Annotated in this window: 45 protein-coding genes and 5 pseudogenes (2 of these 50 only partly in view); 19 read left to right on the top strand and 31 right to left on the bottom strand. The window is 69.8% G+C overall.

All coding sequences use genetic code 11. From position 1 onward, the window contains the following. A protein-coding gene (locus tag QC283_RS16450; protein WP_279562253.1) for a glycoside hydrolase family 3 C-terminal domain-containing protein crosses the window boundary here: on the bottom strand, positions 1-918 show its beginning. Its footprint begins 1,359 nt before the window's first position; 918 of the gene's 2,277 nt are visible here — the first part of the coding sequence; its start codon is at positions 916-918; its stop codon lies beyond the left edge, outside the window. A gap of 407 nt (positions 919-1,325) precedes the next feature. On the opposite strand from QC283_RS16450, the gene QC283_RS16445 reads away from it, so the two are divergent. Further along, positions 1,326-2,297, top strand: coding sequence for a LacI family DNA-binding transcriptional regulator (locus QC283_RS16445; RefSeq protein WP_279562252.1), 972 nt, complete (start codon positions 1,326-1,328; stop codon positions 2,295-2,297). 86 nt (positions 2,298-2,383) lie between these two features. Here QC283_RS16445 and QC283_RS16440 read toward each other — a convergent pair whose 3' ends face one another. Beyond that, on the bottom strand, positions 2,384-3,361 hold the full coding sequence (locus QC283_RS16440) for a LacI family DNA-binding transcriptional regulator (protein WP_279562251.1): 978 nt from the start codon (positions 3,359-3,361) through the stop codon (positions 2,384-2,386). A gap of 279 nt (positions 3,362-3,640) precedes the next feature. Continuing rightward, positions 3,641-4,069 (bottom strand): annotated as a pseudogene (locus QC283_RS16435) (SDR family NAD(P)-dependent oxidoreductase); the annotation flags it as partial. A 359-nt stretch (positions 4,070-4,428) separates the two neighbouring features. Here QC283_RS16435 and QC283_RS16430 point away from each other — a divergent pair. The 3 genes from QC283_RS16430 to QC283_RS16420 all read left to right on the top strand — a co-directional run bounded on the left by QC283_RS16430 (position 4,429) and on the right by QC283_RS16420 (position 8,703). Next, the gene (locus tag QC283_RS16430) at positions 4,429-5,583 is read left to right on the top strand and encodes a sensor histidine kinase (protein ID WP_279562250.1); all 1,155 of its coding nucleotides are present in this window, start codon (positions 4,429-4,431) and stop codon (positions 5,581-5,583) included. Beyond that, a complete protein-coding gene (locus tag QC283_RS16425; RefSeq protein ID WP_279562249.1) occupies positions 5,571-6,227 on the top strand; it encodes a response regulator transcription factor in 657 nt (218 codons plus the stop codon). Before QC283_RS16430 ends, QC283_RS16425 begins: the two co-directional genes overlap by 13 nt. A gap of 226 nt (positions 6,228-6,453) precedes the next feature. Continuing rightward, positions 6,454-8,703, top strand: coding sequence for an MMPL family transporter (locus QC283_RS16420; protein WP_279562248.1), 2,250 nt, complete (start codon positions 6,454-6,456; stop codon positions 8,701-8,703). A 1,102-nt stretch (positions 8,704-9,805) separates the two neighbouring features. On the opposite strand, the gene QC283_RS16415 is transcribed toward QC283_RS16420, so the two are convergent. Further along, positions 9,806-10,513 carry a TetR/AcrR family transcriptional regulator gene (locus QC283_RS16415; protein ID WP_279562247.1) on the bottom strand — a complete coding sequence of 236 codons (708 nt, stop codon included), beginning with the start codon at positions 10,511-10,513 and terminating at the stop codon, positions 9,806-9,808. 366 nt (positions 10,514-10,879) lie between these two features. On the opposite strand from QC283_RS16415, the gene QC283_RS16410 reads away from it, so the two are divergent. Beyond that, positions 10,880-11,704, top strand: coding sequence for an SDR family oxidoreductase (locus tag QC283_RS16410; protein ID WP_279562246.1), 825 nt, complete (start codon positions 10,880-10,882; stop codon positions 11,702-11,704). 84 nt (positions 11,705-11,788) lie between these two features. Here the strand turns inward: QC283_RS16410 and QC283_RS16405 are convergent, their stop codons facing one another. Together QC283_RS16405 and QC283_RS16400 are read right to left on the bottom strand one after the other, a co-directional pair. Beyond that, positions 11,789-11,962: a hypothetical protein gene (locus tag QC283_RS16405; RefSeq protein ID WP_279562245.1), complete on the bottom strand. Its 174-nt coding sequence runs from the start codon at positions 11,960-11,962 to the stop codon at positions 11,789-11,791. 78 nt (positions 11,963-12,040) lie between these two features. Next, a complete protein-coding gene (locus tag QC283_RS16400; protein WP_279562244.1) occupies positions 12,041-12,238 on the bottom strand; it encodes a hypothetical protein in 198 nt (65 codons plus the stop codon). Positions 12,239-12,520: 282 nt separating this feature from the next. Between QC283_RS16400 and QC283_RS16395 the strand changes: the two are divergent. Continuing rightward, positions 12,521-12,751 (top strand): annotated as a pseudogene (locus tag QC283_RS16395) (nuclear transport factor 2 family protein); the annotation flags it as partial. Between the two features lie 236 nt (positions 12,752-12,987). Here the strand turns inward: QC283_RS16395 and QC283_RS16385 are convergent. Next, positions 12,988-14,628, bottom strand: a complete 1,641-nt coding sequence (locus tag QC283_RS16385; RefSeq protein WP_279562243.1) for a flavin-containing monooxygenase — start codon at positions 14,626-14,628, stop codon at positions 12,988-12,990. A 174-nt stretch (positions 14,629-14,802) separates the two neighbouring features. Here QC283_RS16385 and QC283_RS16380 point away from each other — a divergent pair, with 174 nt between their 5' ends. The 7 genes and pseudogenes from QC283_RS16380 (at position 14,803) to QC283_RS39595 (ending at position 20,296) form a co-directional block, all read left to right on the top strand. Next, a complete protein-coding gene (locus tag QC283_RS16380) occupies positions 14,803-15,195 on the top strand; it encodes a carboxymuconolactone decarboxylase family protein (RefSeq protein WP_279562242.1) in 393 nt (130 codons plus the stop codon). A 59-nt stretch (positions 15,196-15,254) separates the two neighbouring features. Then, positions 15,255-15,899: pseudogene (locus QC283_RS16375) on the top strand (SDR family NAD(P)-dependent oxidoreductase); the annotation flags it as partial. 148 nt (positions 15,900-16,047) lie between these two features. Next, entirely contained in the window at positions 16,048-17,253 is a 1,206-nt protein-coding gene (locus tag QC283_RS16370) for an NAD(P)/FAD-dependent oxidoreductase (RefSeq protein WP_279562241.1), read from the top strand. A 17-nt stretch (positions 17,254-17,270) separates the two neighbouring features. Then, entirely contained in the window at positions 17,271-17,465 is a 195-nt protein-coding gene (locus QC283_RS16365; RefSeq protein WP_279562240.1) for a ferredoxin, read from the top strand. A gap of 33 nt (positions 17,466-17,498) precedes the next feature. Further along, positions 17,499-18,737 carry a cytochrome P450 gene (locus QC283_RS16360; RefSeq protein ID WP_279562239.1) on the top strand — a complete coding sequence of 413 codons (1,239 nt, stop codon included), beginning with the start codon at positions 17,499-17,501 and terminating at the stop codon, positions 18,735-18,737. 103 nt (positions 18,738-18,840) lie between these two features. Further along, positions 18,841-19,764, top strand: a complete 924-nt coding sequence (locus QC283_RS16355; RefSeq protein WP_279562238.1) for an SDR family NAD(P)-dependent oxidoreductase — start codon at positions 18,841-18,843, stop codon at positions 19,762-19,764. Positions 19,765-19,846: 82 nt separating this feature from the next. After that, on the top strand, positions 19,847-20,296 hold the full coding sequence (locus QC283_RS39595) for a sulfatase-like hydrolase/transferase (protein WP_443032610.1): 450 nt from the start codon (positions 19,847-19,849) through the stop codon (positions 20,294-20,296). Positions 20,297-20,981: 685 nt separating this feature from the next. On the opposite strand, the gene QC283_RS16350 is transcribed toward QC283_RS39595, so the two are convergent. From QC283_RS16350 to QC283_RS16340, 3 genes are all read right to left on the bottom strand, one after another. Continuing rightward, complete coding sequence (locus tag QC283_RS16350) at positions 20,982-22,439, bottom strand: MFS transporter (RefSeq protein ID WP_279562237.1); 1,458 nt, start codon at positions 22,437-22,439, stop codon at positions 20,982-20,984. Between the two features lie 179 nt (positions 22,440-22,618). Beyond that, positions 22,619-23,842: a glycoside hydrolase family 1 protein gene (locus tag QC283_RS16345; RefSeq protein ID WP_279562236.1), complete on the bottom strand. Its 1,224-nt coding sequence runs from the start codon at positions 23,840-23,842 to the stop codon at positions 22,619-22,621. A gap of 282 nt (positions 23,843-24,124) precedes the next feature. After that, the gene (locus QC283_RS16340) at positions 24,125-26,665 is read right to left on the bottom strand and encodes a glycoside hydrolase family 2 protein (protein WP_279562235.1); all 2,541 of its coding nucleotides are present in this window, start codon (positions 26,663-26,665) and stop codon (positions 24,125-24,127) included. A 740-nt stretch (positions 26,666-27,405) separates the two neighbouring features. Between QC283_RS16340 and QC283_RS16335 the strand changes: the two genes are divergently transcribed. Both QC283_RS16335 and QC283_RS16330 read left to right on the top strand, forming a co-directional pair. Further along, positions 27,406-28,395 carry a LacI family DNA-binding transcriptional regulator gene (locus QC283_RS16335; protein WP_279562234.1) on the top strand — a complete coding sequence of 330 codons (990 nt, stop codon included), beginning with the start codon at positions 27,406-27,408 and terminating at the stop codon, positions 28,393-28,395. A 123-nt stretch (positions 28,396-28,518) separates the two neighbouring features. Beyond that, positions 28,519-29,109 carry a TetR/AcrR family transcriptional regulator gene (locus QC283_RS16330; RefSeq protein ID WP_279562233.1) on the top strand — a complete coding sequence of 197 codons (591 nt, stop codon included), beginning with the start codon at positions 28,519-28,521 and terminating at the stop codon, positions 29,107-29,109. Between the two features lie 48 nt (positions 29,110-29,157). On the opposite strand, the gene QC283_RS16325 is transcribed toward QC283_RS16330, so the two are convergent. From QC283_RS16325 to QC283_RS16300, 6 genes are all read right to left on the bottom strand, one after another. Beyond that, the gene (locus QC283_RS16325; RefSeq protein WP_279562232.1) at positions 29,158-29,358 is read right to left on the bottom strand and encodes a hypothetical protein; all 201 of its coding nucleotides are present in this window, start codon (positions 29,356-29,358) and stop codon (positions 29,158-29,160) included. Positions 29,359-29,489: 131 nt separating this feature from the next. Continuing rightward, complete coding sequence (locus tag QC283_RS16320; RefSeq protein WP_279562231.1) at positions 29,490-30,116, bottom strand: TetR/AcrR family transcriptional regulator; 627 nt, start codon at positions 30,114-30,116, stop codon at positions 29,490-29,492. A 187-nt stretch (positions 30,117-30,303) separates the two neighbouring features. Continuing rightward, positions 30,304-30,921 (bottom strand): zinc-binding dehydrogenase, encoded by a 618-nt coding sequence (locus tag QC283_RS16315; RefSeq protein ID WP_279562230.1) that lies wholly within the window; start codon positions 30,919-30,921, stop codon positions 30,304-30,306. A 456-nt stretch (positions 30,922-31,377) separates the two neighbouring features. Beyond that, positions 31,378-32,115 carry an L-ribulose-5-phosphate 4-epimerase AraD gene (gene araD, locus QC283_RS16310; protein ID WP_279562229.1) on the bottom strand — a complete coding sequence of 246 codons (738 nt, stop codon included), beginning with the start codon at positions 32,113-32,115 and terminating at the stop codon, positions 31,378-31,380. Positions 32,116-32,170: 55 nt separating this feature from the next. After that, positions 32,171-33,676, bottom strand: coding sequence for an L-arabinose isomerase (gene araA / locus QC283_RS16305; protein WP_279562228.1), 1,506 nt, complete (start codon positions 33,674-33,676; stop codon positions 32,171-32,173). A 65-nt stretch (positions 33,677-33,741) separates the two neighbouring features. Further along, complete coding sequence (locus QC283_RS16300; protein WP_279562227.1) at positions 33,742-35,457, bottom strand: ribulokinase; 1,716 nt, start codon at positions 35,455-35,457, stop codon at positions 33,742-33,744. Between the two features lie 606 nt (positions 35,458-36,063). On the opposite strand from QC283_RS16300, the pseudogene QC283_RS16295 reads away from it, so the two are divergent. Further along, positions 36,064-37,268: pseudogene (locus tag QC283_RS16295) on the top strand (IS256 family transposase); the annotation flags it as partial. Positions 37,269-37,271: 3 nt separating this feature from the next. On the opposite strand, the pseudogene QC283_RS16290 reads toward QC283_RS16295, so the two are convergent. Beyond that, positions 37,272-39,005: pseudogene (locus QC283_RS16290) on the bottom strand (ABC transporter substrate-binding protein). Between the two features lie 427 nt (positions 39,006-39,432). Between QC283_RS16290 and QC283_RS16285 the strand changes: the two are divergent. Then, the gene (locus QC283_RS16285) at positions 39,433-40,038 is read left to right on the top strand and encodes a helix-turn-helix domain containing protein (protein WP_279562226.1); all 606 of its coding nucleotides are present in this window, start codon (positions 39,433-39,435) and stop codon (positions 40,036-40,038) included. A gap of 235 nt (positions 40,039-40,273) precedes the next feature. Here QC283_RS16285 and QC283_RS16280 read toward each other — a convergent pair whose 3' ends face one another. The 3 genes from QC283_RS16280 to QC283_RS16270 form a co-directional block, all read right to left on the bottom strand. Next, on the bottom strand, positions 40,274-42,268 hold the full coding sequence (locus QC283_RS16280; protein ID WP_279562225.1) for a PKD domain-containing protein: 1,995 nt from the start codon (positions 42,266-42,268) through the stop codon (positions 40,274-40,276). Between the two features lie 20 nt (positions 42,269-42,288). Continuing rightward, positions 42,289-42,864, bottom strand: a complete 576-nt coding sequence (locus QC283_RS16275; protein ID WP_279562224.1) for a TetR/AcrR family transcriptional regulator — start codon at positions 42,862-42,864, stop codon at positions 42,289-42,291. 202 nt (positions 42,865-43,066) lie between these two features. After that, positions 43,067-43,924, bottom strand: coding sequence for an enoyl-CoA hydratase/isomerase family protein (locus tag QC283_RS16270; RefSeq protein ID WP_279562223.1), 858 nt, complete (start codon positions 43,922-43,924; stop codon positions 43,067-43,069). A gap of 129 nt (positions 43,925-44,053) precedes the next feature. Between QC283_RS16270 and QC283_RS16265 the strand changes: the two genes are divergently transcribed. Continuing rightward, positions 44,054-45,079: a CoA transferase gene (locus tag QC283_RS16265; protein WP_279562222.1), complete on the top strand. Its 1,026-nt coding sequence runs from the start codon at positions 44,054-44,056 to the stop codon at positions 45,077-45,079. Next, on the top strand, positions 45,073-46,317 hold the full coding sequence (locus QC283_RS16260) for an amidohydrolase family protein (protein ID WP_279562221.1): 1,245 nt from the start codon (positions 45,073-45,075) through the stop codon (positions 46,315-46,317). Before QC283_RS16265 ends, QC283_RS16260 begins: the two co-directional genes overlap by 7 nt. A gap of 12 nt (positions 46,318-46,329) precedes the next feature. Here the strand turns inward: QC283_RS16260 and QC283_RS16255 are convergent, their stop codons facing one another. The 11 genes from QC283_RS16255 to QC283_RS16205 all read right to left on the bottom strand — a co-directional run. Further along, complete coding sequence (locus tag QC283_RS16255) at positions 46,330-47,100, bottom strand: SDR family NAD(P)-dependent oxidoreductase (protein WP_279562220.1); 771 nt, start codon at positions 47,098-47,100, stop codon at positions 46,330-46,332. 4 nt (positions 47,101-47,104) lie between these two features. Next, positions 47,105-48,253 carry an acyl-CoA dehydrogenase family protein gene (locus QC283_RS16250; RefSeq protein WP_279562219.1) on the bottom strand — a complete coding sequence of 383 codons (1,149 nt, stop codon included), beginning with the start codon at positions 48,251-48,253 and terminating at the stop codon, positions 47,105-47,107. 14 nt (positions 48,254-48,267) lie between these two features. Further along, a complete protein-coding gene (locus QC283_RS16245) occupies positions 48,268-49,404 on the bottom strand; it encodes a thiolase family protein (RefSeq protein WP_279562218.1) in 1,137 nt (378 codons plus the stop codon). Then, a complete protein-coding gene (locus QC283_RS16240) occupies positions 49,401-50,213 on the bottom strand; it encodes an enoyl-CoA hydratase/isomerase family protein (protein WP_279562217.1) in 813 nt (270 codons plus the stop codon). Before QC283_RS16240 ends, QC283_RS16245 begins: the two co-directional genes overlap by 4 nt. Continuing rightward, positions 50,210-51,397 (bottom strand): CaiB/BaiF CoA transferase family protein, encoded by a 1,188-nt coding sequence (locus QC283_RS16235; RefSeq protein WP_279562216.1) that lies wholly within the window; start codon positions 51,395-51,397, stop codon positions 50,210-50,212. The genes QC283_RS16240 and QC283_RS16235 overlap by 4 nt, the downstream gene beginning before the upstream one ends. Beyond that, positions 51,394-52,980, bottom strand: a complete 1,587-nt coding sequence (locus tag QC283_RS16230) for a FadD3 family acyl-CoA ligase (RefSeq protein WP_279562215.1) — start codon at positions 52,978-52,980, stop codon at positions 51,394-51,396. Before QC283_RS16230 ends, QC283_RS16235 begins: the two co-directional genes overlap by 4 nt. Before the next feature lie 13 nt (positions 52,981-52,993). Next, positions 52,994-54,142, bottom strand: coding sequence for an acyl-CoA dehydrogenase family protein (locus tag QC283_RS16225; protein ID WP_279562214.1), 1,149 nt, complete (start codon positions 54,140-54,142; stop codon positions 52,994-52,996). After that, positions 54,139-55,170, bottom strand: a complete 1,032-nt coding sequence (locus QC283_RS16220) for an acyl-CoA dehydrogenase family protein (protein WP_279562213.1) — start codon at positions 55,168-55,170, stop codon at positions 54,139-54,141. Before QC283_RS16220 ends, QC283_RS16225 begins: the two co-directional genes overlap by 4 nt. Positions 55,171-55,172: 2 nt before the next feature. Continuing rightward, a complete protein-coding gene (locus QC283_RS16215; protein WP_279562212.1) occupies positions 55,173-55,973 on the bottom strand; it encodes an enoyl-CoA hydratase/isomerase family protein in 801 nt (266 codons plus the stop codon). A gap of 126 nt (positions 55,974-56,099) precedes the next feature. Continuing rightward, positions 56,100-56,867: a FadR/GntR family transcriptional regulator gene (locus QC283_RS16210; RefSeq protein WP_279562211.1), complete on the bottom strand. Its 768-nt coding sequence runs from the start codon at positions 56,865-56,867 to the stop codon at positions 56,100-56,102. 65 nt (positions 56,868-56,932) lie between these two features. Next, positions 56,933-57,671 carry the 3' portion of an SDR family oxidoreductase gene (locus QC283_RS16205; RefSeq protein WP_279562210.1) on the bottom strand. Its footprint extends 29 nt past the window's final position, so only the last 739 of its 768 coding nucleotides appear in the window; its start codon lies beyond the right edge, outside the window; its stop codon occupies positions 56,933-56,935.

The following is a 57,671-nucleotide window of genomic DNA, read 5'->3' as shown; positions in this document are numbered from 1 at the left end:
CCTGGCGAGTCGGTGGTGTGCGTCCAGGTCGAGAGCGGGGGTCTGCTCACGGCCCTGCTTCACCCTGTCGGCCAGCAGCATGAGGCGCGCGACACTTCCGTCGAGGGTGTCCTCGGCCAGATCCTGGGCCTTCACCGCGGCGACGACCGCCTCCTCGTTCTCCGAATCGCCACCGGGCATCTGCAGGTCCAGCCCGGCGGCCAGCGCCTTGACGCGATCCCCGACGGCGCCCCAGTCACTGACGACCACCCCGTCGAATCCCCACTCGCCGCGCAGCACCTCGGTGAGCAGCCAGCGGTTCTCCGTCGCGGGAATGCCGTTGATCCGGTTGTACGAGGCCATGACGGTCCAGGGGCGAGCCCTCTTCACGACACGTTCGAAGGCACGTAGATAGATCTCCCGCAGCGTTCGCTCGTCGACGTCCGCGCTCACCCGCATGCGTTCGTGTTCCTGGTTGTTGACGGCGAAGTGTTTGAGGGAGGCACCGACCCCTCTGCTCTGCAGACCCTTGACCCAGGCCGCGCCCAGTTCCCCACTGAGCAGAGGGTCCTCCGAGTAGTACTCGAAGTTGCGTCCACACCTGGGATCGCGCTTGATGTTGATCCCCGGGCCGAGCAGCACGTCCACGCCCAGCGCCCTCGCCTCGGCCCCCAGCGCCGCCCCGACCCGCTCGACGAGGTCGCGGTCCCAGCTCTGTGCCAAGGCGACGGCGGGAGGGAAACACGTCGCCGGTTCGCTCGGTGCGATGCCCAGGGCGTCCGCGGAATCGACCTGCCGACGCACACCGTGAGGGCCGTCGGTGAGCAGCATCGACGGACAACCGGCGACGCCCTTGGTCATCCAGAACGACTGGCCGCTGCCGAGAGCCGCCTTGTCTTCGAGAGGGACAGCGGGGGACTGGGGGGCGAGAGGGCTCATGGCTGCTTTCTCGTGGTGGCTCAGGGATGCAGGGGGCGGACCGGGCGCTGCCCCGGGTCAGGTGGGAGCAGCGCCCGGCAGATGGAGCCTCCCTCGTCGAGTGAAGCTCCGGCACGGGAGCTCGGAGCTTGGCATGGGATCCCGCGTGGGCGTCCGGCTCGGGTGGGGCAGTGCTGGGGCCCCCGCCTCGTCCCGCCACGCTTGGATGAGCACGTCGCCCCCCCTAGGTAACCCGCATTAGTAACCCGCTTCAGACAGAGAACAGGAGGATGGCGGGGGTGACAAGATTCACTTCGGTCACGAAAAGGTTACGGCCGTGATTGCTGATGCCCCGGCGGGTGAGGTCCGACAGGAGACACCCCATAGCCTTGGCAAAGTACGTTCCCTAGTCGACCCCGTGAGAGGCCATGAGGCAGCCCGGCAAGCGCGCCACCAGCAGCGACGTAGCGAGAACCGCAGGTGTATCGCGAACGACCGTCAGCTTTGTGCTCAACGACCGCCCGGGCCACGCCATCCCGGAGGAAACCCGCCGGCGAGTGCTGCAGGCTGCCTCCGAACTCAACTACCGTCCCCACGCCTCCGCGCGCACCCTCGCCGGAGGGAGCAGCCGTATCGTGCTGCTCGTGCTGCCGGACACTCCCGTGGGCTCGGGGATCGGCCAGTTCACGGAAGAACTTTCCCTTGCCCTGGCCGAGCGCGACCTCACCCTGATCATCCACATCAGCACCAGTGGCTCACAGGCGCTGCCAGACGTCTGCGCCGTCGTGGACGCCTCCGCCGTGATCGCATTGGGTAGGTTCGACGGTGCCACCCGCACGGCCCTGCGGGATGCCGGGGTCGGCCTCGTCCAGTCCCTGGACGATGGAGAGCCCGCGATGCAACAGGTCGGGCGACTGCAGGCCGAGCACCTCATCGAGCGCGGACACCGGAAGATCGGATACGCCCTGCCGTCCCATCCGGTTCTGCGCCGCCTGGCGGAGGTCCGCCTGCGAGGAGTCACGCAAGCCTGCGAAGCGGCGCTGCTGGACCCGCCGGACGTCCGCACCGTGGCCATGAGCCCCGCAGTCGCCGACGAGGTTGTGTCGCGGTGGACGGCGCAGTCCGTCACCGCCGTGTGCGCCTACAACGACGAGACGGCCATGGCGGTCCTTGCCGGCCTGCGCGCGCGAGGACTGCGCGCTCCGGACGATCTGGCCGTGGTCGGCGTCGACGACATCCCTGTCGGCGCCCTGTCCGACCCTCCGCTGACCACGATCCGCTTTGACCTGCACTCATCCGCACAGAGGCGGGCCGACACCGTGGCCGCGGCCTTGGCGGGCCGGACTCGCCCGGCACAGGCCGCTCTTGAACCGTTGCTCGTGCTCCGGCAGACCACCTGACCCCGAGCACGTTCACTCATCACAAGGCGGGCGGAATGCCCGCAGCCCTTCGGCTCGTAGACCCGCCTGCCTCCCCGAGCAGCAGGTCACGCCGATTGGCGGCGTATGAGCCGGGGTTGGGCGCCCGACCGGCCGATGTGCGGATCCCCCTGCGCCAGCCCCGCAACCACAGCGGCGGCGAGCTGGTGTCCCGCCCCCTTCAGGTCGAACGCCACGGTGGTCAGCGAGGGCGCGGCAACAGCAGCCACCGGGACGTCGTCCACCCCCACCACCGCCACGTCCTCGGGCGCCGACAGACCACGCACTCGCATTCCGGCCAGTACGGCGAGCGCGACCTCATCGTTGAAGGCGCACACAGCCGTCACCGAACGCCGTGTCCACTCACCGACCGCCCGAGCCGCTCCCTCCGCGCTGAGTTCCGTCGGCAGCGCAACCGGAGGAACAAGGCCGTGCTCGGCGCATACGTCCGCTACCGCGCGTAGTCGGCCTTCCGCCATGACAGAGAAGGCTCCTTGCGTCGGCAGCCCGTATCCCAGGCGGCGGTGCCCCTGTCCGACCAGGTACTCCGCTTGAAGGCGCCCGATCGAGGCGTCAGGAACCGAGGCGTCCTTCCCCGTCGTGAGTACCACCTGGGCGCCCGACTCGCGGAAAGCCTCCACCGTGCCCTGGTCGAGTGGACTGAGCGCGATGACTGCGGACGCGTGCACGGTGGCGCACACGTCCACGAGCCGACCTCTGTCAGGGCTGGCCAGATGGGTCACCAGCGTCAGCCCGCTCTCGGACAGCGACGCGCCGAATTCCTCGATGAACACAGACATGCTGACGCTGACCGGCAAACCGGACAGGAGGAGAAGGACCACGTTGCTACGCCCGGAAGCCAAGGTCCTGGCCGCAGCACGTGGACGGTAACCGAGACTGCGCACCGCTTCCAGCACCTTTGACCGAGTCTCGTCCGAGATGCCTTGGTCAAGTCTGTTGTTGAGGACGAAACTGACGGTCGTCTGGGAGACCCCCGCAGCCCGGGCGACATCACCACTCGTCACCCGCTTCGAGGGACGCTTCATTGTTCCCTCCGCCCTGTCGTCCGCATTTGCACTGACTCTCGGGTAACGATACGACAGGCGTCGATGTCCGCCCCGGGGGCGTCTGACAGACCGGTGTCGCCAAAGCGCGCCCACGCCCGAAGATGGCGTCGGCGTCCATGAGGTCCGAGACGAAGATCGTGACTGTGGTGACGAAGTGACCATCCCGCGACACCCCGGCTTCGACAGACGGACCGACCACCTGCTCCGCCCGTGACGAGCACCGCGGGACGCGGTCGGAGGCCCGTCAGACGGCGGACAGCCGTCGTCGACGGGCAGGACAGCACCGTTGATGCTGCTCGCGGTGCCGAGGCGAGGAACGGGATCGCCGAGCCCTGCTCCTCCGGCTGTGACACACGGCCGAGTCGACGAAGTGCGGGCCGAGTGCCGTGGGGCCGTGCGCGGTCCCATGGGCGTCCACGGAGATGGCGGTGGCGGTGCCGCCCGGGCACATGGCGTGATTCGGACGCCGTTCTGGTACATCACCGCGAGCGACTGGGGCAGGCCCACGATGCCGTGCTGGGAGGCCGTGTACGTGGCGCCTTCCGCGCTGCCGCGCAGGGACGCCTCGGAGGCGGTGTGCACGGTGGCGCCGCGTCCCGCAGTCGGCATGTGTGGCAGGACGGCGCGGGTGAGCAGAAAGGGCGCGGTCAGGTTGACGCGGATGACCCGCTCCCACTCGGCGTCGCTCTGAGTGACATGAAGCGGGAGTGCAGATCCGCTCGTCGTGGATCACCAACAGGGAGGGGCGGGTGACCGCGGGCCGCGGACGGAGGGGCGGCCGCCGCTGACCGGGCGGGGGCGCAAGACCGCCATCCGGCTGGAGACCGGACACGCCGCGGTGGTCCTGTTCATCGGACGGTTTGGTAACGAGAGCTGCGTCAAGCCTCTGTTTCCCCCGCATCGAGGTGATCGCCACCGCGCTGCGACGGTGGGTGCCCTGCTACGGCTTTCCCGAATCCCTGGCCGCCTCACGTGATCCTGCGGACGCGATGGTGTAGCGGGCTACACCATCGCTCTGCCCGACGCGCACGCCTAACGTGGGCGTCATGTGGGAGTCGATGGTGCAGGCCAAGCGGGCTACGGTCCAACTCGGCAGATCCGTGGCGATGGTGTTCGCCATGTGGTTGTTCATCTGCGTGTTGTTGATCGCGGCCATCGGCACGCTGAGCCTGGTCGGTGCCTGGTTGCTGCCGGAGGTGGTGCTGCTGATCCGTCGCATTGCCAATGCGAAGCGCTTCATGGTGGCCACGTGGACCGGTCACGAGATCCCGCAGGCCTACCAGCCGGTCACCGGCCGACTGCGTCAGCGTCTGCGTACGGTGCTGCGCGACCCCGGAACACGTTCCGACCTGCGGTGGATGGCCGCCTTCTACGTCTACGGCTGGATGGGTGTATCGGCTCTCCTCCTGTGGCCGCTCGGCCTGGCCGTGGACGGCGTGTGGAGCGGACTGCTGAGAAGGCGCCCAGTCGTGCTGCCGCTGATCAGCCGCCTCGCAGATGTGGAATCCCGATGGTCGGCTGCCCTGCTCAAACCGTCTCCGCAGGCGCTACTGGCCGCCAGGGTGGACGAACTGGCCGCGACCCGTGCAGACGCCATAGCCGCCCATGAAGCGGAACTGCGGCGCATCGAACGCGACCTCCACGACGGAGCACAGGCACACCTGGTGGCGCTGTCCATGCGGCTCGGGCTCGCCCGACGCGCTTACGACCACCAGCCGGAAACCGCACGCAGGCTCCTCGACGAGGCGCAGGACCAGGCGGAGAAGGCCCTGACGGAGTTGCGGCACGTGGTGCGCGGCGTCCACCCCCCGATCCTGTCCGACCGAGGCCTGGTCGGAGCCGTACGCGCCCTGGCCGCCGGCAGCGGCCTCGACGTGGTCGTCGACGTCGACGGGTTGGCCGACGACGGCCCCCGGGCACCTGCGGCGGTGGAGGCGGCCGCGTACTTCGCGGTCGCCGAGGCACTGACCAACGCGGCCAAACACAGCGGTTCCGGGCAGGCGTCCGTCCGCCTCCAGCGGTTGCGCAACGCCGTGCGGGTCGTGGTCAGGGACGAAGGCAGAGGCGGGGCGGACATGAACGCCGGGACCGGGATGATCGGCATCCAGCGCCGCGTCGCGGCGCTGGACGGTAGCGTTACGATGACAAGTCCTGAAGGAGGACCGACCATCGTGGACGTGGAACTGCCTTGCGTGTGGTGATCGCTGAGGACAACGCACTCCTGCGCGAAGGCCTGATCCTGCTGGTCACCTCGGCCGGACACGAAGTCGCGGCCGTCGCCGGAACCGGACCCGAGGTCCTCCCGGCGTTGCTGGAGCAGCATCCGGACGTGGCAGTGCTGGACGTGCGTATGCCTCCTGGTTTCCGGGACGAAGGGCTGCGCGCGGCGCTCGCCGCGCGGGAAAAGATCCCGAACCTGCCGGTTCTGGTGCTCTCGCAGTATGTGGAGGAGTCGTACGCCGCCGAACTGCTCCGCGGCGGCAACAGCGGTATCGGGTACCTGCTCAAGGACCGTGTGGGCCGGGTGGATGAGTTCCTCGACGCGCTCGAGCGGGTCGCGGCCGGCGGCACCGCTCTGGACCCCGAGGTCGTCACCGAGCTCCTCATCCGCCGTCGGGACTCGCCTCTCGACTCGCTGACCCCCCGCGAACGTGAGGTCCTGAAGCTCATGGCGGAGGGGCACGACAACACCACCATCGCCCGGACCCTGGTCGTGACGGAACGAGCGGTGAGCAAGCACATCGGCAACGTCTTCCTCAAACTCGGGCTCCCGCCCAGCGACAGCGGTCACCGCCGGGTCCTGGCCGTCCTGACGTACCTGAAGAACCCCAGCACAGCCGTCTGACACGCCGGGAGGCAGGGCCGGCGGCCTCGGCGCTGCCGGGGGCAGCCACCCGCGAGGGTGTAGCGGACTACACCATCGTTTGGGGAGATCACTCCCTCGTCGCGGACCGCGCCGGACGGGATCGTAGAGAGCAGAGACCAGGCCCCTTTCCTGCTCCGCCCAGCGGATGCCGGGGGCGGTTCCTCTTCCCGCTCTGTACCGCTGATGTGGAGGCATTCTCCCCGCCATGGCAACATTTCTGTATAGCGTCGGCCGTATGGCTGTCCGGTGGCGCTGGCTGGTCACGCTGCTGTGGGTGGCCGTGCTGGCCGCCGCCGGCTTCGCCGCCACCAAGGCGTCCGCGGCCCCTGACGACGGGTTCGCCCTCCCGGGCCTGGAGTCGCAGAAGGCTTTCGACCTGATGGACGAGCGTTTCCCGGGCTCCGGTGCCGAAGGTGCGAGCGCCCGGATCGTCTTCGTGGCGCCCGACGGGCAGAAGGTCACCGCCACGCAGAACAGGGAGGCCATCGAGGAACTGGTCGATGAGGCCGCTGACGGCGCGCAGGTGGTCCGCGCGGTCGACCCGTTCCAGGCGAAGGCCGTCAGTGAGGACGGCACGATCGCGTACTCGACCGTCACCTTCCAGGTGAAGGCCGCCGATCTCACCGACGCCAGCAAGGAACATCTGGAGAAGGCCGTCGACCAGGCACGGGACTCCGGTCTGACCGTCGAGACCGGCGGTAACGCTCTGGCGACGCAGCCCTCCGCGGGCGGGACGGCTGAGGCGATGGGGATCGCGGTGGCCGCGGTGGTCCTGCTGATCACCTTCGGCTCCATGGCGGCGGCAGGGCTGCCGCTGTTGACCGCGATCATCGGCGTCGCCATCAGCATGACCGGCATCATCGCCCTGGGCAGCACCTTCGGACTCTCCCTGACCACCGGCACGCTCGCCTCCATGCTCGGCCTGGCCTGCGGCATCGACTACGCCCTGTTCGTCGTCTCCCGCTACCGCGAGGAACGCTCCAAGGGCCACGACTCACGCGAGGCCGCGGCACTGGCTGCCGGAACCGCCGGTTCAGCGGTGGTCTTCGCCGGCCTGACCGTGGTCATCGCTCTGGCGGGACTGTCCGTGGTGGACATCCCGATGCTGACCAAGATGGGCCTCGCCGCCGCGGCAGCGGTCGTGATCGCCGTCCTGATATGCCTCACCCTCGTCCCGGCTCTGCTGGGCTTCTGGCCCAACGCCGTCCTCGCCCGCCGCGTCCGCAAGAGCGCCAAGCGTGACCGACGTGACTGGGAGGGCACCGGGCCCCACCACGACCGACCGGCCACCGACAACGCTGGCGCCCGTTGGGCCCGCCTCGTGGTGCGCCGCCCCCTTCCCGTGCTGCTGCTGGGCGTCATTGGCCTGGGCGCACTCGCCGTTCCGGCAGCCGACCTGCAACTGGGCATGCCGGGCGACGAGGCCAAGCCCACCTCCACCACCGAACGCCGTGCGTACGACGCCCTGGCCGAGGGCTTCGGTCCCGGCTTCAACGGCCCACTGACCCTTGTCGTCGACACCAAGAACAGTGACGACCCCCAGGCCGCCGTGACCACCATCTCCAAGGAGATCGCCGAGACCGACGGCATCGTGTCCGTCTCCCCGCCCCAGTTCAACCAGGCCCGCGACGCCGCCATCATCACCGCGACCCCGTCCACCGCCCCCACCGACACGGCCACGATGGACCTCGTCAAGACCATCCGTGGTGAGCGTCAGGCAGTGGAGAAGGAAGCCGGTGCCACCTACGAGGTCACAGGCTCCACTGCGGCGAACATCGACTTCGCCGAGAAGTTCCAGTCCGCGCTGATGCCCTACCTGATCGTCGTGGTCGGCCTGGCCATCGCGCTCCTGATGCTGGTCTTCCGCTCGATCCTTGTCCCTCTCAAGGCGGCACTGGGCTACCTGCTGTCCGTCCTGGCCGCCCTGGGCTCCGTGGTCCTGGTCTTCCAACACGGGTACGGCGCCGAACTCCTCGGTGTCGAGCAGACGGGACCGATCATGAGCATGATGCCGATCTTCCTGGTGGGCATCGTGTTCGGACTTGCCATGGACTACGAGGTCTTCCTCGTCTCGCGTATCCGTGAGGCCCATGTCCACGGCGAGAGCCCTCGTCAGGCCATCATCTCCGGCTTCCGCTCCAGTTCCCGCGTGGTCGTCGCGGCAGCCCTGATCATGATGGCGGTCTTCGCCGGCTTCGTCGGCTCCACCGAGTCCATGATCAAGATGATCGGCTTCGGTCTGGCCGTCGCCGTGTTCTTCGACGCCATCATCGTCCGCATGGCCATCGTGCCCGCGGTCCTCACCCTGCTGGGCGACCGAGCCTGGCGTCTGCCGCGCTGGCTGGACCGGATGCTGCCCGACATCGACGTCGAGGGCGAGGCGCTCACCCGCAAGAAGGCCCCCGCCGGCCCACCCACTCACCCGCGGGAGAGTGAGCCTGCCTACCGCGGATAGAGCTACCCCGCATCTCCGGTGGGGCGGCTAACACCCGGCCCACCGGTCATCCGGGGCCGCCCCCAGCGGCAGCGGCCCCATGACTCGCCGCATCCGTGGGGACGGGGGGCGGCGAGTCCAGGGCCCGGCGGCCGAGCGCATCTCGTTCGGCCGCCGGGCTCTGCCGCATACCCGCGTCCCGCAACCAGGGCGGTGTACCTTCCTGCACCCCGAGAGGGGTGTGCTCTCCCGACGGAACAGCCACTCAGCGGCATCGTGGGAGCCGGGCCATCACGGCGACCGTACCGACAAGCACCAGGTCAGCCGTCGAGGACACCTCTCGATCGCCGTCCGTTGGCGCCATGGGCGGACGCGAAGTCGGAAACGTCGCCGAAGGAGAACCAGGGATGAACACCCCGGCTGCCGTGGCCCTCGCACTCGCATCCGCCGTCGCCTACGCGGGCCGCAGCTGCCATGCAGCATCGCGTGGCCGAGAGGACTGCCACCGTCGGCGGTCTGCGAGCGGTGCTGCCGAGCCGGACCTGGTGGGCGTCGACCGCCGCCAGCGCCGTCGGCGCGGCCCTGCACGTCGCGGCCCTGGCCCGCGGTCCGCTGGGCCTGGTGAAGTGTCTCGGGGCCCTGACCATCAGCATCGCCGTTCCGATCGGCGCTCGAGCGACAGGCAGACGCGTCGGCCGGGCCCGGTGGAAGGCTGTCTGTCTGACCGTTCTCGGCTTCGTCCTGTTCGTCCCCCTCACGTGCACCACCGGGACGGGACGCACCCTCCCCCCGCTGGGCGCCCTCGGCGTCGCGGTGACAGCTTCCGCCACCGCCTTCCTCGCGGTGGCGGTTCGTCACCCGACCCTGCGGCACCGGTGCTTGCCGCCGCCTCCGGCGTCATCGGTACCGCACTTCTCGGCGAGCGAGTCGCGGGCGGGGCCGGGAGCGCCGTCCACGGCATACTCCCGCTCACCTGCCATGCTTGCGGCGGTGAGCGGCGGCCGATGCCGGCGGGACCGGACCGTCCCATGCCGCAACCCTGTCCATACGATGCGTGCTCACCTGTCGTCCTCGAGGGGGAGAGCGTACGGACGTGAGCGTTTTCGTGCCGGCGACGGCGGAGTCAATCGGCGACGGCGGCGGTCCGCCACTCCGTCTCGGGGTCAAGTGGCCGGTCGGGCCGGTCGCGTTTGAAGGCCTCCGCCCGTTCCTCCGCCTTCGACACGGCGTGGTCGGGGGCACCGAATCCGCGGAACAGGGTCGCGCAATACTCACGGGATAGGAACACCGCATCCCACGGCCCGCCCGGCCGCACCCACTGATAGGTGTGGTTGTGCATGTTGAGGAACTGGAGAGTGGCCAGCCGGGGTGGCATCGAACGGAAGGTGCCTCGCTCGGATGCCTCCGTGAGCAGTCCCGAGATCAACTGCTCGAAGTCGGCGCGCTGGCCGAGCAGGGTCTCCAGCTCCACGCCGCTCAGACTGCGGTAGTCGTGCTCGTACACCCAGATGTGGTCGAGTTTCCGGAAGATGATCGTCAACAGTGATTCGGACAGCAGACGGAGCCGCACCAGGGGATCCGCGTCGAGATCCGCGATCTGCCGGCCACGGGACAGCAGCGGACCCATGACCCGTGACTGGATTTCGACGAGCAGGTTCTCCTTGGAGCCGATGTAGTAGTACAGGGCTCCCTTGGCGAGCCCGACCGCACGCCCCAGATCGTTGATGGACGTCGCCGCGTACCCTTGCCGGGCGAAAAGCGACGCCGCGACGTCAATGATCTTCTGGCGTCTGACCTCGTAGCCCGGTCCGTGGCCTGGCGGTCGTGGCATCGTGTCTCTCCCCGCTTGATGTGACGATGTACCGATCAGAGCCGCCTTCGCGGACCGCGTCGGACGGCTTGCGGGCATGACCGGGAGAAGCGGACTCCAGGGCATCGCTCAGTTGGCTAGACCAGACGGTACATCAGAGGCAGGCTAGGACCGCACGGACCGTATACCCTTCGTGCGCGCTGAGGAAGGACGCACTGTCCTCATCGGATCGGCCGTCGCGGAACGCCCGCCGCGCCAGGCGCCGTTCTGGCACGGGGACCGGCGTGCCGCCGTCTGAAGCAGGCCGAAGGGCACCAGGGCGGGTTCCGCCTCCCCGAATCGCGAGACACTCCTCGTGTGACGAGTGTCTCCACTGAGGAGTGACGCATGACTACGGTAGGTATCGCCACCGGTGCCGGTCGCGGAACGGGGGCGGCATGCGCGAAGCGCCTCACCGGCATGGTGGACGTGCTGTTGCTGGCCGACCGGAACGAAGCGGCCGTGGCCACGGTCGCGAGGAACCTGTCCGATCACGGCACGAAGGCAGTTGTCGAGCCACTCGGCATGGACATCACCAACCCTGAGGAAGTGGCCCGGCTGGCCGAGCGGGTCAGCGAGCTCGGCACGCTCCGGGCCGTGGCGCACGCCGAGAGTGTCGTGCCCTCGAAAGCCGACTGGCGGCGCATCCTTGAGGTCGACCTGGTCGGAACCGCGCTGCTCACCGAGGCACTCCGCCCGCAGGCCACCGTGGGCACGGCGTTCGTGTACTGCGCCTCGATCTCCCCGGTGATCGCTCACATCGACCCCGACCCGGCGGTCGCGGTCGTTCTCGACGACCCGTTGCAGGAGGAGTTCCTCGACCGGATCCGCGACGCGGTCGGTCCGGCGATCGAGGATCCGGCGTGGGCGTATCCGTGGGCCACCTACGGCGTGCACCGCTTCGCCCGCAACGAGGCGGTGAGGCTCGGACCGGTGGCAGCACGCGCGTGCTCGGTGTCACCCGGCGCCATCGAAACCCCAGAGAGCCGACTGGAGACGGCGTGGCGCGAGCCGGTCCGGCAGCTCATCCAGCGCACACCTCTGCGCCGTACCGGCCGGCACGAGGAGGTCGCCGCCGTCGCCGCGTTCCTGCTGTCGGACGAGGCGAGTTATGTGAGTGGCACCGACATCGTCGTCGACGGTGGCCTGTGCGCCGCCATGCAGGACGACTGACACGGCGCGGCGTCTTCCTGCGGCCGAGAGCCGGCACCTCCTGACGGGGAAACGGAGGGTGCAGGCCGGCTCTGCGGGACCGGCTCAGGAGGCCATCGTCTTCAGCCTCTCGATGTCGGCCAGACGCTGTCCCGAGGTGTGAGCCAGGGGGCGGACCTGGAGGGTGGTGACCCCGGCGGCTCGGAAGACCTCGAGCCGTTCGGCGACGTAGGAAGCGGGGCCGACCAGGGACATCGCCCGCAGCAGGTCGGCGGGCACGGCAGCCGCCGCCTCCTCCTTGCGCCCGGCCAGGTACGACCGACGTCGCGGGGCACGGCCACAGGCGTGCGGATCGTCCTACGCGGCCACCGGTTCTCCGTCCGCCTTCTCAGCCAGCTCCTTCTCCTCCGAGGAGATCGCCTTCAACAGCACGTACGGCGTGGCGATCTTCCAGACGGCGTAGGCGATCGTGGGGATCAGGTACGCGAGCAGTCCGTTCCAGGCGAACGGCCCGGTCCGGTTGAGGAAGACGAAGGCTCCCGGGATGAGCAGCACCCCCCCCCACGTTCTTCGGCGCCTACGACGAGTGGAGCTGGGCACCCGGCCGGCCCCAGCTGCACCTGGTCACCAACACGGTCGTCACCTCCACCGGGCCCGACGAGGCGACGGCGACGAGCGACGCGCTCTTCCTGCAGCGCGGCGAGGCGGGCTGGGCGCCGCAGGTCGTGGGTCACTAAGAGGACGTCTTCCACCGCGTCGACGGCACCTGGCTGCTGCGGCGCCGCAAGACGACGTATCAGCTCTGAACATCCCCCACCCCTTCGAGCTTGGAGAACGATGACTACGACATCCGCCGACACGGCGGCGTCGGTCGCCGCCGGCGTGCAGGCCGCAATCGCCGCCTACGCGCAGGCGCTGGACGCCGGCCGCACCGACGACATCGCCGACCTCTTCGTCCCTGACGGCGTGGCCGAGATCTCGGGAATGGCCACCTTCGAGGGCAGGGACGCGATCCGGGAAGGCTACGCGGCCTTCGCGCCGGACCTGCCCCAGCTGCACATGGTGGCGAACACGGTGATTCCTCGTGCACCGAGGAGGAGGCCACGGCCGTCAGCGACCTGGCGTTCCTCCAGCGCGGTGAGGCGGGCTGGGCCGTGCAGATGGTCGGGCGCTACGACGACACGCTGCGCCGGTACGAGGGCGAGTGGAAGTTCCTGCGCCGGGTCACGACCTTCAGGCCCTAGCAGTACCCGGACGAACGCGGATCGCCCGTACCATAGGGGCGGTACGGGCGATCCGCCGGGTCAGGCTTCGGTCTTCTCCGGGGCCTTGGAGAAGGTGAAGGCCGGGAAGCCGGTGTCCTTGGACTCCCGGATCAACTCCTGCAGCTTCCAGCGCCCGGTCGGGTTGAGCAACTGCTTGACCGGCTTTCCGGGGATGTTCGCGCCGTAGAAGTAGCTGCTTTCGAGGAAGGAGGATTGCCCCGCGCTGTCGTTGACGAGGTCGGTCCACTCCTGCTCGGCGGCGGGTGTCACCTCGACGACATCATGGCCGCGGTCGCGCGCGTGGACCAGCAGATCCATGACGTAATCGCCCTGGTCGCCCGAGTAGCGCGGGTTGTTGCCGAGTGCGCCGTGGGGGCCGCCAGGGAAGTAGAAGTTGGGGAAGCCCGCCGTGGTGACGCCGAGGTAGGTCGACGGGCCGTCCGCCCAGTGCTTCTTGAGCTCGAGGCCGCGCCGGCCGCGGACACCCAGCCGGTTGAGGGCGCCGGTGCCGAAGTCGTAACCGGTCGCCCAGATGATGATGTCGAACTCCTGGTGGCCCTCGGAGGTCTCGATCCCGGTCTCGGTGATGCGGAGGATCGGCGTCTCGTTGAGGTCCACGAGCTGCACGGTCGGCTTGTTGTACGCCTCGTAGTAGCCGGTGCCGAAGGGGGGCCGCCGACCGCCATAGCCGTGCCCCTTGGGGATCAGCTTCTCCGCGGTTTCCGGGTCCTTGACGATGGAACGGATCTTCTCGGCGATGAACGCACACCACTCCTCGTTGACCGTGGGATTCGTGGTCATGTCGTAGTAGTGCTCGGAGAGCTTGGTGAAGCCGGGGCTGTTCCACTTCGCCTCGTAGAACTCCCGGCGCTGCTCGGGGGAGTCCTCCAGACCCGAGCGCATGACGATCTCGTGGAGGAAGCCACTGGGGGAGGTGCTGAGCGTGTCGCGGATGGACTCGAAGCCGACCTTGAGACCGGCCTGTTCCTCGGGTGTGATCGGCCGGTTGTTGAGCGGGGTCAGCCAGTCGGCCACCTTCTGGTACACCGACAACCGGGCTACCTGGTCGGCGATCGCGGGCACGATCTGGACGCCGCTGGAGCCGGTGCCGATCTGGGCCACGCGCTTGCCGGTGAAGTCCACGGGTGTCTTGGGCCAGCGGCCGGTGTGGTGCTGCTCGCCGCGGAATTCGTCCCGCCCGGGGATGTCCGGGATGAACGGCACGGAGAGGATGCCGGTCGCCGCGACGACGTGTCGCGCCCGGTGCTCCACGCCGTTCTCGTCGCGCACGGTCCAGGTGCCGGTGTTCTCGTCCCAGACCGCCGCGTTGACCTTGGAGCCGAACTCGATGTGTCGGCGGAGGTCGAACCGGTCGACGACGTAGTTGAAGTACCGCTCGATCTCCGGCTGGCCGGCGAAGTGCTCCGACCACTCGCACTCCTCCCACAGCTCCTTGGAGAACAGGTAGCCGTAGGTGTAGCTCTCGGAGTCGAGGCGAGCCTCGGGGTAGCGGTTCCAGTACCAGGTGCCGCCCACGCCACTGCCGGCCTCCAGCAGACGCACCGTGAACCCGGCCTCCCGGGCCCGGTACAGCTGATAGATGCCGGTGACGCCGGCACCGATGACCAGTACGTCGACGAGGCCCCGGTCCGACGGGCTGGTCGTCATGGTTTCGTGCATGTGCTCTCCCGCGTGACCTTGTTTGTTGAGTCGACCGGTCGATCTAATAAGGGGGGAGCGTAGAGGAGGGTCCGGCTTCCTTCAATGGATGGGGATCCCGTCAAACGGTTGATTGTACCGACCGTCTGGTCTAACATTCGCTCAGGACGTGTCATGGTGCAACGGGAGTCAGCCATGAGCGACAAAGACGTCGAAGGCACCACCAGTCTGCGGGCCGAGGGTTGGAAGGCCATGCGGGCCGCCCTGCCGGGGGTCTTCCCTGAAGGGGACATCGATCTGCGGGACGGACGCCTCGGGGAGGACCTCGTCGATATCGGCCTGACCAGCGTCTGGGGGGTGCTCTGGGGCCGCGAGGGTCTCGCCCCGCGGGACCGGAGCCTGGTCACGCTGGGGATTCTCATCGCCCTCGGGGCCGAGACCGAGCTGAAGACCCATGTCCGCATCGCGCTGACGAACGGACTGACCCGGGACGAGATCGCCGAGGTGATCTACCACTCCAGCGGCTACGCCGGTTTCCCGCGAGCGGTCGGCGCCCGCACCGCCGCCCGCGAGGCGCTGGAGGCCTGACCGGCCCCCGTCGAGGGCCGGTCCGTGGCGCCCTTCCACCAAGTACATGAGGAGCACACATGTCATTGCAGGGAAAGGCTGCGGTCGTCACCGGCGGTGCCCGGGGGATCGGACGCGGGATCGCGACCGTGCTCGCGGCGAAGGGGGCTTCCGTAGCCGTTTGGGACCTGAACGCCGAGGGTGCCGAGAAGACCGTCGCGGAGATCAACGAGGCGGGCGGCAGGGCCGTCGCCGTCGGCGGCGACGCCGCCGACGCCGAGGCGGTGGCGCGGTCGGCGGCGCGCACCCGTGAGGCGTTCGGACCGGTCACGATCCTGGTCAACAACGCCGGGACGACCGCCTACGAGCCCTTCACCGGCATCAGCGAGGCGGCCTGGGACCGCATGATCGGCAGCAACCTCAAGGGACCGTTCCTGGTCACCAGGGAACTGGTGCCGGACATGCTCGAGGCCGGCTGGGGCCGGATCGTGAACATCTCCTCGTCCTCCGCCCAGACGGGGGCGCCGGCGATGGCCCACTACGCGGCCTCCAAGGGCGGTGTCATCGGGCTCACCAGGGCTTTGGCGGTCGAGTACATCGACAAGGGGATCACCGTCAACCACGTCCCCCCGGGGTTCATCGACACCCCGCTGGTGCGCCAGGGCCCCGTCGACGTGGACGCGGTGGCCGCCACCATGCCGATGAAGCGCGCCGGTACCCCCGAGGACGTGGCGCACGCGGTGGCCTACCTCGCCTCGGAGGAGGCGAGTTACGTGACGGCCAGACTCTCAGCACCAACGGCGGGCGCTACTTCGTCTGACCGGCCTGTCCGCCTTCGCATCGACACCGCACCGACGCCGCACTGGAGCACGAATGAGCATCGAGGACGACGTCACGGCCCCGGCCCACGTCCTGGTGGTGGGCGCCTCCGCGTCCGGACTGACCACCGTCGAGGCACTGCGCCGCAAGGGCTACGAGGGCCGGATCACGGTGCTCGGCGACGAGCCGCACGCCCCGTACGACCGGCCCCCGCTGTCCAAGCAGGTGCTCTCCGGCGCCTGGAGCCCGGGCCGGGCCGTGCTGCGCGGACAGGAGGTCCTGTCGGCGCTGGACGCCGAGTTCGCCCTCGGTGACCCGGCGGTCGGACTGAATGCCGCGTCGCGTACCGTCCGCACCGGATCCGGGCGGGAGTGGGGCGCCGACGCGATCGTCGTCGCCACGGGAGTGCGCGCCCGCCACCTGCCCGGTCAGCAGGCGCTTACCGGCGTCCACGTACTGCGCACCCTCGATGACTCGCTCGCCCTGCGGGCCGACCTGCTCGCCGCCACCCGGCTCGTGGTCGTCGGCGAGGGTGTGCTCGGCTCGGAGATCGCGGCCACCGCACGGAGCCTGGGCCTCGATGTCACACTCACCGGCCCCCTGCCGGCACCGATGGCCCTTCAGGTTGGCCCGCTGGTCTCGGAGGTCCTCGCCGACCTGCACACGGACCGAGGCGTACGGCTCCGGCTGGGCACCGGGGTCACGGGTCTGACGGGGGCGGACGGCCGGGTCACCGGTGTGCGACTCGGCACCGGCGAGGTGCTGCCGGCCGACGTGGTGGCCGTCGCCATCGGCGCCGTCCCGGCGACGGACTGGCTCGCGGACAGCGGGCTCGAACTGGACAACGGTGTGGTGTGCGACTCCCGATGCCGGGCGGAGGAGGGGATCTACGCCGTCGGCGACGTGGCACGCTGGCACCACGAGCACCTCGGCCGGCTGGTCCGCCTCGAGAACCGTACGAACGCCACGGAGCAGGCGATGGCCGTCGCCGCCAACATCCTCGGCCCGGAACAGCCCTACTTGCCGGTGCCCTACTTCTGGACCGACCAGTTCGACGCCAAGATCCAGGTGCACGGATTCCTCCCTGTCGATGCCGAAGCGGACGTGGTCGAGGGCGATCTGCCGGCCCGCCGCTTCGTCGTCCGGTACCGCAGCGAGGGCAGGGTCACCGGTGTCCTCGGCTGGAACATGCCCAAGCAGACCCGCCTGCGCCGTCAGGAGATCGTCGACGCCCTCGACGCCTCCGTCTCCACCAACTGAAGCACCAGGAGCAACCGATGAAGGTCGTCGTCGACGAGGAGAAGTGTGTGGCCGCCGGGCAGTGCGTGTCCGCCGCCATGGACGTGTTCGACCAACGCGAGGAGGACGGCATCGTCGTCCTGCTCGACGAGCACCCCCCGGCGGAGTTGGCCGATGACGTGCGCACCGCCGCCGCGGTCTGCCCCGCGCTGGCGATCCGCATCGAGGAATAGACCCATCAGACCCTCACCGCTGGAGGAAGACCCATGGCGGACACCCACACCCGGACCGACCCCGACGAGCAGCTCTACTTCTATCAGGACGACCGGGACCCCAAGTGCCCCTTTGCCCCACCACCCGGGCTCCGCGCCCTGAACGACAAGGCTCCCGTCTCCAGGGCGCGCATCTGGGACGGCAGTACCCCGTGGCTCGTCACCGGCCATGCCGCGCAGCGCGCGATCCTGTCCGACCCGCGGGTGAGCTCGAACGACAAGCTGCCGGGGTTCCCGTACCCGAACCGGTCCATGGCCGAGACGGCCCACCACCACCCGCTGACGATTTTCAACGCGGACGGGGCGGACCACACACGGATCCGCCGCATGATGACACGCCCCTTCACGCGCCCCCGGATGGAGGCACTGCGGCCGCAGATCCAGCAGTTCACCGACGAGCTCATCGACCAGATGCTGGCGGGCCCGAAGCCGGTGGACCTGGTGACCGCCCTGTCGCTTCCGCTGCCCTCGCTGATGATCTGCGCGCTGCTCGGGGTGCCGTACGAGGACCACGACTTCTTCCAGGAGCACGCATCCCTCGCCACCAGTGGTGACAAGTCGGCCGACCAGCAGAAGGGGGCGAACCAGTCGCTCGGCGGCTACCTGGCCGCCCTGCTGCAGAAGAAGATGGAGGAGCCCGCCGAGGACGTGCTCTCGGACTTCGCCGCGCGGGTCAAGGAGGGTGACCTCACCCTGCCCGAGGCCACCATGCTCTCCATGATCCTCCTGATCGCCGGTCACGAGACCAGTGCCACCATGATCACGCTGGGCACCGCGCTGTTGCTGGAGAACCCCGACCAGTTGTCGCGGCTGCGCGCGATCGAGAACACCAAGGACGCCGCCGGCGCCGTCGAGGAGCTCCTGCGGTATCTGACGGTCGCGACGTTCGGGCAGCGGCGCATTGCGGCCGAAGACTTCGAGTTCGAGGGTGTGCAGATCAAGGCCGGCGACGGCATCGTCGTCCCGCTCCCCGCCGGCAACTGGGACCCCGAGGCCTTTCCCGAGCCGGAGAAGCTGGACCTCACTCGTAAGGCGACCCACCACCACGCCTTCGGTTGGGGCATTCACCAGTGCCTGGGCCAGCAGCTCGCCCGTATCGAGCTGGAGGTCGTCTACGGCACGCTCTACCGACGCATCCCGACGCTCCGTCTCGCCGTCGACCGCGACGAACTCGAGTTCCGTCCCGCCGACGCGCTCGCTTTCGCCGTCAAGAAGCTGCCGGTGACCTGGTAGTGCGACATACGGGTGCCACCTGACGGGGCGCCTCGCCGGTCCCGTTCGCACCGAGCGGGACCGGCTCCCGAAACTCGCGTCCGCAGTACAACAGGAGTCAGGAATGAGTGAGTTCAGCTTCGAAGGCCGCGTTGCGGTCGTCACCGGTGCGGGCCGGGGGATCGGCCGGGCCCACGCCCGCCTCCTGGCGGAACGCGGGGCGAAGGTTGTCGTCAACGACCTGGGCGGATCCATGGAGGGTGAGGGCGCCGACGTCGGGCCCGCGCAGAAGGTCGTCGACGAGATCATGGCCCTCGGCGGCACGGCCTGCGCCGACACTCATGACGTGTCCACCCCGGCGGGCGGCGAGGCGATCATCGGTACCGCCCTCGAACAGTTCGGCCGCGTCGACGTCCTGGTCAACAACGCCGGGATCATCCGGTACGCCGGCCTGCCCGAGATCGACGCGGAGAACCTGGAACGTCATCTCGCCGTCCACCTCCTCGGCTCGTTCAACACGATGCGTGCGGCTTGGCCGCACTTCGTCGAGCAGCGGTACGGCCGGATCGTACTGACCACCTCCAGCGGCATGTTCGATCTGGACAACAACCTGTCGTACGCGGCCGCCAAGGCGGGAACGATCGGCATGGCACGCAGCGCGAAGCTGGCCGGTGAGCCGCACAACATCAAGGTCAACCTGATCGCGCCGGCCGCGATGACCCGGATGGGCGGCGGCCCCGACGCCGACGACGCCGAGCCCGTCGAGGGGATGCTGCACATGCCGGCGGCGGCGGTCGCCCCGATGGCGGCGTACCTCGCTCACGAGAGCTGTCCCGTGAGCGGGGAGGTGTTCACGGCCGGAGCCGACCGTTTCGCGCACCTCTTCCTCGCCTCCACCGAGGGGTACGTCCACCAGGACGGTCTGGCCACCGTCGAGGACGTCGCGGCGAACTGGGACCCGATCAACGACGAGAAGGACTACTACGTGCCGACCGACCTGATGTCCTGGTCCGGCGCGTTCCTGAAGCACCAGTTCCCGGGCAGCTGAGCCGCTGTGCCACCCGCGGTGTATTAGCTGGCCATGCCCAGCCCGTCGCTGGGCCCAGGGAGGCGCACGACAGCCGGCCCTCATGCGCGGGCTACATGAAGGACCGCCCTCGGCGGGGCGGTGGCCGCCGTCCTCGCGAGCCGGTTGCCGGCAACGGAAGCCGCGGCCGCCGTCCCGACGGCTCCGCACCGCGCCGCAGGCGGACATCGTCGGGTCCAGGAGTGAGGACAACAGTGCCGATTTCCTCGGCGCCTACGGAAGCCGCCTGGCCCGTACTCCCACCCTGGGCCAGCTGGCCCGCGAGGGCGTGCGTTACGGGAACCGCTTCTCGATCCCCCCGGCCTGTGCGCCCAGCAAGCCGGCAATCCTCACCAGCGGGTACGAGGCGGCCCTGGGCCCCGGCCACCAGAGGCGTGCCGTCGCGTCGGTGCCCAGTTTCGGCAGCGGTTCGCCCTCCAGCTTCGCCAAGCGGGTTACTGGTGCACGGAGCAGGGACTGCCGAAGCGCAACCCGGACCACAACACCGACATGACCCGGACCGGCTACCACGACACCCCCGGTGACCGGCGGCGTCGCCCTGGACCGGAGCCCCCGTTCTTCGCTCTGCCGTGATCGCTGACCACCCATGAGAACTGCTCGTTCCGTCCCGGGGCGGGCGAGAGCCCCCGACCCGGGCGTCGTTCCTCCCTGCAGCCCGACACCCGGTCATGCGGTTGGACCCCACTGCGTGAACCAGGTGGCCAAGGGCGAGAGGGCGGCCCCCCTGCCGGATGTCGCACGGGTGCTTGCAGCCCGGGTGTCACTCAGCGGGGACCCGGGGGCAGCGCCGTCCCGCTACAGGCCTCCTCAGCAACTCCCTGAGTATGAGGTGGCGTTGTATCGTCAGGATCGCGGCGAGATCGAGGCCCTGCCCGACCGGCAGCCGGCACGGGAACCGGCGGCCGCGCGGGCGAGCCGGTTCGTATGCCGGCGGGATGTCGTCGAAAACGAACCCGTCGGATGGGTGTCGTGGAGGTGCCGACGGCCATCGCAGTGTGTCGTGGTGCTTCGCATCCCGCTGGCCTTCGTCGTGTAGGCGGAGCCACCTCGGCCACCGAGCCGACGTGAGCCCGTGGGCCCACCCGGCCAGTGCCACTCCCTGCACGAAGGCAGGGCCGTGGGGGGCATGGGCTCTCCCACGGCCACGGGAGCAACCCTGTGGGCTGATCAGCAGGGGGTCAGGCGGCTTGCCCCGCGTCGATCGCGTCGACAGGCCGCACCTTCGGAATGGTCGCTATCAGGAGGGTACCGATCGCACACGCCCCCGCCACGAGGAGGAAGGCGTTGGTGAAGCCGGAGTCACGGTAGAACTGGGTGCCGTGGGCGATCACGCCGTCTTGGGACATCATCGTGAACACGAGCTGGGTGATGACCACCTGCACCACGCCTTGGACCAGCGACTGCGAGCCGTTGGCGAGTGCCTGCTCCTTCGGGTCGACGGACTGCAGCACCATGATCGGCGCGATGGAGACGACCAGACCCATGCCGGGGCCGACAAAGACGCCCCACAGGACGAAATGCCATTCGCTGTGGTGCCACTGGGATCCGATCGCGTACCCGATCGTGGTGAGGGCACCGCCGAGTGCGAGGAGGAGACGGGTGTCGAACCGGCGGGCGAGTTTGCCGGTCAGGACGGCCACGACGATCACCAGAACACTGAGCGGTGCGCTGACCACGGCGCTCTTGGTGACCGACCAGCCCAGCCCGTCGGACGTACCCGGGATGTGCGGCATGAGGGTGAGCAGCATGATGGCGGTGCCCACCGCGTAGGTCGCGCCGGCTGCGACCGAGGTGGCCAGGAACACGGACCACACCCGGCGTCGTTTGATCAGGGAGAGGGGCACGAGGGGATGGGCCGTCCGGCTCTCGTAGGCGACGAACACGAGGACGGCCACGAGCCCCCCTCCGATCCACAGAAGTGACTTGTCACTGGTCCAGCCCCAGTGGGAACCCTCGCCGATGGCGTAGACGATGGCGGTGAGGCCGCCGCCCAGCAGCAGGCCGCCCATCCAGTCCATTCGGGTCTCTCTTTCGCGGACCGGGCTCTCGGAGATGAAGATGATCTGAAGGACCAGACAGACGGCGGCGGAGCCGGTGATGAACCACAAAGCGGCGCGGAAACCGTTGGTGTCGAGGAGCCAGGCGGAGAGGAACGGGCCGACGAGGCCGACGATGCCCGCGCTCGCGGCGAGCACACCGCTGGCTGTGCTGACCAGGCGCTTGGGGAACACGTCTCGCGCGAGCGCATAGGCGAGGAAGGCCGAGGGGGCGTAGACACCGGCCATGACACGTCCGGCCACGAGCATCTCGTAGTTGGTCGCCAGGGCCGCTATGACGTCACCGAGGACACCGAAAGAGGTCACGGCGATCAGCGTGCGCTTCTTGCCGTACATGGCCGCGGCCTTCATCGCGAAGGGCGTCATGAAGGTGCCGATCAGGGCGGAGCCCAGGGTGAACCACGCGATGTGCGTCGTCTGGAAGTGAATGGCCACTTCAGCCTGGGCGTTGCCGGCGAGCAGCCCTGTGATGGGGTTGAGAGCGACGGTCCACAGCAGGGTGACGAGGGCCAGGGCGTGTTTGGCGGAGAACGTGGAATCACCGGATTCGGTGCGCGGGGTGGTTCGTGGGGAAGACACGGTCTACCTTTCCGGCACAGTGTGACCGTTGGCCCGGGCCTGCTCGCCCGGGGGTTTCGGGTTTGACCGGCTGTCGTGCCAGGCAGGGCCTGGCACGACAGCGATGCGCGGTGCCATGGGGCACCAGCCGTCGGACTCTGGTGCCGTCGTGCTTCACAGGTTCTCGGTGAGGGCGTCGCTCAGTCGGCCGTCAGGGAGGCTCCGCCCGAGCGGGCGACCGTGCCGAGCCAGCCGAGACTGGGCTTGGGCCGGCGTTCGAAGGTCTCGCGGTCGACGGCGATGAGCCCGAAGGTCGGCTCCCAGTGCCCCCACTCGTAGTTGTCCAGTGCGCTCCAGTGGAGGTAGCCGCGCACGTCGACGCCGTCCTGGGCGGCCTGGATCAGGTGGCTGAGGGCTTCCCGCGTGTACTGGATGCGGCGTTCGTCGTCGGCGGTGGCGATGCCGTTCTCGGTCACGAGGATCGGCAGTCCGGTGCTCTCCCAGGCGTGGCGGACGGCGATGTCGAGGGCGTCCGGCCGGTAGGCGGCGCCGGTCAGCGTGTTGTCGGGATGGTCGGGGTGGGGCACGATGCCGTTCGCGTCGACCTGCTGGGAGGAGTACGACTGCACTCCGACGAAGTCGTCGCCGGCGGACCCTTCCAGATACAAATCCTCGGCGGCGTAGCGGACTTCCCGCAGCTTGTCCTCGTTGCCCGGGGTCGCGGTCAGCGCCTGGTTGGCGATGGTCCATCCGACCTTCGCTCCGGTCCGTTCCCGCACGATGTCGCGCACGGCGTGGTGCACGGCGACGAAGCGGTGCCCGTACTTCGGTTCCGGCACCGGCAGGTTCGCGGCGATGCGCTGCCGCTCGGCCTCGCCGTCGACCGTGGGGCTCTTCCACTCGGTGACGTCACCGGACCGCATGGCGTCCTGGAGCATGGTCATCATGGCCAGCATGTTCGGCTCGTTGATGGTGGCCACCCACTCGACGCCGTCCAGGATGCGGGTGACCACCTCCACATAGGAGACGAAGCGCTCGACCGCCTGGTCGCCCGTCCAGCCGCCTTCCTCGGCGAACCACCGGGGGCTGGAGAAATGGTGCAGGGTGATCACGGGCGTCAGGCCGAGTTCGAGGGCTGTGTCGATCATGCGTCGGTAGTGGGCCAGCTCGGCTCGGGAGAATGCTCCCGGACGCGGTTCGATCCGCGCCCACTCGATGCCGAACCGGTAGGCGTTCAGACCGGCGTCCGCCAGCAGCCGCATGTCCTCGCGGTAGCGGTGGTAGCTGTCGACGGCGTCACCGGAAGGCTCCATGCCGGGTACGAGCAGTTCTCGGGCCCACCAGTCACTGTTGATGTTGTTGCCTTCCGTCTGGTGGGGTGAGGTCGCAGCCCCCCACAGGAAGTCGTTACGCAGTCGGCTCATACTGTTTGTCCTTTCGTGAACGGTCCGAAGAGTGTGCCGTCGAGGACGGCTCGCCCGGCCCCCGTGCGTGAACCGGCCGGCGGCGTCGACCGGCCTCGGGGCTCGGTGACGCTCTCGGCGCGGAGCGCAGGTGAAAGGCCACGGCATGCGGAGACCCGCGCGGGCTGCCTGCGTGGCCGGCGGGTTACGCAGGGGCGTGGAGGGGGGCAGAGGGACGGCCGTTCCGCGGCTCGGTGGCCGTCCCTCTGCCGCTCCGCTCGCGACGGGGAAGACGGGCGACCGTCAGGCCGGCATGGGGACATCGGAACCGTCGGTGGCCGTGGCGGACTTGTCGGTGACGCCGGGCAGGAGCTGGTCCGACGAGGTGACGGTCAGTATGAGGCTGACCGGGACGCATCCCTCCGCCTTCGCCTCGAGGGTGATCGTGCCGGTGCCGGTGGGACGGACGACCGCGAGGGCGCGCCCGTCGAACGTGTGCCGGAAGCCGTGGTGGAAGGTCTCCTCGGTGACCGGGGCTCCACTGCCGAGGCCCTGGAGCGTGCCGCTGCCCGATACCGTCACGCGCACCTCTCGGTCGCGGGTGTTGTGGACAACGCCGGCGCCGTCGGTCAGGGCGACCGTGACGAAGGCGATCTCGGCGGTGCCGGCCAGCAGTTCGTGGCGGTCGGTGGTGAGGGTGAGTTCCAGGGCGTCATCGGCCGGCGTCAGTGACGTGCGTCCGGTCTCCATGCCCTTCCGGTAGGCGACCGCGACCAGCTTGCCCGGGCGGTAGAACGTCTCGAAGTCTGCCTGGAAGGCGCGCTCGGTGCCGACGGGACGGCGATCGACGACTTCGTCGTCGAGGAGGAGTTCGACCTCGTCGGCGTCGGCGTACACCTCGACGTGTACGGGCGCTCCTTCGAAGCCGGGCCAGGTCCAGCTGGAAAGGGAGTCGCTCCAGGACCACGGGGTGGCCACGGCGATCGCCCCGTGGCGCTCTGGGCGCCGTACGGCGATGTAGGGCTCGGAGCGCAGGCCGAACACGATTTCCCTGTAGTACGACACCGGCCGACGGTGTCCGGTGAGGTCGAGGTCGCCGCAGTAGGCCGTGAGCCCCGGGTAGGGGGTCGCGAAGCCCTGAGTGCCGTCGGCGGCATCGGGATACTTGACGACCCCGATGCCGGTCTCGCCGAGGTAGTCCAGCCCGGTCCAGGTGAAATCGCCGATGACGTGCGGATACTTCTTGACGAGGTCCCAGTTGCGGTCGATGACGGTGGGCCAGGTCTCGGTACCGACGATGACGCGGTCGGGGAAGAGCTCGTGGTCGAGGGCGTACCGGGACTCGCCGTAGTTCATACCGGCGACGTCGAGGGCCGCGAACGACTCCTCCGTGCGCTCGCTGACCATGGGCGAGGCCGTGATCTGGCCCATCATCTCGCCGATGGCGTTCATCATGCCGTTGACGCCCTCGGCGGACTGCTCGTCGCTGGCGGCACCAGCAGCCTCCGCCCGCCGTTTCGCCATTCCGTCCACGACGAGGTCCAGTACCGACACGAAGCCATTGATGCCGTTGGTCACCAGACGCGTGCCGTCGAGAGCGCGCAGCTTCTCCGCGAGTCTCCTGCTCCACCGGCCGCCGTCCGGGCTGCCTGTCTCGGGTATCTCGTTGCCGATGCTGTAGAAGATCACGCTGGGATGATTGAAGTCCTTGGCGACCATCGCCTCCAGGTCACGCTCCCACCACTCGGGGAAGTCCGCGGAGTAGTCGAAGTCGCTCTTGCCCTGGGTCCACATGTCGAAGGACTCGTCCATCACGTACATGCCGAGCCGGTCGCACGCGTCGAGCAGGGCACTGCTCGCGGGGTGGTGGGAACTGCGGATCGCGTTGAACCCGGCCGCCTTCAGCAGTTCGACCTTGCGCTCCTCCGCACGCCCGATGGCCGCGGCGCCGAGCGGGCCGTTGTCCCCGTGCAGGCATGCCCCGCGGAGTTTGACCTCGGTGCCGTTCACGCGCAGGCCGCGTCTGGCGTCGACGCGGATGGTGCGGATACCGAACGGGATCGTCACCTCGTCGACCGTCTGGTCGCCGTCACTGAGCCGGACGCGGGCGAAGTACCGGCTGGGGGTCTGCGCGCTCCACAGGCGGGGCCGGTCCACGAGCAGGCGCAGGCGTGCCGTCTCCTCGTCCGCCGGCAGCAGCGTGACCGGGGCACTGCCGTGCGCGGTCTCCACTCCTTCCCCGTCGGTCACCACCGCCGTCAGGCGCAGCGTGGACGTCACCGGTCCCGCGTTCCGCACTCGGGCCGCGATCTCGACGACCGCGGTCTTCTCGTCGACATCGGGCGTCGTGACGCGCACGCCGTCGACGGCCAGGTGCGCCGGGTTCTTGACGATGAGCCGCACGTCACGCTGGATGCCGCACCCGGCGTACCAGCGGCTGTCCAGATGGGTCCGGCACGACACCAGCAGCTCGTTGTCGGCACCGAACCTCAGGTGCGGATCGACGCGGACCACGAACCGTGAGTAGCCGTTCGCGTGGCGGCCGGCGAGTGCCCCGTTGACGGAGACGACTGCATCGCGGTACACGCCGTCGAACTCCAGGAACACGAGCATGCCCCGGTACTCCTCGGGCACGGTCAGCACCTTGCGGTACTCGAAGGCGCCCCCGTCGAAGTAGCCGTTGGTGTGTCCCTGCGGGGCTTCCGCGTGACGTTCGGTGGAGATCAGCGCGTCGTGCGGCAGTGTCACGGGCGTCCAGTCCGTGCCCGACGTGCCGCCCAGTTCCTGGAACGGCGTCACCCTCCTCCGGTAACTCCAGCCGGAATTGAAGTCTTCGTACGTCACCGTGTCTTTCCCTTTCACCGAACGCCCGGGACCAGGGCCGGGCTGTTGAATTCACCGCAGGGCGTGATCATGCCGTCGGTGATGTCGAGCGAGGGTGGCCACCGTTTGCCCCCCCGGGTGCGCAGAACGGGGCTGCCCGTCTGCGGAACGGTGACCACCCGGTCAACTGCGGCCGGCACTCCGGAAGCAGGAGGTCACCCGAGAACCGAGGTGGTCGATGGTGCTGGGCCCGACAGGCCGTGGCTCGTTCGCGTCGTGAGCCAGGTCATAGCCCGTTCACCGACAGGTCGAGCACATGGTGACGGTGGTGAGCCCCCGTGGTCGGCATCCGGTACCCGGACCGCTCACGGCCGTCAGTGGAACCACGAGATCCGTCGACGTGCGGTGCTGCCCGGCCGATGACCGGCACGCGTCCGAGGGCATCGCGTGACCGCAGTGACCGCAGTGACCGCAGTGACCGCAGTGACCGCGCGATGGCGATGACTGTGCCCGGTTGCTTCGTCGCGGGTCGGCCCGGCGCGGTCGGAGATGGGTGACAAAGCGTGACGCGAACGTGGCTGCATGGCGGCTCCTTCATGGTGACCATCGCCTGCGTGAGGTGAAGGCCGCGCGGCATTGGTATCACGCGATACCTGCCCTTGAACAGAGGTAGCGCGCGATACCTGGCCGTTCGGTTACAGTCTGATCGGATCCACGGGGGCGGGCCGTCCGTCCCCACGTCGCGAAAGGCTTGGACGAGGATGTCGCGAAGCCCCCGACCTCCGACCGCCGCAGATGTGGCATTGCGCGCAGGGGTGTCACGCGCCACGGTGAGCCACATCTTCAACGGCCGGGAGGGGCGCTTTCCCGAAGAGACCCGGGCCCGCGTCCGAGCCGCCGCTGAGCAACTGGACTACCGCCCGTCGCCTGCCGGGCGCAGCCTCGCCACGGGGCGAAGCGACACCATCGTCATCGTCATGCCGGAAACCACGTTCGGGCAGAACTTCCAGGACGCGCTCGACCGTCTGGCCGACGACGCTGCCGGTATCGGCGCGAACGTACTGATGAGGTTCGCCGGTGCGGACCCGGAGAAGACGGTCACAGCTCTGCTGAAGCTGCGACCCTGCGCCGTGGTCGATTTCGGGGCCCTCGACGGAACGGCCCGCGACCGTCTCGGGGCGCAGGGAGTGCCCACCGTTCCCCGTCTCGACGTTTCACTGCGCGAACCGTCCGCGAACCCCAACGTCGAGATCGGTGAACTCCAGGTCGCTGAACTGACGCGGTCGGGCAAGCGCCAGATCGCTTACGCGGCGGTCAGCGACGGCCGCGCCGACCCCTACGGTTCCGACAGGTACGCCGGCGTCAAGACGGCGTGCGCGCGGCGGAATCTGGCGGAACCGCCGCTCATCCGGGTCTCCACGAACCTGGAATCGGCGACAGCCGCTCTACGGCAACTGCCCCAGGACGGGCCGCTCGGCATCGCCGCCTACAACGACCAGGTCGCCCTCGCAGTGCTGGCCGCGGCCGCGCGGTTGCAGATGCGGGTTCCCTCCGTACTGGCTGTCGTCGGAGTCGACGCGACGGACGTCGGCCAGCTGTGGACGCCGCGCCTGACCACGATCGCGGTCGACATGCGCGCCTTCGTGGACGATGTCGTGGCTGAACTGGCCGACGCGATCGCATACCCGGTTGCGGAGGAGGGGCGACCCGATCGGGAGCTGTTGCGAGTCGTCCCCGGTGAGACGACGTGAAACCGTCGGGAGCGTCGCCCGTCGGCCCGCGAGGACGTGATCGCTTCGCCGGGTACTGCGAAGAGGTGGGTACGGGCCGGTGGCCGCGACAAGTGCTGCGCCGAGCGGGGTTACCCTCTCGACGTGACACGACGCCTGTCTGACGAACCGCCGGCCGGCAACCACGGACGCAAGGTCGCCACTCGCAACCGGGCAGCCCTCATCGCCGCCGCCCGGGACATCTATGCGGAGCACGGGCTGGATGCGCCGCTGTCCGCGATCGCGCGTCGGGCCGGGGTCGGGCAGGGTGTGTTGTACCGGCACTTCCCCGACCGGGCCGCTGTGGTGACCGCGGTACTGGAGGAAAACGTCAGGCAGGTCGAGCAGGCAGCGATGGCGGAGGGCTCGGACATCGAGAGGATCCTCGGTGTGCTGACCTGGCATGTGACCGAGTCGACGGCCTTCCTGGGCATCTTGCCCGCGCAAGGGGCAGCCAGCCGCTCCGGTGCCCCCGCGTATGCCGCCGCACTGTCGGAGAGTGTCGAACAGGCGGTGCGGGCACGCCTGTCGGACGACCACCGGCTCGCTGCTCGTCCTGATGACTTGATGATCGCCATTGCCATGGTCTCCGGGGCCGTCACCGGCCCCACCCGCGAGCACCGGGAGCGCCGGGCCCGGGCGGCCTGGCGGTTGCTGGGCGTCGCGGTGGGGCCGGTACAGCCATACGAAGAGTGACCGAGGTGTAGGCGGAAGGCGAAGACTCCACGGGCCAAGTCCTGCGGATCATGAGTACTGCTCAGCTGCCGAGGAGACCTCTGGCGCACCGTCCGTGGAGGTGTACCGCTCGCCGGGCCGCCGATGAGTGACACGGGGCGGTGCCGAGGCGACGAACGGGATCGCCGAGGCGTGCTCCTCCGGCTGCGACACGCGGCCGAGGTCGACGAAGTGCGGGCCGAGTGCCGTGGGGCCGTACCCGTCAGGCATGCGGAGGAGGTGAACTCGGCCGTCACGGACGAGCGCGCGGCCAGGGCGGGGCGGGTGCCGGAACCCGCACCTCCACCCAGGGAACGGGTCGTAGCGCTGACGAATCGGTCAGCCCTGCAGTGGGAGTGCCGTCAATCTGTCGTCTCCTCTTCCTGCTTGACGTCGGATGATGGTGCGAGCATCCGCGTGAACGTCTCGGCGATGGCGACAATGTCCACGGTGGGATCGTGCATCCACTGAAGCTGCAGGCCGTCCAGGATCGCCAGCACCGCCCTGGCCAGGTGAGCCGCCGGCTGGTCAGCCCGGATGACGCCGGCTCTTTGCTGGTCCACCATGTCCTCTGTGATCTCGGCGGCGAGCGTGCGGTACCGGTTCTCGAAGTAGCTGTGCGCGGGGCTGTCCGGATCGGTGGCCGCTGCCGTCAGCGTGACGTACAGTTTGGCCAGTCCGGGGTGATCGATGATATGACGGGCGGTCGTCGCTGTGCCGGCGACACTGCTGTTGGCTTCGGCGACAGCATCGACGGAGGCCGCCTTGCCCACCATGTCCCGCCGCTCCAGCACGGAAAGCAGGAGTTCGTCCCTCGTCGGGAAGTAGTACGTCAGGGCTGGCTGTGTCACCCCGACCCGATCGGCGATGTCCTGCAGGGAAGCTTTCTCCCCGAACTCGTCAATGGCCTCATAGGCGGCTTGGAGAATTCGTTCCCGGCGCTCGGCACTCTTGCGGTAGGGGCCTCGGGGCTTTCGCTGATTCGTCACGCGTGAGACCGTACTTCACCCTGCGGACCGAAAGCAGGCGCGTGCCCTGCGGCCCTGCAGGGCCAGTCGTGCCAGCTGACGCGGAACAAACCGAAAGAACATCGTACGACGCCGGCGTGCCGGCATGGTGATGTGAGCCAACCTCGCGAGGGCACGCCGTGCGATGACACCTCGCAGGGGTGTGGCCTCATGGGCTCAGCACCACGGTCACCAGCGAGTTGGCCTCCAGCAGCGCGCCATCGGTCAGCGCAGTCTCACGCGTGATGAGCGGGCGAGGGTCGAGGATTCCCGTGCCGAGCGTCCGCACTGCGCCGCTCCACCCGACAGGGGAGGCGACGGACGCACCACGGATGGTCAACCGGCGCAGCGACAACTGCACCCGGTCCAGAAGCGTCCCGGGTGGGAACAATCGGGTGAACACGACTCGTGCTTCGCTCGCTGCAAGCAGACAGGAAGCCTGGGCGGCTTCGGTACTGCCCGTCGTTTCCACCACGACCGTGAAGGTGTCCTCCAGCCGCGCGGCGTCGAGGCTCGAGCAGTGCTTCGTCGCTCCCAGCGCGACGGCGAGCGCCCCTCGTTCCGGAGAGGCATCCACCACGACGAGCTCGGCAGGAGACGCAGCGGCGAGCAACTGGACCAGGAGGAGGGCGCACACACCCGCCCCCAGAACGACGATGCGTTCTCCCGGCTTCGGCGCCGCCGCTTCGAAGGCCGTCATGGCGATGGCACCGGAGGACAAGAGGGCAGCGGACCGAAGATCCGCGTCGTCCGGCAGGAGATGGAGATCTTGCTCCCAGACGATCACATGCCCCCACAGTACGGGTGCGATCTCCCTGGACAACGTGTACGCGGCAGGCCCCGCCTCTCGCAGTCCAGACCCGGAACCGACGACCGCAGGGATCGGCGAGTCGGTAGGCGCCACCGTCTTGCGTCCGACCAGTCGTGCGCTCACGCCGGAGCCCACTGCCACCACATGGCCGGCCCAGCCCCGTTCCGTGAGAGGGAGTGCCGAACTGTCTGTGCTCGGGGGTCCGCCGAGTCGGCCGTTGTCCGCTCCGGACAGCGCGACGGTGCGCACGGCGACGACGACCTGTCCCGGGCCGGGGCGCGGCGTCTGCCGGCTCTCGACGCGCCAGGCGCTGGACGAGACCGGGCGGGCACACCAACTCGTCGGCAGCAAAGCACTCGTCGTCATCTCGCGCTCACCCGGCCTCCCGCGCTGTCCTGCTGTCTCGGCTGTCCGATCCCGCCCCTCCCGGGATCAGCCCATTGCGGGATTGCCGTAGTAGGCACCGGGGCCGTGTTTGCGGGTGTAGTGGCGGTCGAGCAGATGCTGCGGCGGGTTCCCGGCCCCCAGCGCGAGGGTGTGGACGGCCATCTCCGCCACCGCCTCGCAGATGACCGCGTGTTCCAGGGACTTCGTGGCGGTGGGCCCCCAGGTGAAGGGGCCGTGGCAGGACACCAGCGCGCCGGGCACTTCGACGGCACGCTGGTCACTGCCTCCCAGGAGATCGACGATGACCTGACCGGTATTGAACTCGTAGTCGCACTCGCACTGCTCCGGCGTGAGGTCGGCGGTGACCGGGACCGGGCCGTTGAAGGTGTCGGCGTGCGTGGTCCCCAGGACGGGAATCGGCCGCCGGGCCTGCGCGAAGGCGACGGCGTAGGGGGAGTGGGTGTGTGTGACGCCACCAATGGACGGAAACGCCAGGTACAGGCTGCGGTGCGTTTCGGTGTCGGTCGACGGCCGCAGGTCGCCTTCCACGACCCGGCCGTCCTCAAGTGCGACAACGACGAGGTGCTCCGCGGTGAGTTCGTCGTAGGGGACCCCGGACGGCTTGATGACGAAAACCCCCGCGTCGCGGTCGACCCCGCTGACGTTTCCCCAGGTCAGTGTGGCCAGACCGGCTTCGGGTATGCGAAGGTTCGCCTCCAGGACCTCGCGCCGTAGCCGCGGCGGGACGGCGCTGGGGAGCGGACGTACGCCTATGGTGCTCATACGGTGTCTTCCTGTCGGGATCGGGGAAGTGCGGGCCGGCCCGGAGACCGGACGGTCACAGGCCCTGGGCGAGTCGGTGGTAGGCCTGGCCCCAGCGCAGCTCACGGGCGAATCGGCGGGTCGTGGTGTCGCCATCGATCACGGCAAGCTCGACGTGCAGCATCTCGGCCAGGTCGTCGAGTTCCTCCGTGCCCAGCGCCGAGCTCAGCACGGTGTGATGAGGGGCTCCGGCCGTCAGCCAGGACTCGGTGGAGGTTCGCAAATCCGGGTGCGGCCGCCACACGGCCCTCGCGACGGGCAGCCGCGGCAGCGGCTCCGGAGGCGGGACGACGTCGATCGTGTTGGCCACCAGCCGGAACCGGTCGCCCATGTCCGCGAGGCCGACGACCACGGCCGGGCCCGGCTCGGCGTCGAAGACGAGACGGACGGGGTCCTCACGGCCGCCGATGCCCAGCGGGTGGATCTCGCAGTCCGGCGTCCGCGCGGCGATGGACGGGCAGACCTCCAGCATGTGGGCGCCCAGGATCAGCTCCTCGCCCGGCACCAGGTGATAGGTGTAGTCCTCCATGAAGGAGGTGCCCCCGGGCAGGCCATCGGCGGCCACCTTCAGCGTGCGCAGCAACAATGAGGTCTTCCAGTCGCCTTCGCCGCCGAACCCGTATCCATCGGCCATCAGCCGCTGAACCGCGAGCCCGGGCAGCTGCCTCAGTCCGCCGAGGTCCTCGAAGTTGGTGGTGAAGGCCCGAAAACCGCCGTCCACGAGAAACTGCCGCAGGCCGGCCTCGATCCGCGCGGCGTAGCGCAGGGAACTGTGACGTTTTCCTCCTGGACGCAGCTCGGCAGCGAGCCGGTACCGATCCTCGTACTCCTTCATCAGGGTGGTGACCGAGGCGTCGTCCACCTCGTCCACGACGGCGACGAGGTCGTTGACTCCGTATGTGTTGACCGACACGCCGAACCGCAGTTGCGCCTCGACCTTGTCGCCCTCGGTGACGGCCACGTCCCGCATGTTGTCCCCGAATCGGGCGAGCCGGAGCGAGGACAGCTCCGCCCGGCCGCACGCCGCCCGGGCCCAGGCGTCGACGCGACGGCCGACCTCGGGATCGGAGACGTGTCCCGCCACCGTCTTGCGGGCGACCCCGAGACGGGTCTGGACGAAGCCGAACTCGCGGTCGCCGTGGGCAGCCTGGTTGAGGTTCATGAAGTCCATGTCGATGGACGACCAGGGAAGTTGGCGATTGGCCTGCGTGTGCAGATGCAGGAGTGGCTTGCCGAGGACGTCGAGGCCGGAGATCCACATCTTGGCCGGCGAGAACGTGTGCATCCAGGCGATCAGGCCGATGCACGCGTCCGACGCGTTGGCGTCGAGGCAGACGCGGCGGATGGCGGTGGCGTCGGTGAGCACCGGCTTCCACACGACGCGTGCGCCCTTCCCCAGGTGTTCGGCCAGAGTGGCGCAGATTTTCCGCGACTGATCGGCCACCTGCGCCAGGGTGTCGACGCCGTAGAGGCTCTGGCTGCCGGTGAGGAACCAGATCTCACGCTCGAACTGGGCGGACATGGCAGTCGTCTCCTTGTTGAGGGTCGATTGCGGCGACGGACGCCGCTGGTACAGGAGGCGGTGGGTCAGAGCAGGCCGGAAGCGGCCGCGGTCCGTGCCTCGTTGCGCTGGCGGCGCAGGCGGTGCAGGAGCGGTTCGCTGCCCGTGCCGAAGAGATCGTGCAGGTCACGGTAGGCGGCGAACAACTGGTCGTACGCCCCGGCTCGGTCCGGATCAGGTAGATAAGCGTGACGGCGCATCCTGCCCATCGCCGCGGCCGCGGCACGTACGTCGGGGTGGCCGCCGGCGGCGACGGCCGCGTGGATGGCGGCACCCAGGGCAGGGCCCTGCTCCGACTCGGCCAGGGACACGGGGCGTTGGAGCACGTCGGCGTAGATCTGCATGAGCAGTGCGTTCTTCTTGAGCCCGCCCGCGACGACGAATTCGGTGACCGGCACCCCGCTGCTCTCGAACGCCTCCACGATGACGCGGGTGCCGAAGGCGGTGGCCTCCAGCAAGGCGCGGTAGACGTCTTCCGGCCGCGTGTCCAGGGTGAGGCCGACCAGGACACCCGAGAGGTGGTGATCCACCAGGACCGATCGGTTGCCGTTCATCCAGTCGAGCGCGACCAGGCCGTGGGCACCGACCGGCTGCCCGGCACACTTCCGGGTGAGGAGGCTGTGCAGATCCTCTTCGTTATCCTCCGCCTCGGCCAGGTAGTCGGCGGGCACCCCCTGACGCAGCCACCACGCGAAGATGTCGCCGACCGCGCTCTGACCGGCTTCGTAGCCGTAGGCACCGTCGATGATGCCGCCGTCGACGACACCGCAGATCCCCGGCACGCCGGCGAGCCGGTCACCGTTGAGGACGTGACAGGTCGAGGTGCCCATGATGGCGAGCAGTTGACCGCTCTCCACCGCTTGGGCTGCCGGCGCCGTGACGTGCGCGTCGACGTTGCCCGCGGCCACCGCGATGCCCGTCGGCAGTCCGGTCCAGGCCGCCGCCTGGGCGGTCAGCGAGCCCACTCGGCTGCCGAGGGCGGCCAGCGGGTGCTCCAGGCGGGTGCGGGCGAAGTCCGCGAAGTCGGGGTGCAGCGCACCGAGGTACTCCTCGGACGGGTAGGAGCCGTCCTGGTGGATGCCCTTGTAGCCCGCGGTGCAGGCGTTGCGGGACTCCTCGCCGGTGAGCTGCCAGACGATCCAGTCGGCGGCCTCGATCCACCGGGCGCAGGCGCCGTAGGTGTCAGGGTCCTCCTCAAGGACCTGAAGTGCCTTCGCGTACTGCCACTCGGCGGAGATCTTCCCGCCGTAGCGGTTGATCCACGGCTCCTTCCGCTCGTGGGCGAGAGCGTTGATGCGGTCGGCCTGGCCCTGCGCGGAGTGGTGCTTCCACAGCTTCGGCCAGGCGTGCGGCTGGCCGGCGTACTCCGGTGTCAGCGCCAGCGGTGTGCCGTCCGGGAGCGTGGGCAGCACCGTGCATGCGGTGAAGTCCGTGGCGATGCCGATCACCTGGGCCACGGGGACACCCGCCTGCGCGAGCGCCGCGGGCACGGCCTCGCGCAGGACGTCACGCCAGTCCTCCGGATGCTGCAGTGCCCAGTCGGGCGGCAGGGGGACGTCGTGGCCGGGCAGACGTTCGTCGATCACGCGGTGCCGGTACTCGTGGACGGCCGAACCCATTTCCTGTCCGTCCCGGACTCGGACCACGACAGCACGACCGGACAGCGTGCCGAAGTCGATGCCCACGGTGTAGTGCTCGGTCGCCTCACGGGATGGGGATTGCGGCTCGTAGGAAGCAGACATGGGCTTCTCTCAGTCGATGGAGGGCCTGGCGGAGGCGGGAACAAACAACTGGGCCATCACGTGAAGCACGGCTGCGAACTGTCGCGAAAATGTAGCAGTCAAAAAAATTCGCGACCAGTGTTCGCGTAACAGGTCGTGTGACGGGGAGGGAGGGGCGGCACGGGTGAGCGGACCGAGGTCTCGGCGCTGGTCCTGCTCAGGAACCACGCATGTTCCGGTGGCAGGTCAGGACCTCACGAGTCACGCTGCGCCTGAGATCCCCTGACCTGGTCGGCTCGGGCCATGTCGCAGGGCGCGGTGCCCCGATACGAAGCCGGCCGGGCTGGTCCACGGCAGGTCCCGGCCGTGGCGTCGGTGACGGGGATCGCCCATGGCGACGACGGGGCCGCAGTGGTGCCGGAAGGCGGTGCTGAGGTGTCCGCGGCTCGCGACACACCGTTTCCGGCGATGGCGTCCCGCTGGGTGGTGTAGGGGATCTCCGCGGTTGAGTGCGCGGGTTCCGCTCCCTGGAGTGCACCGTCTGCCGGTGACTGCTCCCTGCTCAGCTGGCAGGCCACCGTGCAACTGTCCGGAGCGAACGGGCAGTTCGACCCCAGGGGGTGCACGGTGGCCTTGTCCCAGCATGACCTACTTCGCCTGCTTGAGTCACTACGTTCGGCCGACGGTCTTGAACTCGTCCGCGAGGTGGCTGAGCGGCTGCTGCAGGAACTGATCGAGGCCGAGGCCACCACAAAGATCGGCGCCGAGTGGGGTGAGCACACCGACGCCCGCACCACCTGGCGCAACGGGCACCGGGAGAAGACGGTGACCACGCAGGCCGGCGACCTGGAACTCGCGATCCCGAAACTGCGGTCCGGAAGCTTCTTCCCCAGCCTTCTCGAGCGTCGGCGGCGCATCGACCAGGCCCTCTACGCGGTTGTCATGGAGGCATACGTCCACGGCGTGTCCACCCGGTCGGTCGACGACCTGGTCAAGGCCCTGGGCTCGGACACCGGGATATCCAAGAGTGAGGTCTCCCGGATCTGCGCGGACCTGGACGAACAGCTCGACGCCTTCCGCACCCGCCCGCTGGACCACATCCGGTTTCCCTACCTGTTCCTCGACGCCACCTACGTCAAGGCCCGTGTCGACCACCGCATCGTCTCCCAGGCCGTTGTCATCGCCACCGGCGTCACCCAGGACGGTGGCCGGGAAGTCGTCGGCGTCATGGTCGGCGACAGCGAGACCGAAGTGTTCTGGACCCAGTTCCTGCGTCACCTGCGAGAACGCGGCCTGACCGGTGTCCGTCTGGTCATCTCCGACAGCCACAGCGGCCTGGTCAAAGCGATCCGCAAGGTCATGCTCGGCGCCACCTGGCAGCGCTGCCGGGTCCACTTCGTGCGCAACGTCTTCGCCGTGATTCCGAAGGGATCGGCGGAGATGGTCGCCGCGACGATCCGCACAATCTTCGCCCAGCCCCTGCGGACGCGGTCCGCGCCCAGCTCGACACCGTCGCCGACATACTCGGCCGCCAGTTCCCGAAGGTCAGAGAGATGCTGCTGGAGGCCAAGGAGGACCTGACCGCGTTCGCGGACTTCCCCCACCAGCACTGGAAGAAGATCCAGTCCACGAACCCGCTCGAGCGGCTGAACCGGGAGATCAAACGCCGCACCGACGTCGTCCAGGTCTTCCCCAACCCACCCGCCGTCCTCCGCCTGGCCACCGCGGTCCTCGCCGAACTCCACGACGAATGGATCGCCTTCCCCCGCCGCTACCTCTCCAACGAGAGCATGGACGCCCTCTACACCGACGACACGACCGTCCTACCCGCCACATCAAAACGACTGATCGCCTACACCACGCCAAGGGACATGACCTTTCCGGCGAACCAAGTGCGATGCGTAACGTGCCGACTTGCTGCCTGCCGAACAGTTCAGCAGGGTGTTCGGATCGTTGTAGTCTGCGGGCAACTTCCGCACCTGTTCGGGCTGAGCTGCGGCGGCCTCAGCCTGTCCACTGTCCGGTTGCTGATCCACGCCCGCCCTGACCATGTGCTGCGGCGAGAACCAACGGAGCAGGGAACGACCCTTCCGAGGCCAGCTGCCGGCGATCCAGGGAGAAGAGTTCCGCTGAGCGGGCCATCGCGAAAGACAGTGTCGTCTGCGGGTGCAGACTCCCCACCTGCAGGACCGGTGCGTTACGGGGGTCCGGGACTCCAGGAGCGCGTCGAACCGCTTGCCGGTGGTGCCGAACACGTTGCGCATGCCGGTCGGGCTGAAGATGTTCCGCGTCTCGATGGGGCGGTGTTGAGGCCGTCCATCGTGAAGAACATCGGGTCCTTCTTGGAGATGAACGCGGAGTTGGTCTGCCTGGGCGGGCATCGTCTCCCACTGCACGGTGATGCCTATGTCCTTCAGCGACTGGGTGATGGTCGGCTCGAAGGGCTTGGTGTACACCAGGCTCGGCATCGGGACGGTGAACCCGTTCGCGTAACCCGCCTCGGCCAGCAGCCGCTTGGCCCCGGCCGGGTCGTAGGCGTACGTCTTCTCGAGAGCCGGGTCGTAGGCGTCGCCCTTGGGGTTGTACACCTGCACGGTGGGCTTGCCGCTGCCCTGGAGGATCTGCTTGACGATCTTCTCCCGGTCGAAGGCCATGTTGATCGCCTTGCGCACGCGCACGTCACCCAACGGCTTGAGCTTGGAACCGTCCCGGTCGGCCAGCATCAGGACACCCGCGGCCGTGGCCTCCACGTTCGTGACCTCGAAGCCGGAGGATTTGAGGGCGCCCAGGTGCGTGGCCTCGACGCTGCCGGCGTTGACCTCGCCGGCCTTGAGCGCGTTGAGGGCCGCGGTGCGGTCCGCGATCACCCGCACCTTGACGGTGGGGAACGGGTAGGCCTTCTTGTTCCACTAGTCGTCGCGCCGCTTCAGCACGTAGACCGAGCCGTTCACCGTCGCGCCCTTGTCGAGGGTGTACGGGCCGGAACCGACCGGGGTGAGCGCGGAGCTCTTCGACATCATCGTCTTGGGGTCGCCGATGACTCCGGGGGCGCCCGAGAGTCCGGACAGCAGGGAGCCGTCCGGACGCTTGAGCTTGATGACGACCCCGTGGTCACCGCTGGTCTCCACAGACGCCACGGCCGCCAGGCCCACCTGGCTCGGGCCGGGCGTCGTCCTGATCCGGTCCAGGGTGGCCTTCACTGCGGCCGAGGTCACCGGTGTGCCCGAACTGAGCTTCATTCCCTTGCGGATCCGCAGCGTCAGCGTGCGCGCGTCGTCCGAGTACTCCCAGCTCTCCGCCGCGCCGGGTACCAGCCGGCCCCCGTTGTCCTGGATGAGCAGTGTGTCGTAGACCGAGTTCCAGACGTACGTCTGCTGACCCTCGACGAGCTGGGTGGGGTCGAAGGAGTTCGGGGTGCCGATGATGGCCAGGGAAAGTGTCCGGCCGGAGCCCGACGAGGCGTCGCCCGACTGGCTGTCGCACGCCGTCGTCGAGAGCAGGACCGCGCCGGCGACGGCCACGGGTGCGACCCGGGACAACGGCCGTGCGAGCGGGAAGCGGATGCGCATGGGCAATCTCCTTCGACTGCGGGAGGTCCGTGAGGACGTCGTGGTCGTGCCGGTGTGGGGCCGCAAAGCCCACGGCTTCGCCGGTGCACTGGACGGGTGGGACGGCACGGTGCGAGGAACTTCATGAACGCTTACCGCTAGGTTGGTTTTCGGCCGGAACTCTGACCCAGGCCGGGGGCCTGCGGAAGATAGCGGTCAACCTTCGTAATAAAGGTGTTACATTCCGTCGACGGGAGCCGCGGTGGCGGTGTGCGGGATCCGCGGTGGTGCGGACCTATCGGCACGGAATGCGACCGCATGGTAAACATTGAGGCCACCGGGCTGAGCGGGCAGGCGTCGGGGCCTGGGCGAGGCGTCTGGGCGAGGCGTCGGTGCAGCCGCGTCGGGAGGGGTGCCATCGCGGTGCCCGAGAAGGGAGACGTTCACCGTGGGGCAGTCGAAGTCGCGGGGACCGTATGCGAAGACGGCGGCACGGCAGGCGGACATTCTGCGGGCGGCGCGCGACAGCTTCGCCGACCGCGGTTACGCGGGAGCTTCGCTGCGAGACATCGCGGAACGGGCGGGCATCACGCATGCCGGCCTGCTGCACCACTTCCGCGCCAAGGAGGACCTGCTCGCCGCGGTGCTCGCGCAAAGGGACGCCGAGGAATGGCAGGAGGGTGAAGCGCAGGTCGACGGGCGCACCGAATCACTGGGCAGGTATCTCGTCGACGTGCTGCTCCGCCACCAGAAGTCTCCCGAGCTGATGCGGCTGTGGCTCGAGCTGGCGGCCACGTCGTCCCGTCCGGACCATCCGGCGCACGACTACTTCGTCGAACGCTACGAGCGGAGCCGTGTGCACCTGGCGCAGGCCGCCCATGAGCAGTCGGCTCAGGGAAGGCTCCGTGAAGGGCTGTCGCCGGAGCATGCGGCCATCCTCTTCCAGGCAGTGCTCAACGGCCTGCAGATGCAGTGGCTGCTCGATCCGCGGATCGACCTCGCTGAATCACTGAACGCCTTTCTCGAGCTGATCAGCGCCCCGGGTGAGCGGTGACCGCCGACGTCGTCACGTGACCGCTGTCGGAGCGGTGCGACCGCAAACCGCCACAGCGTTGTCACGTCCGTACTTCGTCCGAGGGTGTCGCGCTCGGCAAGTCCAAAGGTGAGATCGCCGACGCACTCTTCCTCAACCTTGTGACCGTTCGCGGCTGGTGGTGATCGCCTGCCGGAGTGGACTGGTACGCGCGCGGCTCCCGGTGGCGGCTGAGAACGGTCCTGCGGTGACGCGGTCAGTCACGCACGACGATCCGGGCCCGGGCCAGGTTGTCGATGCGGGCGAACGGTGTCTCCGGATCCGCGTCGCGCTGCGTCGAGACCCGAACGGTGGCGAAGCAGGTGCCCGGCTCGGCGTAGGTGTGGTGGCGTTCGAGGGTCAGCCGGGTCACGGGATCGACGACCTCGTCGACCTCGTACGTGCCGTCCCCGTCCAGGTCCCACTGGACCCGCACGATCCTCCCCGCACCCGGCGGGCACTCGACGTTCGCCGTCAGCGTCACGCGTGTGCCGGCGGGGACATCGGCCCGCTGCGCACCGTCGGCGGTGATCCGCGCCACCGGCTGCACGCCGCCGCGTTCGGTGGCCGAGTCGGGGACGACGACGTGGCCGTCACGGATCTCGTAGCGGGTGCTGTGGGCCGGTGGGATGTCCTTCTCCACCCAGTCGGCGAGGCTGCGCAGCGCCTCGTGCAGTACACCGAGGTAGCTGACGGTGTGGGTCGGGTGTTCCTGCCGTTCGGCGTCGGCGTGCAGCGCGTTGTCGACGTACCAGAGCCGGAAATGGCCGTCGAGGGCGTCGCCGAAATGTTCCGCGGCCCGGCCGCGGTACCAGTCGGCCTGCCAGGGGAAGGCTTCCCGGTCGAGCAGGCAGGACACGACGATCATCTTGCCGGTGAACTTGCCGCCGGGTACGTGCCCGGCCGCGGCGGCGGCGAACAACGGAGCGATCAGGAAGGGCCGTTGGGGCAGGAGCGGGGCGCCCGTGGCGTCACGGTACTGATCCCACACCGGGTACTCGGGGCCCGGCACCTGGTGGCGGTGATAGGTCTGGGCTGCGAGGAAGTTGCTGTTGTCCACGCGAACGCTGTCACCGGGACGCACACCGGTCAGTGAGTGTTCGGTGTCCGGCATGTCGACGACGGCGAGGTCGTGCCAGAAGCCTTTCAGCCTGAGCTGGGCGCCCGACGCGGCGCCGCTGGTGACCGTCAGTTCGGCCCCCAGGGTATCGGTGTCCGGCACGGACGCCAGGCGCAGCGCGAGGACGGCGTCGCCCTCGCCCGAGGCCCCCTTGAACGCCTCGTCCACACCGCCCTGCGGAGCCTCCGGGGGCTCGCCGAACGGGCCGAGATCGGGAGCGTCGCGCCGCAGCAGGACGCCGGTCACCGTGCTGTCGAAGCGGAACCGGTCCCGGTGGATCGAGGAGTCGGGGTCGGCGCCGAGGTGTCCGGGTGTGGTCCAGAACTCCTCGAAATATCCGGGATCCGCCACGACGATGTGCGGGTACAGCGTTCCGAAGGCATGTGTCCCCATGGTGCGGTGCCCGAACCAGGAGCGGATGGGGAAACCCATCCGCGTCACCTCGGTCAGCGCCGCGCTCTCCTCCGCCGTCAGGCCGGCGTGAGGGTCACCACTGCCGCCGGGTTCCACGGCGTCCACGATCCGGTCGAACTGGTGGCGCAGCAGCCGCTGGGCGTGCATCCGGACGGAGAAGACGTTCGGAGCGGCCATCGGGCTGCCGGGGACATAGGGGACGAAGCCGTCCCAGACGCCCTCGGTGTTCTCCGCGCAGCCCATCGTCCTGAAGGCGCCGCCGCTGCCGCCGTAGGCGTAACCGTAGGGGCGGTGGTCGCCGTACACCTGGCGGGCCATCACCCGTGAGTGCTCCGCGGCGGCGGCGTTCGCACGGTAGCCGGCGATGGTCGGGTCCGTGGCACCGTCGGGGGTTCCGCTGGTTCCGCCGCCGTTCGTCTCCAGGAAGTAGCCGCCCGCGCTGAAGGCGAACCCGATCCTGTCCTCCTGTCCGGTGGCGGACTGCGCCAGGTGTTCGCTCTCGGGGACCGGGGTGATGTGCTGGAAGAACCGTCCCTGATAGATCTCGGGCGGTGGAAAGTAGAGAGAGAACCGGGTGTCGGTGCCCGTGAAGCCTCCGTGCACGTAGCGGTGGGGCCGGGGTGTGTCGCGCTGTTCGTCGACGTCGATGTAGGGATGGTCGAAGGCCGGTGCGGTCATGTGTCTCTGTTTCCGTTCCGTCAGAGGCCGTTGCCCGGCCGGTTGAGGGCGGCCAGTCCTTCGACCCAGTTCTGTCCTGTGAGCCGGCGGACGCCGTCCACCAGGGCCTGCCCGCAGTCGAAGCCGGGGTCGCTGAAGTGAGCGAGGACTAGGCCGTCCCAGAGTGCGAGAACCTGCCGGGCCGTCTCACGAGGCTCGAGACCGGGATGGGCCGTTCCCTCGCGCTGCCTCTTCTCCACCATGCCGGTCCACAGGCCCATCGCCCGTTCCGTCCGGCGGGCGAAGTAGTCGGCGGCCGGGTGGTTCGGCGTCGCGGCCTGGCCGCGCAGCATCACGAACAGCCGCAGTCGCCGTTCGTGTACTGACACCGCGGCGTCGGCGACGGCGCGCAGGGCGTCCAGATTCAGTGTGAGCTCCCCGTTCCCCACGGTCGCGAGGTCCAGCTGCAGGTCGTCGGAGCGGTCGAGGGCCGCGACGAGCAGGTGCTCCTTGGTCGGGAAGTGATAGAGCACCGTCGGTTCGCTCGACCCCGACCGGTCAGCGACGAGCGCGGTGGTGACTCCCTCGTGGCCCAACTCGTCCACCAGCTCCAACACGGCGAGGGAGATACGTTCCCGGCGTTCGTGAGAGCGTTGGTAGGGACCGCGTTTCCTTGAGCGTGCGCCAGCCTCCATGAAGGCTCCGTTCTCTCAAAAATTGAGTAGAAGGTAACAATCGCCGCCCAGAGCTGACAATGAGTGGAGGCGCCTGGTTTGCTGATGCGTAAAAATCGGCTTCACTCAGGGTTCGTCGAACCACTCAGTGCCAGTGGCTTTCCGTGATCGCGTCCACCAGTCCCCAGTGCAGCGCCTGCGTCGCGGTCAGCGAGGCACCGGACAACGCCAGGTAGGCGGTCCGTTCCCGTCCGACGCGGACGGGCAGGCTCGCCGTGCCCCCGGCGCCGGGGATCAGGCCCATCCCGATCTCGGGCAGTCGGATCACCGTGTCGGGCGCGGCCGTCACCCGCCCGGCGAACGCCGCCAGTTCGATGCCCGCACCCACACAGGCGCCGTGCAGGTGTGCGGTCACCTTGGCGGCGCAGCGCAGAAGCAGCGCGGCGGGACTGCGGGACACCCGCACCCGGTGCGCCTCGGCGGTGTCCCGCGAGGTGCCGAACTCGGTGAGGTCGCCCCCGGCGCAGAACGCGGGCCCGGCGCCGCGCACGTCGACGCATGTGATCGTCGGATCGGCCGCAGCGACGTCGAGCGCTTCGCAGAGGGCGTCCCGGGTGGCCGCGTCGAAGGCGTTGCGTGCCCACGGGCGGTCGAGTACGACGTCCAGGCGGTCGCCGTCGCGACTGAGGCGCACCGGTTGCGCCGCGGGCCGCGGCCTTCGGGGCGGGGAGGCGGCCAGCCAGGCGCGGAAGTCCGCGCTGCCCTGAAGAGCCGAGTAGGCGAGGGATTCGACCAGCAGCCTGTCCGCCGGGGTGAGCGCCGGACCCATCCGCAGGACTTGGACCAGGGCGGTGGAGGCGGCGGGGTGCCGTTCCACCTCGGCGGCGATGCGGCGCGCGGTGGCCCGGGGATCGGCGCACGCGACCCAGGGGCGGGGCGCGCCGGTGCCCTCGGTCAGGAGGACGTCGAAGGCGGCCGGGGCCTCACCCGGCCTGTTGGCCACCCCCACCAGAACCTGATCGTGCGCACGGGGTGGCGGTGGCGTCGAAGGGGCGAGGGCGATCACGCGGCACGGCGACTCCATGGTCGCCTGAGTGTAATCTGCCCATCTCTCAGAGAGAAGGGAATTCACGTGCCCAAGAATGACGCTCTCGCTCTCGGCCCGTGGATGTCCGGCGTCGCGCCGTACCTCGTCCCGCTCCGGGCCGTCGCGGACGACCTGGACGCTCGTACCGGTGTCGTCGTGGACCTGCCCACAGCCCTCTTCCTGCGGGCACGGCTCGCCGGGCTGCCCTCACCGGGCCGGACGTCGGCCGGCGGCTCCTGCCGACTCCTGCGGACCGCCGACGGATGGGCCGCCGTCAACCTGGCCCGACCCGACGACCACGCGTCACTGCCCGCGCTGCTGGCCCTTCTCGGCGCGCGGGACACGGACCTGGACGGTGGTGCCCGAACAACCACCGCCTTCCGACTCGCCGCCGCCGCGCAGAGGGTAGGCATCCCTGCCGCCGCACTCGGAGCGGCCTGCTCAGGCCGCGCCCCGGTACGCGCCCGGCCCTACGGCCAGCGGCTACGCCGCCCGCTCACCGGCCTGCGCGTACTCGACCTGTCCGCCCTCTGGGCCGGACCTCTGTGCGCGCGACTGCTCGGTCTGGCGGGGGCACAGGTGACCAAGGTGGAGAGCACCACCAGACCGGACGGCGCCAGGTCGGGGCATCCGGAGTTCTACCGCTGGCTGCACGACGGACACGACAGCCTGGTCATGGACTTCGCCTCCGGTGCCCTGGCGGACGCCGTGGACCGGGCGGACGTCGTCATCGAAGCCTCCCGGCCGCGAGCGCTACGGCAACTGGGGGTGTTCGCCGAGGAGTTCCTCACCGCGCGTCCCGGACGAGTCTGGGTCAGTATCACCGGGTACGGCCGCGACGACGACCGGATCGCCTTCGGGGACGACGCGGCGGTGGCCGGCGGCCTGGTCGGCCGCGACCCGCACGGCGACCCCATGTTCCTGGGTGACGCACTCGCCGACCCCGTCACCGGCCTGTACGCCGCCCACGCGGCCGTCCGCTCCCTCGCCGCCGGCGGCGCGGAGCTGCTGTGCGTGTCCATGGCTGCCTGTGCCGCCGCGCTCGCCGACTCCCGGACGGCACCGTGCTGATCCGGAACGTGGAGGTCGAGGGGTACGCCCCTGCAGACGTACGGATCGGTGCCGACGGGCGGATCAGCGAGATCGGGCGCCATCTCGCCGGGGAGAGCCAGGTGGACGGAGGCGGAGGGGCGTTGCTGCCCGGACTGCACGACCACCACGTCCACCTCATGGCCCTGGCCGCCGACGCCGCCTCGGTCCACGTGGGCCCGGCCGACGTCCGTACACCCGACGGATTCGCTCAGGCACTGCGGAGCGGGTCACCCGGGGAATGGGTGCGGGCGGTCGGCTACCACGAGAGTGTCGCGGGGAACCTGGACCGCTCCGCTCTGGACGCGATCGTCGCCGACCGGCCCGTGCGGGTGCAGCACCGCAGTGGGGCGATGTGGTTCCTCAACACCGCCGCGCTGCGGGCGGCAGGGTTGGACGGGGACGGCAGGTTGTGGCGGGAGGACGAGCGGCTGCGGCACCTGATCCCGCCGGTGCGGCTCGATCTGGCGGCTCTGGGCCGACGCGCCGCGCGCCTCGGCGTCACGGGCTTCACCAACGCCGATCCCCGGCCCGCGTCCGGACTGCGGCGGACCCTGTCGGTGCTGCCGCAGCGGCTCACCGTCATGGGTGTGGATTCCCCGGACAAGATCATGCTCGATGACGCCACCCTGCCCACCCCGGGTGAACTCGCCGCCGTGGTGCGCGAGGTACGGCCCCGGCCCGTGGCCGTACACTGTGTGACGCGCGTGCAATTGCTCGTCACCCTGCTCGCCGTGCAGGAGGCCGGCCCGGTCACCGGGGACCGGGTTGAGCACGGCGCGGTGATCCCGGCCGAGACCGTCCCCTGGATCCGGCGACTCGGGCTGACGGTCGTCACCCAGCCGCACTTCCCGGTGGAGCGGGGCCGCCAGTACGCCACCGAGGTCCCTCCGGACGACCACCCCCTCTACCGGTGCCGGAGTCTGGCCGAGGCGGACATCCCGCTCGCCGCCGGCACCGACGCGCCGTACGGGACCGACGACCCGTGGGCGGTCATGCGGGCCGCGGTCGGCCGGGAGGACGGCGAGGGGGTGACACCGGAGGCCGCCCTGGGGTTCTTCCTCGGCACGCCCGAGCAGCCCGCCCGCGCACGCCGGCTGTCGGTCGGTGCGCCGGCCGACCTGTGCCTGCTCCACGTGCCCCTGCGGGAGGCGCTCCACGTCCTGTCCGCCGAGACCGTACGGGCCGTGTACGTCGGCGGCCGTCAGATCGCTCCCTGAACCAGCCCGTGCTCAGACGCTGTACCCGCCGTCCACCCCCAGTGCCTGCCCGGTGATGAACTCGGCCCGGTCAGACGCGAGGAACGCGACCGCCTCCGCGATGTCCCGCGCCTGCCCGAACCGGCGCATCGGGATGTTGCGCCGCGTGACGGCGAGAGCGTCCTGGTCCAGTTCCCCGGTACTGATCAGCCGCCCCGCGATGCCGTCCGTGAGCATGCCGGGGGCCACACAGTTGACGCGGACGCCGTAGCGCCCCTCCTCGGCGGCCAGCGCCCGGGCCACCGCCTCGACCGCTCCCTTGGCGCCCGAGGACAGCCCGTCCCTCACCGGGAAGCGTCGGGTGGCGACCGTCGTCACGGCGACGACACTGCCCCGGCTCTTCCGCAGCAGCGGCAGCGCCGGGTGGACGAGACTGAAGAACGCCACCGCGTCGGCCTCCAGCTGCGCCCGGTACCGGCCGGGCGTCACCTTGCTGAGATGTGTCATGGGCACATGGGGCCCCGCCGCGTACACCACCGTGTGCAGGCCGCCGAAGTCCGCCGCCGCGTCGCGCACCGCCCGCGCGGTCGCCTCCTCGTCGGTCAGGTCGAGCCGGACGGCCACGGCGCGGCGCCCGGCCGCCTTCACCTCGTCGGTGAGCGCGTACGCGGCCTCCTGGCTGGCCCGATAGGTGAGCACGACGTCGCTGCCGCGGGCCGCGAGCATCCGTACGACGGCCGCCCCGATGCCACCGGTACCGCCCGCGACAAGGGCGGTCCCGGGACGGGAGGAGAAGTCTTCCATTTCCTCACAACCCCAGGGACTTGGCGATGATGACCTTCATGACCTCACTGGTCCCGGCGTAGATGCGGGTGATGCGCGCATCCGCGTACAGCCGGGCGATCGGGTACTCCAGCATGTAGCCGTATCCGCCGAACAACTGGAGGCACCGGTCGACGGCGCGGGCCTGTACCTCGGTGCAGAACAGCTTGACCTTGGCGGCGTCGGCGCCGGAGAGCCGGCCGTCGACCAGTTCCAGCACGGCCCGGTCGACGACGGCCTGAGCTGCCTCCACCTCGGCGGCCACGGCGGCGAGCTCGAACTTGGTGTTCTGGAACGAGGCGACGGCGGTGCCGAACACCTTCCGCTCCTTCACGTACTCGAGGGTCGCGTCGAGCGCCGCCCGCGCCTGAGCCACCGAGCCGACCGCCACGGTCATGCGCTCCTGCGGCAGGTTGAGCCCGAGGTAGGAGAAGGCCGCGCCCTCCTCACCGAGCCGGTTGGCGACGGGCACACGGACGTCGTCGAAGGCCAGTTCCACGGTGTCCTGCGCCTTGATGCCCATCTTCTCCAGCACCCGCCCCCGCGTAAACCCGGGCATCCCGTCCTCCACCACCAGCAGCGTCAGCCCCGCCCGCCGGTCGCCGGGATCGTGAGCGGTACGCGCCACCACGATCACGAGGTCGGCCAGCAGCCCGCCCGTGATGAAGGTCTTCGCGCCGTTGAGGACGTAGGCGTCCCCGTCCCGTACCGCGGTGGTGCGCATCCCCGCGAGGTCGGAACCGGTGCCGGGCTCGGTCATCGCTATGGCGGTAAGCAGCCGGCCGGAAGCCAGGCCGGGAAACCAGCGCGCCCGCTGCTCCAGGTCCGCGTAGGCGAGGAAGTACGGCAGCACCACGTCGAGTTGGGTGCGGACGGTGCCCAGCGTGACGAGGGCGCGGACCGCCTCCTCCTGGAGGACGACGTTGTAGCGGTAGTCGGACTGTCCGCCGCCCCCGTACTCCTCGGGTATCGCCATGCCGAGCAGACCGATCGAGCCAAGCCGCTCGAAGAAGGAGCGGGGCAGCCGCCCGGCCCGCTCCCACTCGGCGTAGTGCGGGACCACCTCCTTGGCCACGACGTCCCGGACCAGCTCGCGGAAGTCCTCGTGATCGGCGGTGAAGACGTCTCTGCGCACGGTGACTCCCCTCGTCAGTCGCCGAGTTCGACGACGGTGGCGTTCGCGGTGCCGCCGCCCTCGCACATGGTCTGGAGGCCGTAACGGATGCCGTGTGCGCGCATGTGATGGATCATGCGGGTCATCAGCACCGCTCCCGACGCCCCCAGCGGGTGGCCGAGCGCGATGGCGCCGCCGAGGGGGTTCAGCCGCTCCGCGTCGGCACCGGTTTCGGTGAGCCAGGCCAGCGGGATCGGTGCGAACGCCTCGTTCACCTCGAAGACGCCGATGTCCCGGACGGCGAGGTCCGCCCTGCGCAGCACCTTCTCGGTCGCCGGGATCGGCCCGGTGAGCATCAGCACCGGGTCGGAGCCGACGACCGCGCCGGCCCGGTAGCGGACCAGGGGAGCGAGTCCCAGTTCCCGTGCCTTGTCGGCGGTGGTGACGAGCAGGGCGGCCGCTCCGTCGGAGATCTGCGAGGCGTTGCCCGCGTGGATCACACCGTCCTCCTGGAAGGAGGGCTTGAGCTTCGCGAGCGTGTCCACGCTCGTGCCGCGCCGTATTCCCTCGTCGGTGTCGATCCCCGCCACGGGGACGATCTCCGGCGCGAACGCTCCGGTGTCCTGCGCCGCCGCGGCGCGCTCGTGCGAGAGCGCCGTGTACGCGTCGAGCTCCTCGCGCGAGAAGCCCCACTTCCGCGCGATCAGCTCCGCGGAAATCCCCTGGTTGAAGGAGAAGCCCCGGTAGCGGTCGAGGGCCCGCGGGCCGTACGGCATACCCTCGGCCTTCGCGGCCCCCAGCGGCACCCGGCTCATCACCTCTACGCCGCCCGCCACGATCACCTCCTGCTGGCCCGACAGGACCGCCTGCACGGCGAAGTCCAGCGCTTGCTGGCTCGACCCGCACGCCCGGCTGACCGTCGTCCCCGGAACGCTCTCCGGCCAGCCCGCCGCCAGCACCGAGTACCTGGCGATGTTGCTCGACTGGTCGCCGATCTGGGACACACAGCCCCAGATGACGTCATCGACCACCTCGGGGTCGATCCCGGTCCGCTCCGCGAGGGCTCGCAGCACGGCCGCGGACAGGTCCGCAGGGTGGACGTCGGCCAGACCACCGCCCCGCTTGCCGACGGCGGTGCGGACCGCCCCGACGATCACCGCTTCCCGAGTCACGTCTCGTCCTCCGATCGTCCGGCACTCGTACCGGGCACCGCCCAGCGGCCGGTGAAATGGGCATCACGCCTGTCGGCGAAGGCCGCGTAGGCCTCGCGCACGTCGGCGGTCGCGAAGTTCGCCGCCTGCGCCCGCGCCTCGCCGGCGAGCGCCTCGCGCAGGGTGCGGTCCGTGTTCTCGTTCAGCAGTGCTTTGGTCTGGGCGAGCGCCACGGGCGCGCCGGCCACCAGGCGCGCGGTGAGGCCGTCGACGAAGGCGTCCACCTCCGTGCCGTCCACCACCCAGGTCACCAGGTTCAGGGCGCGGGCCTCCTCGGCGCCGATCGTGTCCGCCAGCAGCGCGAGCCGTTTGGCCTGCTGGAGACCGACCAGCCGGGGCAGCAGCCAGGAGCCGCCGCAGTCGGGGGACAGCCCACGCCGCGTGAAGATCTGCGAGAACCTCGCCTCCGGGGTCGCCACGACCAGATCGCAGCCCAGGGCGAGGTTCCAGCCCGCGCCCACCGCCACCCCTGTCACCTTGGCGACCGTCGGCACCGGCAGTTCGTGCAGCAGCAGCGTCACGTCGGTCAACGGACGCATCCGGTACAAGGGGTGGGCGCTGCTGAGCTCCTTGGAGATGTCCGCTCCCGAACAGAAGGCACCGCCCGCGCCGGTGAGGACCAGGGCGCGCACGCTCCGGTCCCGACCGGCGTCGTCGAGAGCGGCGCGCAACGTCTTCCACAGCTCGACGTCGATCGCGTTCCTGCGGTGCGGGCGGTCCAGCGTCAGGGTCCGTACGCCGTCGGCGTCGTCGATGAGGAGACCGGTCACCGCACGGCCCTCCGCTCGCGGAGCGAAGCGATCTCCTCGGCCGCGAAACCGAGTTCGCCGAGCACGGCGTCCGTGTGCTCGCCCAGCGCCGGCACCGCCCCCATCGGCGGCTCGTACCCGGCGATGACGGGAGGCGGGAGCAGGGCGGGTACCGGCCCGCCCGGAGTGCCGATCTCCCGCCAGCGGTCGCGGGCGGCCAGATGCGGGTGCGCCAGGACGTCGGCCTGGGTGTTGAAGCGGGAGTTGCCGATCCCGGCGGCGTCCGCGCGGTCCTGGATCTCCGCCAGATCGTGCCGGGCGCACCATGCGCCGATCTCGGCGTCCAGGACGGCCCGGTGCTCGACCCGTCCGGCGTTGGTACGGAACCGCTCGTCGTCCGCCAGGTCCGGCCGGTCGATCAACTCTCGTGCCAGGCGCTGCCATTCGCGATCGTTGGTGGTGCCGAGGACCACCGTGTGCCCGTCGGCGGTGGGGTGGGCGCCGTACGGGGACACGGCGGGCGAGCTCATGCCGAGCGGCTGCTGTTCGACGCCGGAGTGCCTGGTGTACGTCAGCGGGTAGCCCATCAGCTCCGTCATCGTGTCGAACAGGCTCACCGCGACGGAGGCGGCGGGCCGCCCTCGTCCCCTGCCGTGCAGCAGGGCCAGGACCGACAGCGCCGCGTACAAGCCGCTGCACACGTCGGCCACCGGCGGACCCGGTTTCGCGGGTGCCCCCGGGTGCCCGGTCACCGCGCACGCCCCCGACTCGGCCTGGACCAGCAGGTCGTAGGCGCGTTTGTGGGACAGGGGGCCGCCGGCGCCGTACCCGTCGATCTCCACGGCGATCACGTCCGGATGGCGGACCTCCAGATCGGCGGGGGACAGGCCCAGCTTGACGGTCGTGCCCGGGGTGAGGTTGGAGACCAGCACGTCGGCGCGTTCCAGCAGCCGGTGCAGCACGGCGAGGCCCGCGTCGGTCTTCAGGTCCAGCGCGACGGACTCCTTGCCCCGGTTGACCCACACGAAGTGCGCCGCTAGGCCGCCCACCACGTCGTCGTAGTGCCGGGCGAAGTCCCCGCCCCGGGGATTCTCGACCTTGATCACGCGCGCGCCGAAGTCACCGAGGGTGCGGGTGCACATCGGCGCCGACACGGCCTGCTCCAGTGCGACCACGGTGATGCCCGCCAGCGGTCCGTCACTCACCGGCGCTCACCGTCCTCGTACCGGGCACGCAGGTCGTCCTTGAGGACCTTCAGGCCGGCGTTGCGGGGCAGCGCGTCCACGAACCGCACGTGCCGGGGCACCTTGAAGTTGGCCATGTGCTCGCGCGCCCACGCCACGACGTCCTCCTCGGTGAGGTCGGCGCCCGGTGCGGGGACCACGAAGGCGCAGCCCACCTCGCCCATGCGCGCGTCGGGTACGCCGATCACCGCCACCTGCGCGACGTGCTCGCAGCCGAGCAGCAGTTTCTCTATCTCGGCCGGGTAGGCGTTGAAGCCGCCGACGATGTACAACTCCTTCTTGCGGTCGACGATCACGAGGTTGCCCGCCCCGTCGAGGTGGCCGATGTCACCGGTGTGCAGCCAGCCGGTGCCGTCGATCGCCGCGGCGGTGGCCTCCGGGTCGTCCCAGTAGCCGCGGGTGACGTTGTAGCCGCGTACCAGGATCTCCCCGTCCTCCCCCGGTGGCACCTCCTGCCCCGAGGCGTCGGTGAGCCGGACCTCGACGTCGGGGATGGGACGGCCGGTGGTGCGGGCCACCGTCTCCTCCGTGTCGCCGACGCGGGTGGTGGTCACCAGCGCCGTCGACTCGGTGAGCCCGTAGGCGCTCAGCACGATGTCGAAGGACAGGTCCTTCTTCATGGCGCGGATCAGGGCCTCGGGGATGGTGGTGCCGCCGGTCATGGACACCCGCAGGGACGACAGGTCGTGGTGCGGGCGGCCGGGGTGGTGCAGCAGGTCGTGGAAGATGGTGGGCGGGCCGAGCAGGATGCTGACCCGCTCCCGCTCGATCAGCTCCAGCGCGCGTCCCGCGTCGAAGACCGCCATCGGGATCACCGTCACACCGTGCAGGAACGAGGCGAGCCAGCCCGCCTTGTACCCGAAGCAGTGGAAGAACGGGGGGATGACCAAGAAGCTGTCCGAGGCGCCGAAGCCGTACTCCGAGGACATCCAGCCGTAGGCGCGCAGGGACTGGCCGTGGGTGAGCGTGACGCCCTTGGGGTGGCCGGTGGTGCCGGAGGTGAACATCACGTCGCTGACCTGGTCGGGGGTGAGCCGGTCGATCGCCTCGTGCGCGGCCGACGGCCCGGCGCCCAGGTCGAGGAACTGGTCCCAGGTCATGTCCGCGCGGCCGCGGTCCCCCAGCAGTGACACGGTGGTGCGCAGCGCGGGCAGCCCGGGATCGGCCCGTTTCAGGTCCGCCGTGTAGTCCGTGCCGAGGAAGGACGCCGCGGCGAACAGGGCCTTGGCCCCGGACTTGCGCAGGATGTAGGAGAGCTCCCGCTGCTTGAAGCGGGTGTTGAGGGGGACGACGATCCCTCCGGCTCCCTGGATGCCGAGGGCCGCCACGATCCATTCCACCGAGTTGGGGGCGCACAGGCCCACCCGGTCGCCCGGACCGACTCCCAGTTCCCGCGCCGAGGCGACGGCGCGGAGCATGAGGCCCTCCAGTTCGCGAAACCCGATGCGCCGGTCCCTGTCGACGAGGGCGGTGGCGTCACCGAACCGCCGGGCGGCGGCTCTGACCACGTTGGGGATGCTCCGGAATTCCTGGTCGTGTCGCATGACGGGGCTCCGTTCAGCCACGGCCGTCGGCCGGCAGGCGCAGCAGTCGCTTGGCGATGATGTTCCGCTGGATCTGAGAGGTCCCGCCGTAGACGGACGCGGCACGGGAGTACAGGTAGTCGCCGAAGATCTCCCCGCCCGCGCCGTGTAGTTCCTCGGGGAAGACCTTCAGTGCCGTCTCGTACAGTCGCTGCTCGGTCCGGGTCATCAGCAGTTTGTCGACCGACGACTCCGGGCCCGCGGCCCGGCCGGCCAGGCGTTCGGCGGTGCGACGGCGGGAGTGGGCGACCAGGACCCCGTAGTCGACGACGCACCGACCGATGTCCGACAGCAGCCCGTCGGGAAGACTGCCGCGACGCTCGTGGGCGCGGCGGCGCAGCCGCTCGACCAGCAGCCCGTACGTGGACAGGTGGCCGGTGTCGAGAGCGTTGCGTTCGTACGAGACGGTCGTCATCGCCAGTTTCCATCCGGCGCCCTCGGCACCGATGAGGTCCGCTTCGGCCAGGCGGACGTCGTCGAGGAACAGCTCGCAGAACTCGTCGTCGCCGTTGGCCGCGCGCAGGGGGCGTACCGTCACGCCGGGACGGTCCAGCGGGAGCACGAACGCCGAGAGGGAAGTGTGCGCGGAAGCGCTGGGGCCGGTGCGGGCCAGGAGCAGGCAGAGATCGGAGTACTGGGCGTAACTGGTCCAGAGCTTCTGCCCGTTGACGGTGTAGTGGCCGTCCGCTCCGCGGTCGGCGCGGGTGCTCATGCCGGCCAGGTCCGAGCCGGCGCCCGGTTCGCTGAAGCCCTGGCACCAGACGTCGTCGCCCGCGAGCATGCGCGGCAGCTGGTGGCGGCGCTGCTCCTCGGAGCCGAACTTCAGAAGGGCGTGCGCGAGATAGCCGATGCGAGGGACTCCCGGTGCGCCCCGGGCCCCCAGCTCGTCGCTGACCGCGACCTGGTGCAGTGGGGTCAGTCCACGTCCGCCGTACTCCCGCGGCACGTCGAGTCCGACCCAGCCGCCCGCGTGCAGCATGCGGTGCCAGCGGTGCAGGAAGACGGGCACCGGCTCGTCCGCGCCGCGGGCGGGGAGGGGGTGGTCCGCGAGCCAGGCGCGGAAGTCGCCGCGCAGACGTTCCAGGTCGGCGGGGTCGCCGAAGTCCAGGGGGAGGTCGGTCATCGGATTGTCTCCGGTTCGGCCGCGGTGGGAGTGAGTGCCCCGGTATCGGCGGGCGAGGACTTGTCAGGGGCGGGCTCGGCCAGCGTGGTCAGGAGGTCGGCCGTGGTCGCCAATAGGTCCGCTCCCACGAGGACGCGGCGCAGGTACAGATGGGCGACGTGCTCCCAGGTCTGGGCGATGCCGCCGAACACCTGCATGCCCGTGTACACCGCCTCGACCGCCGAGGTGTTCACCTCGGCCTTGGCCACGCGAGCCGCCGTCAGCGCCCGGTCGACCGGCTCGTGGTCCAGGCACCAGGCGGCGTACCGGGTGGCACTGGCGCACGCTTCGACCAGGACCCTCGCGTCGGCGAGCAGGTGCTGCACCGCCTGGAAGGAACCGATTCGTTTCCCGTACTGCCTGCGGTCACGGGCGTAGTCCGTGCTCAGCTCGACGAAGGCGTCCACCGCACCCACAAGTTCGGCGGTGACGACGACCAGTGCGTACGACTGCCAGCGCTGCCCGGCCTCGGCACCGAGGCGTCCGACGATCTCGCCCTCGCCGTCGTCGGGGACCGCGCGCACACTGCGCAGCAGGTCGGCGGTCCGGGTGGGCGGGCCCAGTGCGACCTGCCGTACGGTCCCGTCGGGGGCGACGTGCAGGGCCCCGTCCGCCGCGTCGCAGTCCCAGGCGACCAGCGGTGACGGGTGCTGCGCCGGGAAGCGCAGGTCGCGGGCGAGTGCGATCGTCGGGAGGGACGTCGGGGCCGTGATCCCGAGCAGGCGCGACAACTCGGGGGCGAGGAGGGCGGTCCCGAGCAGGGACGTCGTCAGCGGCTGCCTGCCGTGTTCCTCGGCGAGCAGCGCGCACTCCTGGACCGTGGCGGCGGGCGGGGAGGAGCGGCGCAGCTCGGCGAGGCCCAGCTCGTCCAGCGCCTGCCGCGCGGCGGCACGGGTCCGCGGCGTCACCTCGTCGGCGGACCCGACGCGGTGCCGGGTCGCGAACGACCGCAGCATGTCCCGGACCAGGGTGAACTCCTCGGTCTGCACGCTCAGTCCTCCTCGGAAGCGGCTGTGCGACGGCGGGTGCGGGAGGCCAGCTCGTTGACGATCCGGATGTGGTCGGGGCTGGTCATCGTGGACCGCTCGGCCAGCAGGGCCGCCTCCATGCCGCCTCGGGACACCTGCTCGACCACGGCGGCCAGTGCCGCCTTGGTGGCGCGCAGCGCCTCCGCCGGCTGGGCGGCGAGCCGGTGAGCCAGCTTCAGAGCCTCGCTCATCAGGTCACCGGCCGGACAGCCGCGGTTCGCCAGGCCCAGCTCGACCGCCGTGGCCGCCGGGATCCGGTCGCCGAGGAACAGGTACTCCTTGACCCGCAGCAGGCTTGTCAGCAGCGGCCAGAGGGTCACCCCCCCGTCGCCCGCCACCAGCCCGACCGACACATGAGGGTCGGCGAGGTAGGCGTCCTCGGCCATGAGGACCAGGTCGCACCCGAGGGCCAGGCTGCAACCCAGCCCGACCGCCGGGCCGTTGACCGCCGCGATCAGCGGGAGGGGGAAGCGGATCATCTCGGTCTGGATGATCCGGTCGAGCCGGATCGAGCGCTCCCGCAGCGCCGGGTCGTCGTGGTGGCGGAGCAGGTGGTCGAAGTCGCCGCCCGCGCTGAACGCCCGTCCCGCTCCGGTCAGCACGACCGAGCGCGCCCCGGGGTCCTCCGCCAACTCCCGCCAGACCTCGGACAACCGGCGGTGCAGTTCCTCCGACACTCCGTTGAGGTGCTCCGGCCGGTTCAGTGTGACGATGCGGACGTCGCCGTCGGCGGCCACGGTCAGGACGGGGCTCACGTCGCTCATGCGGCGATAGTAGTAAAGGTCAGACCGATATTGTCAATGGTGTTGCTGAAAAACGAGAATGTCATTCTCGCGCGAGCGTGGTGATCCCTACCGCCCGCCTATGAACGGGCGGGCCCCCGTCGGCCGTCAGCCGTCGGCTTGCGGCAGGTCCACCAGCTCCCGGCCGTCCACTTCGGCGGCGGCGCGGGCGAAGCCGCACACATGGCGGCTCATCCGCCGGTGGGCCGCTTCCTCGTCACCGGACCGGATGGCTTCCGTGATCCGCGCGTGGGCGCGCGCGGTGAGCCGGCGGATGCGGACGTCCATGAACTGTGCCAGGTCGGTGGAGGCGTGGATGGACTCCGAGAGGGCGTCCAGGAAGCCGATGAGCAGTTCGTTGTCGCCCGCTCTGGCCACGGCGTTGTGCCACTGGATGTTGGCACGCAGGAACCGCGGAACGTCGTCGCCCGCCCCGACCAGCTCGGCGTGGGCGGTGTCCAGATCCGCCAGGTCCCGCTCGGTGCGTCGCCGGGCCGCGAGCGCCGCGCAGGCCGGCTCGATCGCCTCACGTGTCTCGTGCAGCGCCTCCAGCCTGATCCGCTGCCCCCGGATCACCAACTGCACCGTGCTGGCGAGGGATTCGCGGCCCGGCCGGTGCACGAAGGCGCCGCCTCCGCGCCCCGGCCGGATGTCGACCAGACGCTCGACCTCCAGAATGCGCAGCGCCTCGCGCACCGTCGCCCGGCTCAGTCCCGTCTGCTCCACGAGCTGACGCTCCGGCGGCAGCGCCGTGCCCTCGTCGAACTCTCCCGACAGGATGCGCTCGCGCACCTCGGCCGCCAGCACGTCCGACGCCTTCGGTACGCTGAGCGGCTCGAAGCGCGGGGCGGGTGGGATGGATTCGGCGCTGGACACGGTGCGGGCCTCTCGTCGGTCGTCCCTTTCGGCTGAACCATTCAACACAGCCCGGGGGAGACCTGTCACATGACCATGCCCCCGTCCACGGGCAGGACCTGGCCAGTGACGAAGGAGGCGGCGTCCGAGGCGAGGAACACGAACGCCCCCGCCACCTCCTCCGGTTCGGCCCACCTGCCGAGCGGGATGCGCGTGAGCATGCGCTCCGCGAACTTGGGATCGGTGCGGATGGTCTGGGTCATCGGGGTCGCGGCCAGCGGCGCGAGGGCGTTGACCAGGATGCGCCTGCGCGCCAGTTCCCTGGCGAGGGACTTGGTGAGCCCGATGATGCCCGCCTTCGCCGCCGAGTAGTTCACCTGGCCGAGAGTGCCGGTCAGACCGGCCGACGAGGTGACGTTGATGACCCGTCCGGTGCCGTCCGTCGCGAGGGACGGCAGGGCCGCCTGCGTGCAGTGGAAGGCACCCATCAGATGGATGTCGATCAGTCGCCGGACGGACTCCTCCTCCAGCTTGTCGAACATGGCGGGCGCGGTGACACCGGCGTTGTTGACGAGGATGTGCAGCGTCCCCTCGGCCAGTGCCGCGGCCCGGGACGCCGCGTGGTCGGCGGCGGTCCGGTCGGTCACGTCGAGAGCCGCGCTGTCGGCGCTCAGCCCGGCGGCGGACAGCTTCCCGGCCACGGCCGCCGCCGCCTCGCCGTCCACGTCGGTGACGAGCACCGCGGCCCCGGCGCGGGCGAGCGCCCCCGCCACCGCGGAACCGATCCCGCCGGCGGCACCCGTGACGAGCGCGGAGCGCCCCGTG

Origin of the sequence: Streptomyces sp. DH41 (assembly GCF_029813785.1) — a bacterium.
In the GTDB taxonomy this organism is placed as follows: Bacteria; Actinomycetota; Actinomycetes; order Streptomycetales; family Streptomycetaceae; genus Streptomyces.
The sequence above is the reverse complement of the archived record's forward strand: the minus strand, read 5'-3'. Positions and strand labels throughout refer to the sequence as shown.

Excerpts from the sequence above, each read along its gene's own strand:
- QC283_RS16445 (WP_279562252.1), top strand. The coding sequence starts at position 1,326 with ATGAGGCAGCCCGGCAAGCGCGCCACCAGCAGCGACGTAGCGAGAACC.
- QC283_RS16440 (WP_279562251.1), bottom strand. The coding sequence starts at position 3,361 with ATGAAGCGTCCCTCGAAGCGGGTGACGAGTGGTGATGTCGCCCGGGCT.
- QC283_RS16430 (WP_279562250.1), top strand. The coding sequence starts at position 4,429 with ATGTGGGAGTCGATGGTGCAGGCCAAGCGGGCTACGGTCCAACTCGGC.
- QC283_RS16420 (WP_279562248.1), top strand. The coding sequence starts at position 6,454 with ATGGCAACATTTCTGTATAGCGTCGGCCGTATGGCTGTCCGGTGGCGC.
- QC283_RS16415 (WP_279562247.1), bottom strand. The coding sequence starts at position 10,513 with ATGCCACGACCGCCAGGCCACGGACCGGGCTACGAGGTCAGACGCCAG.
- QC283_RS16410 (WP_279562246.1), top strand. The coding sequence starts at position 10,880 with ATGACTACGGTAGGTATCGCCACCGGTGCCGGTCGCGGAACGGGGGCG.
- QC283_RS16385 (WP_279562243.1), bottom strand. The coding sequence starts at position 14,628 with ATGCACGAAACCATGACGACCAGCCCGTCGGACCGGGGCCTCGTCGAC.
- QC283_RS16380 (WP_279562242.1), top strand. The coding sequence starts at position 14,803 with ATGAGCGACAAAGACGTCGAAGGCACCACCAGTCTGCGGGCCGAGGGT.
- QC283_RS16370 (WP_279562241.1), top strand. The coding sequence starts at position 16,048 with ATGAGCATCGAGGACGACGTCACGGCCCCGGCCCACGTCCTGGTGGTG.
- QC283_RS16365 (WP_279562240.1), top strand. The coding sequence starts at position 17,271 with ATGAAGGTCGTCGTCGACGAGGAGAAGTGTGTGGCCGCCGGGCAGTGC.
- QC283_RS16360 (WP_279562239.1), top strand. The coding sequence starts at position 17,499 with ATGGCGGACACCCACACCCGGACCGACCCCGACGAGCAGCTCTACTTC.
- QC283_RS16355 (WP_279562238.1), top strand. The coding sequence starts at position 18,841 with ATGAGTGAGTTCAGCTTCGAAGGCCGCGTTGCGGTCGTCACCGGTGCG.
- QC283_RS39595 (WP_443032610.1), top strand. The coding sequence starts at position 19,847 with ATGCGCGGGCTACATGAAGGACCGCCCTCGGCGGGGCGGTGGCCGCCG.
- QC283_RS16345 (WP_279562236.1), bottom strand. The coding sequence starts at position 23,842 with ATGAGCCGACTGCGTAACGACTTCCTGTGGGGGGCTGCGACCTCACCC.
- QC283_RS16335 (WP_279562234.1), top strand. The coding sequence starts at position 27,406 with ATGTCGCGAAGCCCCCGACCTCCGACCGCCGCAGATGTGGCATTGCGC.
- QC283_RS16325 (WP_279562232.1), bottom strand. The coding sequence starts at position 29,358 with ATGCCTGACGGGTACGGCCCCACGGCACTCGGCCCGCACTTCGTCGAC.
- araD (WP_279562229.1), bottom strand. The coding sequence starts at position 32,115 with ATGAGCACCATAGGCGTACGTCCGCTCCCCAGCGCCGTCCCGCCGCGG.
- araA (WP_279562228.1), bottom strand. The coding sequence starts at position 33,676 with ATGTCCGCCCAGTTCGAGCGTGAGATCTGGTTCCTCACCGGCAGCCAG.
- QC283_RS16300 (WP_279562227.1), bottom strand. The coding sequence starts at position 35,457 with ATGTCTGCTTCCTACGAGCCGCAATCCCCATCCCGTGAGGCGACCGAG.
- QC283_RS16280 (WP_279562225.1), bottom strand. The coding sequence starts at position 42,268 with ATGACCGCACCGGCCTTCGACCATCCCTACATCGACGTCGACGAACAG.
- QC283_RS16255 (WP_279562220.1), bottom strand. The coding sequence starts at position 47,100 with ATGGAAGACTTCTCCTCCCGTCCCGGGACCGCCCTTGTCGCGGGCGGT.
- QC283_RS16230 (WP_279562215.1), bottom strand. The coding sequence starts at position 52,980 with ATGCGACACGACCAGGAATTCCGGAGCATCCCCAACGTGGTCAGAGCC.
- QC283_RS16225 (WP_279562214.1), bottom strand. The coding sequence starts at position 54,142 with ATGACCGACCTCCCCCTGGACTTCGGCGACCCCGCCGACCTGGAACGT.
- QC283_RS16215 (WP_279562212.1), bottom strand. The coding sequence starts at position 55,973 with ATGAGCGACGTGAGCCCCGTCCTGACCGTGGCCGCCGACGGCGACGTC.